Origin of the sequence: Vreelandella titanicae BH1 (assembly GCF_000336575.1) — a bacterium.
Classification (GTDB): Bacteria; Pseudomonadota; Gammaproteobacteria; order Pseudomonadales; family Halomonadaceae; genus Vreelandella; species Vreelandella titanicae.
Genome location: NZ_AOPO01000002.1, coordinates 400831 through 453820 on the forward strand (window position 1 = coordinate 400831; position 52990 = coordinate 453820).

68 protein-coding genes and 1 tRNA gene (1 of these 69 cut by a window edge) are annotated in these 52990 nt (G+C 53.2%); 42 read left to right on the forward strand and 27 right to left on the reverse strand.

Annotation, left to right across the window (positions count from 1 at the left end; translation table 11 throughout):
• Positions 1-72, reverse strand: partial view of a type II secretion system F family protein gene (locus tag HALTITAN_RS06305; protein WP_009286592.1) — the beginning only. Its footprint begins 1161 nt before the window's first position; only the first 72 of its 1233 coding nucleotides appear in the window; the start codon lies at positions 70-72; its stop codon lies off the left edge, out of view.
• A 3-nt stretch (positions 73-75) separates the two neighbouring features.
• Positions 76-1824 carry a type IV-A pilus assembly ATPase PilB gene (gene pilB, locus HALTITAN_RS06310; RefSeq protein ID WP_039858366.1) on the reverse strand — a complete coding sequence of 583 codons (1749 nt, stop codon included), beginning with the start codon at positions 1822-1824 and terminating at the stop codon, positions 76-78.
• 241 nt (positions 1825-2065) lie between these two features.
• On the opposite strand from pilB, the gene HALTITAN_RS06315 reads away from it, so the two are divergent.
• The 4 genes from HALTITAN_RS06315 to HALTITAN_RS06330 all read left to right on the forward strand — a co-directional run bounded on the left by HALTITAN_RS06315 (position 2066) and on the right by HALTITAN_RS06330 (position 4249).
• The gene (locus tag HALTITAN_RS06315) at positions 2066-2581 is read left to right on the forward strand and encodes a pilin (RefSeq protein WP_009286594.1); all 516 of its coding nucleotides are present in this window, start codon (positions 2066-2068) and stop codon (positions 2579-2581) included.
• A gap of 108 nt (positions 2582-2689) precedes the next feature.
• Complete coding sequence (locus tag HALTITAN_RS06320) at positions 2690-3124, forward strand: anti-virulence regulator CigR family protein (protein ID WP_009286595.1); 435 nt, start codon at positions 2690-2692, stop codon at positions 3122-3124.
• A 94-nt stretch (positions 3125-3218) separates the two neighbouring features.
• Complete coding sequence (locus HALTITAN_RS06325; RefSeq protein WP_009286596.1) at positions 3219-4040, forward strand: inositol monophosphatase family protein; 822 nt, start codon at positions 3219-3221, stop codon at positions 4038-4040.
• 132 nt (positions 4041-4172) lie between these two features.
• A tRNA-Pro gene (locus HALTITAN_RS06330) sits at positions 4173-4249 on the forward strand.
• A 216-nt stretch (positions 4250-4465) separates the two neighbouring features.
• On the opposite strand, the gene HALTITAN_RS06335 is transcribed toward HALTITAN_RS06330, so the two are convergent.
• The 15 genes from HALTITAN_RS06335 to HALTITAN_RS06405 form a co-directional block, all read right to left on the reverse strand.
• A complete protein-coding gene (locus HALTITAN_RS06335; RefSeq protein ID WP_039858368.1) occupies positions 4466-5293 on the reverse strand; it encodes a S1 family peptidase in 828 nt (275 codons plus the stop codon).
• A gap of 280 nt (positions 5294-5573) precedes the next feature.
• Positions 5574-6716 (reverse strand): tyrosine-type recombinase/integrase, encoded by a 1143-nt coding sequence (locus tag HALTITAN_RS06340; RefSeq protein ID WP_009286597.1) that lies wholly within the window; start codon positions 6714-6716, stop codon positions 5574-5576.
• A 1-nt stretch (position 6717) separates the two neighbouring features.
• Complete coding sequence (locus tag HALTITAN_RS06345) at positions 6718-6921, reverse strand: excisionase (protein WP_039858369.1); 204 nt, start codon at positions 6919-6921, stop codon at positions 6718-6720.
• Between the two features lie 2 nt (positions 6922-6923).
• Complete coding sequence (locus HALTITAN_RS06350; protein ID WP_039858371.1) at positions 6924-7439, reverse strand: hypothetical protein; 516 nt, start codon at positions 7437-7439, stop codon at positions 6924-6926.
• On the reverse strand, positions 7436-7696 hold the full coding sequence (locus HALTITAN_RS06355) for a hypothetical protein (RefSeq protein WP_039858373.1): 261 nt from the start codon (positions 7694-7696) through the stop codon (positions 7436-7438). Before HALTITAN_RS06355 ends, HALTITAN_RS06350 begins: the two co-directional genes overlap by 4 nt.
• Positions 7693-8313: an HNH endonuclease signature motif containing protein gene (locus HALTITAN_RS06360; RefSeq protein WP_039858375.1), complete on the reverse strand. Its 621-nt coding sequence runs from the start codon at positions 8311-8313 to the stop codon at positions 7693-7695. The genes HALTITAN_RS06355 and HALTITAN_RS06360 overlap by 4 nt, the downstream gene beginning before the upstream one ends.
• Positions 8306-8995, reverse strand: a complete 690-nt coding sequence (locus tag HALTITAN_RS25820; protein ID WP_009286599.1) for a periplasmic substrate-binding domain-containing protein — start codon at positions 8993-8995, stop codon at positions 8306-8308. The genes HALTITAN_RS06360 and HALTITAN_RS25820 overlap by 8 nt, the downstream gene beginning before the upstream one ends.
• A gap of 1 nt (position 8996) precedes the next feature.
• Positions 8997-9266, reverse strand: a complete 270-nt coding sequence (locus tag HALTITAN_RS06370; RefSeq protein ID WP_039858378.1) for a hypothetical protein — start codon at positions 9264-9266, stop codon at positions 8997-8999.
• A 104-nt stretch (positions 9267-9370) separates the two neighbouring features.
• Positions 9371-9682, reverse strand: a complete 312-nt coding sequence (locus HALTITAN_RS06375) for a hypothetical protein (protein WP_051051901.1) — start codon at positions 9680-9682, stop codon at positions 9371-9373.
• Positions 9683-9694: 12 nt separating this feature from the next.
• Positions 9695-10018: a hypothetical protein gene (locus HALTITAN_RS06380; RefSeq protein ID WP_039858380.1), complete on the reverse strand. Its 324-nt coding sequence runs from the start codon at positions 10016-10018 to the stop codon at positions 9695-9697.
• The gene (locus tag HALTITAN_RS06385; protein WP_039858382.1) at positions 10015-10332 is read right to left on the reverse strand and encodes a hypothetical protein; all 318 of its coding nucleotides are present in this window, start codon (positions 10330-10332) and stop codon (positions 10015-10017) included. The genes HALTITAN_RS06380 and HALTITAN_RS06385 overlap by 4 nt, the downstream gene beginning before the upstream one ends.
• Complete coding sequence (locus HALTITAN_RS06390; RefSeq protein ID WP_051051903.1) at positions 10329-10715, reverse strand: helix-turn-helix domain-containing protein; 387 nt, start codon at positions 10713-10715, stop codon at positions 10329-10331. The genes HALTITAN_RS06385 and HALTITAN_RS06390 overlap by 4 nt, the downstream gene beginning before the upstream one ends.
• A 152-nt stretch (positions 10716-10867) precedes the next feature.
• Positions 10868-11272 (reverse strand): hypothetical protein, encoded by a 405-nt coding sequence (locus tag HALTITAN_RS24480; RefSeq protein WP_009286600.1) that lies wholly within the window; start codon positions 11270-11272, stop codon positions 10868-10870.
• A complete protein-coding gene (locus HALTITAN_RS06400; protein ID WP_039858384.1) occupies positions 11269-13125 on the reverse strand; it encodes a DEAD/DEAH box helicase in 1857 nt (618 codons plus the stop codon). The genes HALTITAN_RS24480 and HALTITAN_RS06400 overlap by 4 nt, the downstream gene beginning before the upstream one ends.
• Positions 13126-13176: 51 nt before the next feature.
• A complete protein-coding gene (locus HALTITAN_RS06405; RefSeq protein ID WP_009286602.1) occupies positions 13177-13866 on the reverse strand; it encodes an XRE family transcriptional regulator in 690 nt (229 codons plus the stop codon).
• Between the two features lie 88 nt (positions 13867-13954).
• On the opposite strand from HALTITAN_RS06405, the gene HALTITAN_RS06410 reads away from it, so the two are divergent.
• On the forward strand, positions 13955-14191 hold the full coding sequence (locus HALTITAN_RS06410) for a YdaS family helix-turn-helix protein (RefSeq protein ID WP_039858385.1): 237 nt from the start codon (positions 13955-13957) through the stop codon (positions 14189-14191).
• 81 nt (positions 14192-14272) lie between these two features.
• A complete protein-coding gene (locus HALTITAN_RS06415) occupies positions 14273-14515 on the forward strand; it encodes a hypothetical protein (RefSeq protein WP_039858386.1) in 243 nt (80 codons plus the stop codon).
• Here HALTITAN_RS06415 and HALTITAN_RS25290 read toward each other — a convergent pair.
• On the reverse strand, positions 14485-14916 hold the full coding sequence (locus HALTITAN_RS25290) for a hypothetical protein (protein ID WP_152419234.1): 432 nt from the start codon (positions 14914-14916) through the stop codon (positions 14485-14487). The two genes, HALTITAN_RS06415 and HALTITAN_RS25290, sit on opposite strands and share 31 nt — an antisense overlap.
• Positions 14917-15039: 123 nt before the next feature.
• Positions 15040-15285 (reverse strand): hypothetical protein, encoded by a 246-nt coding sequence (locus HALTITAN_RS06425; protein ID WP_039858388.1) that lies wholly within the window; start codon positions 15283-15285, stop codon positions 15040-15042.
• 81 nt (positions 15286-15366) lie between these two features.
• Here HALTITAN_RS06425 and HALTITAN_RS06430 point away from each other — a divergent pair, with 81 nt between their 5' ends.
• Positions 15367-16305, forward strand: coding sequence for a terminase TerL endonuclease subunit (locus HALTITAN_RS06430; protein ID WP_009286603.1), 939 nt, complete (start codon positions 15367-15369; stop codon positions 16303-16305).
• On the opposite strand, the gene HALTITAN_RS25295 is transcribed toward HALTITAN_RS06430, so the two are convergent.
• Positions 16289-16567 (reverse strand): hypothetical protein, encoded by a 279-nt coding sequence (locus HALTITAN_RS25295; RefSeq protein WP_152419235.1) that lies wholly within the window; start codon positions 16565-16567, stop codon positions 16289-16291. The genes HALTITAN_RS06430 and HALTITAN_RS25295 overlap by 17 nt on opposite strands.
• Positions 16568-16679: 112 nt before the next feature.
• The gene (locus tag HALTITAN_RS06440) at positions 16680-17177 is read right to left on the reverse strand and encodes a hypothetical protein (RefSeq protein ID WP_009286604.1); all 498 of its coding nucleotides are present in this window, start codon (positions 17175-17177) and stop codon (positions 16680-16682) included.
• A 218-nt stretch (positions 17178-17395) separates the two neighbouring features.
• Between HALTITAN_RS06440 and HALTITAN_RS24485 the strand changes: the two genes are divergently transcribed.
• The 6 genes from HALTITAN_RS24485 (at position 17396) to HALTITAN_RS06470 (ending at position 20826) form a co-directional block, all read left to right on the forward strand.
• Positions 17396-18442, forward strand: coding sequence for a helix-turn-helix domain-containing protein (locus HALTITAN_RS24485; protein ID WP_009286605.1), 1047 nt, complete (start codon positions 17396-17398; stop codon positions 18440-18442).
• Positions 18436-19164, forward strand: coding sequence for a hypothetical protein (locus tag HALTITAN_RS06455; RefSeq protein ID WP_051051905.1), 729 nt, complete (start codon positions 18436-18438; stop codon positions 19162-19164). The genes HALTITAN_RS24485 and HALTITAN_RS06455 overlap by 7 nt, the downstream gene beginning before the upstream one ends.
• Positions 19165-19312: 148 nt before the next feature.
• Positions 19313-19441, forward strand: a complete 129-nt coding sequence (locus HALTITAN_RS26185) for a hypothetical protein (protein ID WP_268871413.1) — start codon at positions 19313-19315, stop codon at positions 19439-19441.
• Positions 19434-19745 (forward strand): hypothetical protein, encoded by a 312-nt coding sequence (locus HALTITAN_RS06460; protein WP_039858392.1) that lies wholly within the window; start codon positions 19434-19436, stop codon positions 19743-19745. Before HALTITAN_RS26185 ends, HALTITAN_RS06460 begins: the two co-directional genes overlap by 8 nt.
• The gene (locus tag HALTITAN_RS06465) at positions 19742-20251 is read left to right on the forward strand and encodes a VRR-NUC domain-containing protein (protein WP_083868719.1); all 510 of its coding nucleotides are present in this window, start codon (positions 19742-19744) and stop codon (positions 20249-20251) included. Before HALTITAN_RS06460 ends, HALTITAN_RS06465 begins: the two co-directional genes overlap by 4 nt.
• Positions 20252-20256: 5 nt before the next feature.
• On the forward strand, positions 20257-20826 hold the full coding sequence (locus HALTITAN_RS06470; protein WP_152419236.1) for a hypothetical protein: 570 nt from the start codon (positions 20257-20259) through the stop codon (positions 20824-20826).
• 36 nt (positions 20827-20862) lie between these two features.
• Here HALTITAN_RS06470 and HALTITAN_RS06475 read toward each other — a convergent pair whose 3' ends face one another.
• Positions 20863-22158 (reverse strand): hypothetical protein, encoded by a 1296-nt coding sequence (locus tag HALTITAN_RS06475; protein WP_039858394.1) that lies wholly within the window; start codon positions 22156-22158, stop codon positions 20863-20865.
• A 763-nt stretch (positions 22159-22921) separates the two neighbouring features.
• Between HALTITAN_RS06475 and HALTITAN_RS06480 the strand changes: the two genes are divergently transcribed.
• From HALTITAN_RS06480 to HALTITAN_RS06490, 3 genes are read left to right on the forward strand one after another with little or no spacing between them, the layout of a single operon-like run.
• Entirely contained in the window at positions 22922-23452 is a 531-nt protein-coding gene (locus tag HALTITAN_RS06480) for a glycoside hydrolase family 24 protein (RefSeq protein WP_009286608.1), read from the forward strand.
• A 28-nt stretch (positions 23453-23480) separates the two neighbouring features.
• Positions 23481-23834, forward strand: coding sequence for a phage holin family protein (locus tag HALTITAN_RS06485; protein WP_022523428.1), 354 nt, complete (start codon positions 23481-23483; stop codon positions 23832-23834).
• Positions 23831-24247 carry a hypothetical protein gene (locus HALTITAN_RS06490; RefSeq protein WP_152419238.1) on the forward strand — a complete coding sequence of 139 codons (417 nt, stop codon included), beginning with the start codon at positions 23831-23833 and terminating at the stop codon, positions 24245-24247. Before HALTITAN_RS06485 ends, HALTITAN_RS06490 begins: the two co-directional genes overlap by 4 nt.
• Before the next feature lie 138 nt (positions 24248-24385).
• Here HALTITAN_RS06490 and HALTITAN_RS06495 read toward each other — a convergent pair whose 3' ends face one another.
• The gene (locus HALTITAN_RS06495; protein ID WP_009286610.1) at positions 24386-24850 is read right to left on the reverse strand and encodes a hypothetical protein; all 465 of its coding nucleotides are present in this window, start codon (positions 24848-24850) and stop codon (positions 24386-24388) included.
• A gap of 80 nt (positions 24851-24930) precedes the next feature.
• On the opposite strand from HALTITAN_RS06495, the gene HALTITAN_RS06500 reads away from it, so the two are divergent.
• From HALTITAN_RS06500 to HALTITAN_RS06615, 26 genes are all read left to right on the forward strand, one after another.
• The gene (locus HALTITAN_RS06500) at positions 24931-25260 is read left to right on the forward strand and encodes an HNH endonuclease (protein ID WP_085947148.1); all 330 of its coding nucleotides are present in this window, start codon (positions 24931-24933) and stop codon (positions 25258-25260) included.
• 111 nt (positions 25261-25371) lie between these two features.
• The gene (locus HALTITAN_RS06505) at positions 25372-25842 is read left to right on the forward strand and encodes a phage terminase small subunit P27 family (protein WP_009286611.1); all 471 of its coding nucleotides are present in this window, start codon (positions 25372-25374) and stop codon (positions 25840-25842) included.
• 6 nt (positions 25843-25848) lie between these two features.
• Positions 25849-27564: a terminase large subunit gene (locus tag HALTITAN_RS06510; RefSeq protein ID WP_009286612.1), complete on the forward strand. Its 1716-nt coding sequence runs from the start codon at positions 25849-25851 to the stop codon at positions 27562-27564.
• Entirely contained in the window at positions 27558-27755 is a 198-nt protein-coding gene (locus HALTITAN_RS06515; protein WP_039858398.1) for a hypothetical protein, read from the forward strand. Before HALTITAN_RS06510 ends, HALTITAN_RS06515 begins: the two co-directional genes overlap by 7 nt.
• Positions 27755-29032 carry a phage portal protein gene (locus tag HALTITAN_RS06520; protein WP_009286613.1) on the forward strand — a complete coding sequence of 426 codons (1278 nt, stop codon included), beginning with the start codon at positions 27755-27757 and terminating at the stop codon, positions 29030-29032. Before HALTITAN_RS06515 ends, HALTITAN_RS06520 begins: the two co-directional genes overlap by 1 nt.
• Positions 29020-29958, forward strand: a complete 939-nt coding sequence (locus tag HALTITAN_RS06525) for a S49 family peptidase (protein ID WP_009286614.1) — start codon at positions 29020-29022, stop codon at positions 29956-29958. Before HALTITAN_RS06520 ends, HALTITAN_RS06525 begins: the two co-directional genes overlap by 13 nt.
• A 69-nt stretch (positions 29959-30027) precedes the next feature.
• Positions 30028-31326, forward strand: a complete 1299-nt coding sequence (locus HALTITAN_RS06530) for a phage major capsid protein (RefSeq protein WP_039858400.1) — start codon at positions 30028-30030, stop codon at positions 31324-31326.
• A 92-nt stretch (positions 31327-31418) separates the two neighbouring features.
• The gene (locus HALTITAN_RS06535) at positions 31419-31652 is read left to right on the forward strand and encodes a hypothetical protein (RefSeq protein WP_039858402.1); all 234 of its coding nucleotides are present in this window, start codon (positions 31419-31421) and stop codon (positions 31650-31652) included.
• A 76-nt stretch (positions 31653-31728) separates the two neighbouring features.
• Positions 31729-32286, forward strand: coding sequence for a head-tail connector protein (locus HALTITAN_RS06540; RefSeq protein WP_009286615.1), 558 nt, complete (start codon positions 31729-31731; stop codon positions 32284-32286).
• A 3-nt stretch (positions 32287-32289) separates the two neighbouring features.
• Positions 32290-32625 (forward strand): phage head closure protein, encoded by a 336-nt coding sequence (locus HALTITAN_RS06545; protein ID WP_051051907.1) that lies wholly within the window; start codon positions 32290-32292, stop codon positions 32623-32625.
• On the forward strand, positions 32612-33064 hold the full coding sequence (locus tag HALTITAN_RS06550; RefSeq protein ID WP_039858404.1) for an HK97-gp10 family putative phage morphogenesis protein: 453 nt from the start codon (positions 32612-32614) through the stop codon (positions 33062-33064). Before HALTITAN_RS06545 ends, HALTITAN_RS06550 begins: the two co-directional genes overlap by 14 nt.
• On the forward strand, positions 33061-33789 hold the full coding sequence (locus HALTITAN_RS06555) for a phage tail terminator protein (RefSeq protein WP_039858405.1): 729 nt from the start codon (positions 33061-33063) through the stop codon (positions 33787-33789). The genes HALTITAN_RS06550 and HALTITAN_RS06555 overlap by 4 nt, the downstream gene beginning before the upstream one ends.
• Positions 33790-33851: 62 nt before the next feature.
• The gene (locus tag HALTITAN_RS06560; RefSeq protein WP_039858407.1) at positions 33852-34043 is read left to right on the forward strand and encodes a hypothetical protein; all 192 of its coding nucleotides are present in this window, start codon (positions 33852-33854) and stop codon (positions 34041-34043) included.
• Entirely contained in the window at positions 34036-34998 is a 963-nt protein-coding gene (locus HALTITAN_RS06565; RefSeq protein WP_009286616.1) for a hypothetical protein, read from the forward strand. The genes HALTITAN_RS06560 and HALTITAN_RS06565 overlap by 8 nt, the downstream gene beginning before the upstream one ends.
• Before the next feature lie 79 nt (positions 34999-35077).
• A complete protein-coding gene (locus HALTITAN_RS06570; RefSeq protein WP_039858412.1) occupies positions 35078-35419 on the forward strand; it encodes a hypothetical protein in 342 nt (113 codons plus the stop codon).
• An 89-nt stretch (positions 35420-35508) separates the two neighbouring features.
• Positions 35509-35928 (forward strand): DUF1799 domain-containing protein, encoded by a 420-nt coding sequence (locus tag HALTITAN_RS25975; RefSeq protein WP_268871418.1) that lies wholly within the window; start codon positions 35509-35511, stop codon positions 35926-35928.
• A gap of 165 nt (positions 35929-36093) precedes the next feature.
• Complete coding sequence (locus HALTITAN_RS25305; RefSeq protein WP_152419239.1) at positions 36094-36273, forward strand: hypothetical protein; 180 nt, start codon at positions 36094-36096, stop codon at positions 36271-36273.
• A 549-nt stretch (positions 36274-36822) separates the two neighbouring features.
• Entirely contained in the window at positions 36823-36990 is a 168-nt protein-coding gene (locus HALTITAN_RS25720; RefSeq protein ID WP_085947149.1) for a hypothetical protein, read from the forward strand.
• A gap of 5 nt (positions 36991-36995) precedes the next feature.
• On the forward strand, positions 36996-37430 hold the full coding sequence (locus HALTITAN_RS06580; RefSeq protein WP_009286618.1) for a type II toxin-antitoxin system death-on-curing family toxin: 435 nt from the start codon (positions 36996-36998) through the stop codon (positions 37428-37430).
• 212 nt (positions 37431-37642) lie between these two features.
• A complete protein-coding gene (locus tag HALTITAN_RS06585; protein WP_039858415.1) occupies positions 37643-38635 on the forward strand; it encodes a hypothetical protein in 993 nt (330 codons plus the stop codon).
• A 165-nt stretch (positions 38636-38800) separates the two neighbouring features.
• Entirely contained in the window at positions 38801-39409 is a 609-nt protein-coding gene (locus tag HALTITAN_RS06590; RefSeq protein WP_009286620.1) for a hypothetical protein, read from the forward strand.
• Between the two features lie 107 nt (positions 39410-39516).
• Positions 39517-44961: an EF-hand domain-containing protein gene (locus tag HALTITAN_RS06595; protein ID WP_039858417.1), complete on the forward strand. Its 5445-nt coding sequence runs from the start codon at positions 39517-39519 to the stop codon at positions 44959-44961.
• A complete protein-coding gene (locus HALTITAN_RS06600) occupies positions 44958-46313 on the forward strand; it encodes a hypothetical protein (RefSeq protein WP_009286621.1) in 1356 nt (451 codons plus the stop codon). The genes HALTITAN_RS06595 and HALTITAN_RS06600 overlap by 4 nt, the downstream gene beginning before the upstream one ends.
• Entirely contained in the window at positions 46310-47128 is an 819-nt protein-coding gene (locus HALTITAN_RS06605) for a hypothetical protein (protein WP_039858419.1), read from the forward strand. The genes HALTITAN_RS06600 and HALTITAN_RS06605 overlap by 4 nt, the downstream gene beginning before the upstream one ends.
• Before the next feature lie 2 nt (positions 47129-47130).
• Positions 47131-49032 carry a hypothetical protein gene (locus HALTITAN_RS06610; protein WP_039858421.1) on the forward strand — a complete coding sequence of 634 codons (1902 nt, stop codon included), beginning with the start codon at positions 47131-47133 and terminating at the stop codon, positions 49030-49032.
• The gene (locus HALTITAN_RS06615; RefSeq protein WP_039858422.1) at positions 49032-49496 is read left to right on the forward strand and encodes a hypothetical protein; all 465 of its coding nucleotides are present in this window, start codon (positions 49032-49034) and stop codon (positions 49494-49496) included. Before HALTITAN_RS06610 ends, HALTITAN_RS06615 begins: the two co-directional genes overlap by 1 nt.
• A 693-nt stretch (positions 49497-50189) precedes the next feature.
• Here HALTITAN_RS06615 and HALTITAN_RS06625 read toward each other — a convergent pair.
• From HALTITAN_RS06625 to HALTITAN_RS06640, 4 genes are all read right to left on the reverse strand, one after another.
• Positions 50190-51464, reverse strand: coding sequence for a Y-family DNA polymerase (locus HALTITAN_RS06625; protein WP_039858424.1), 1275 nt, complete (start codon positions 51462-51464; stop codon positions 50190-50192).
• Positions 51461-51910, reverse strand: a complete 450-nt coding sequence (locus HALTITAN_RS06630) for a LexA family protein (protein WP_039858425.1) — start codon at positions 51908-51910, stop codon at positions 51461-51463. Before HALTITAN_RS06630 ends, HALTITAN_RS06625 begins: the two co-directional genes overlap by 4 nt.
• Entirely contained in the window at positions 51907-52137 is a 231-nt protein-coding gene (locus tag HALTITAN_RS06635) for a DUF1654 domain-containing protein (protein WP_039858426.1), read from the reverse strand. Before HALTITAN_RS06635 ends, HALTITAN_RS06630 begins: the two co-directional genes overlap by 4 nt.
• A gap of 466 nt (positions 52138-52603) precedes the next feature.
• Positions 52604-52951 carry a hypothetical protein gene (locus HALTITAN_RS06640; RefSeq protein ID WP_039858427.1) on the reverse strand — a complete coding sequence of 116 codons (348 nt, stop codon included), beginning with the start codon at positions 52949-52951 and terminating at the stop codon, positions 52604-52606.
• Positions 52952-52990: the final 39 nt, after the last annotated feature.

Here is a 52990-nt window from a genome sequence, read left to right on the forward strand (position 1 = left end):
GCCTTTACCGATCCATTTCCAGCGCGCTAGCTTGATGGCGGGCGTTTGGCGTCGACGTGCCGTTTTAGCCATGCCTTACTCCTTGCTCACTCGGTTAACCTCTTCCAGGCTGGTAATACCCTGCATGACTTTCAGTAACCCACTGCGGTGAAGGCTTGGATAGCCCTCCTTGCGCACCTGTTGATCAATATCTAAGGCGTTGGCATCACGCATAATTAGTTGACGCATCGCTTCGGTGATCGGCACTACCTCATAAATGCCAATTCGACCTTTATAACCGTGAGTACAGTGCTTGCAACCTAACGGTTTGTAGATCGTTGCCTGATGGATTTCTTCGCTACTAAAGCCTTCTTTGCGCAGCGCCTCGTGGGGAATGTCAATGGGCTCTTTGCAGTGTGTGCATAGTTTACGAGCCAGCCGTTGGGCAACAATCAAGCTAACGGCGCTGGCGATATTAAACGAAGAGACTCCCATATTAGCCAGTCGAGTCAGTGTCTCAGCTGCCGAGTTGGTATGCACCGTGGAAAGTACCAGGTGGCCTGTCTGAGCCGCTTTGACGGCAATTTCGGCTGTTTCAAGGTCACGAATCTCGCCCACCATGACCACATCAGGGTCTTGGCGCAGAAACGCCCTTAACGCACTGGCAAAATCGAGGCCGATCTTAGGCAATACGTTCACCTGATTGATACCCGCGACTTTGATTTCAACCGGGTCTTCGGCGGTGCAAATATTGCGTTCCACTTTATTAAGAATATTAATGCCGGTATACAGCGAAACGGTTTTACCACTACCGGTAGGGCCGGTTACTAGAATCATGCCTTGGGGTTGTTTTAAGGCGTACTCATAATGGCGCCGTTGTTCGTCGGTAAATCCAAGTTGCTCAATACCCAGCTGCATTGCGGTAGGGTCTAATATTCGCAGCACCAACTTTTCACCATAGACAGTAGGTAGCGAATTAACCCGGAAATCAAGGGAGCGGGTGCGCGAAAGCTTGAGTTTTATCGAGCCATCCTGAGGCAGGCGGCGCTCGGAAATATCAAGGCGGGCCATGATTTTTAGCCGGGCCGCGATACGATTGCGCATGGCGAATGGTGGCCGTGCCACTTCTATGAGCATTCCATCAACCCGAAAGCGTACTCGGTAAAGCGCTTCGTAAGGTTCGAAATGGATATCGGAGGCGCCTCGGCGGATAGCATCTAGCAGAATTTTGTTCACAAATTTAACGATGGGTGCATCTTCGCTATTTTGGGAAGACTCTTCCAGCGGTACATCGTTACCGCCGTTGTTCTGCATAATGCTCAGCGAGCTGACCACATCGTCCAACTCATCCAGCATGCCGCGCTCGTTGTGAGCAAGGTAGCTATTGAGAACGACAGTGATTTGATCAACGGGCGCGAGGATACCTTCAATGCTCAGGCCTGTTGCAAACTGCAATTCATCCAGTCGCGTCAATGTAGCGGGGTAGGGCACCGCCACCGTGAGGCGATGACCGTGGCGCGCTAATGGCAAAACGTTAAGGCTCTGCAGTACTTTGACAGGATAGTCTGCAGCGGGGGGCAGTGAGGTAAGCCGCACCGCCTCCAGGTTAATGACTGGAAGCCCATACTCCCAGCCAGCCGCCAGTGTGGCTTTGTTAGGGTCGACCAGGCCGCTTTCGATCACATGCTGAAGTAACGATATTTCCAAGTCCGACGCGGTTGTTTCCGCTGTTGCGGCCTGGGCGTTGGTCAGCAAGCCGTGCTTGACCAAGCGCTGGGCAATGCCGCGCAGGTCGCCATGTGCGGAGGCGTGGCTTAAAGTCGACTCTAAGGAGGGCTGGCTCATCAAAAAACCTGTTTTACATCGATATAAGCGTGTTACTTGTACCATAAACTAGCGTTTACAGGGATGAAATGACTAATCCTTTCATGTAATTAAAGAGGTAGTCGGCTAAGCTGATCATATTAATAAGGTTCATTGTAAAAGTAGACCATTTAAGTTAGTTTAATTTCAACGATTTCTAATTCTTTTTAAGGATTCACGATCCTTAAAAAGGCTTTTCCTTCACCCCACAGGAGATGCCTTCATGCAGAATGCTGCACAGCAAATTTCTCGTAACACCATCCAAGGCGGTTTCACGCTGATTGAGCTGATGATCGTCGTTGCGATTATTGGTGTATTGGCATCTATTGCTGTGCCGCAGTATCAAAATTACGTGGGTCGCGCGCAAGCTGCAGAGGCTTTTACTGCTACAGCAGGTTTGAGAACTGACATCGGTTTATACTTTTCTGAGAATGGAAACTTTGTAGGCTATAAAACAATAAACAGCACCCCTTCTTACATCTCCAAAACCGCAAATCAAATAGGTGGTCAGTACATCAGTGGTGTGACACTCAATGGACAAGCGAGCGGTGGGTTCACCGTCGCATTTGATAATGGCGTTCATAGCGGCTCTTCAATGGTGATTCAACCACTTATCAGCAATGAAACAATGAATGATGCTGTAGCAACTGCTAGCACTAGCGGTGGGCAAATTACTGGTTGGCGTTGTAGCAGCACTACTATCGACGATACCTTTCTTCCCTCAGCTTGTCGTCCCTAGCTCTTTACTTATTAATTCCAAAGGGCCCACGTGCCCTTTATTACTTCCATACTTCCTACTCATTTGTTCTTTACACTATAAACTCTGACCTTAAGCGAGGAGCTTACAGTGAAGCCCATCAAACTGATTGCCATAAGCGCACTTGGCGCATTGCTAGTTAATAGCGCAGCCTTTGCTCAGCCTGACCATGCCCCGGCCCACGGTGCCCGCGATAAGGGCCAGCACCAGCAACATGAATCTAACCGACCTGGTCACTTCCGCGATGAGCGAGTTGATTTACCACGCATTAACGAACGTGAGCTGCGCCAGCTGCTGCGCCGGCATGACGCACCGCGAGCCGAATCGTTGCCGCCAGGTATTCAGCGCAACCTTGAGCGTGGCAAACCTTTGCCCCCAGGTATCGCCAAGCGTTTTGACGGCCAGTTAGCATCTCAATTGCCGCGCTACCCAGGCTATGAGTGGGAGCGTGTTGGTGCCGATGTGGTGCTAATTGAAGCTGCCACGCGCATCGTGGTGGATGTATTGGTAGACGTATTGCGTTAACCATTGCAAGCGCAAGTCGGTATGACTCGAAAATTATATCCCGGCGGCTTATGGTAGAAGCTCACAGTATCATCGCGTCCTAAAGGGAGATTCAATGAGCGACCACACACTAGCCGCACGTCTTGAAATTACTATCGCTATTGCCGAAGAAGCTGGGCAGATGATTATCAAGGCGCGGGAGCAGCAAGGCTTTGCCCAGCGCTTAAAAAAGGATAATGAGTTGGTCACCGACGTGGATGTGGCCGTGGATGAACTCATTAGCCAACGCCTGGAGGAGCACTTTCCGGGGGAAGCGCGGCTGAGTGAAGAGCTTGCTCCAGAAAGCGCTTTGCATGAAACAGCACCTAAGCTGTGGGTGGTGGATCCTATTGATGGCACTGTTAATTTTGCTCAAGGGCTTCGCCACGTAGCGGTTTCCATTGGTTGGATGGAAGAGGGCGTTGCCAAGGTGGGCGTTGTTCATGCACCGTTTTTAGGTGAGACCTTTAGTGCTGCAGAAGGCTCTGGGGCTTTTTGCAACGGTCAAACCATACAGCCAAGCAGTGCAGAATCACTGGCGAACACCCTGGTAGGGACAGGATTTCCCTACCGTAAAGAGGAGCGTAAGCAACTTTTGAAGCGCTTGGAAGCTGTGCTGTTTGAGTGCCAAGACGTACGTCGTAATGGCGCAGCAGCGCTCGATTTATGCGATGTAGCCTGCGGTCGTCTGGATGCGTATTACGAGAGTGTCTCGCCCTGGGATTTCGTTGCGGGCTGGGTTATTGCACGGGAAGCCGGTGCGCGAGTAGGGCATCTATACCCGGTACCTTCAGCGGTGTCGGAAGATATCTACCCGGATCATTTAATCGTAACGGCCCCCGGTGTATATGACGCGATGGCTTATCTGCTGCTTGAAGCTGATCAACGTAAGCCATAAAGGGTGATGAGATTTATAGCGGTGTGTGACAAATACTTGAAAAGAAAGCGCTATAAGGGCTTTTCATTTATGCAAGAAACCGCTAGTATACGCACCGTCTTGAGGCAAAGATGTAGCGGCCAATAAAGACAGCGGAGCGTGGCGCAGCTTGGTAGCGCGTTGCAATGGGGTTGCAAAGGTCGCAGGTTCGAATCCTGTCGCTCCGACCAAAAAAGTTTATTAAAAACCGCCGCTTATGGGTAAAACCTAGCGGCGGTTTTTTGTTGCTTGGTAAAATTTTGGGAATATTTTGGGAAAACTGGTGCACCTGTGGGAACTGCCGAGTGTAAGCGCGCGCCAGATTTGGCACTTTCTGTCACTTTATTTGGCATCGCGCTAACTGGTTTGCTTCTCTAGTTTTTACGCCTTATTTGGCACAGTCACAGCTACTGAAACTGAAACCGCTCAGCAGCTAAATCCCCCAAGTACTTAAGCTCCGTAGCCTTAATTGCGAACCCTAAGTTATTGGGTATGCCAGTGATTGGAACAGCTTGTGTGGAAGTAGGAATAGGGCGAGCGATTATGTTGCCTTCTGCTGCATACTGAGGGCCTCCCCATAAAATTCCCAACAATCGAAATTCTGCACCACCGAACACAAGAGTTCCTGATTTATCCTGGCGTGCACCTGTCTTTGCAACGTAGATCGGACTTCCACTCGATCCCGGAAAGCAGGCTATATCAACCATAAACTCAGGTCTTCCCTCATAGTCGTCTCCAGGATTCGTGGCTACTACACCAGATCGAATTATGGCTCCGTTATTTTTACGATCCCACAGGCCATTCGGGTATCCCACCATTAAAATTTCTTCAGCTGGTAGGGTACGATCAAAAAAGCTTTTGTCGGCTAGCTCTTGTTCCTGAAGGACTCTAATCCGTGCTTCTCCCCCTTTTTCCTGGAGCCAATTGAACAGTTCGGACGCTACAATTGCACATAAATCCACCTTTTCATCGGGGTGGGAGATTATATGGGTGTTTCTTAAATCAAAAGCCACCATCTCGTGATGCATTTCTGACGAGCCATTTCGTGTGAAGCTAACACTGAATTCAATTTTTTCTGCGCCTTCAATAACATGCTTGTTTGTAATAAGTCCCACAGCAGCACCTTGATCGTTACTGATCAGCTTATACCAAAAACCAGTGCCTACACTGGTGCCTGTAGCAGAAGTTGCTTGAATTCTAACAACTGACCACATCAATTGATTATGTAGATGCATTCGCCTTACCCTCATCCGTTTTAGCTTGATTGAACCTTAACGCAGGTTAGCAAAGGCGCGAGAGTACTGCTGCTTAACTATCCTATCTTGCATGATGTGATTGATGCTCTAGCTATACGGGTTGGATGTGCTCATGCTTAGCTCTTAAAGTAAGAGATTCTTGGCCGAATTGCAGGGGGGCTGTTTGTTGGTGGCCACTCCTTTCTATACGTATTGCCCGCCCAGGCAGCTTAGAAATGTGATCCTTATCTGGGGTCTTGAGTGCCTTGAATACTGCCACCTAAGAGCTCACGTCGCCGGTACCATCCAGCAACGCCTCCATGGAAAACGGATTCCCCTTAGCCTGCTGCCATCGCGTATCGTGACCATCAAGATAGTGCTGCGTCATGCTCTCGTCAGCGTGGCCCATTAGCAGCTGAATGTCGTTGATCGAGGTGCCCTGCAGCTCCAGCAAGCGCGAGCCCAACGAACGAATTTCGTGGAAGGTGGGTTGTGCGCTTTTGGGCATGTTTTGAATACTGGGTACCTGCTCGCGTAGCTTCGCAAATTCCTTGGAAAGATAATCTCCGGATACCTGTGACCAGTGTGCTTTGGTTTTCCGGCTGTACCTGCGTTCTGGAATGCGATGAACGATAAAGGGGGAGACAGGAGCAATGAGCCGTGACCGGCGGATCAGGTCATCCAGTGCAGGCGTCAGTTCGATCGCCACGTAAGCTGTCTTGCTGCGGTCTTTCGTTTTTTGGCGAATGTAGTGCAGGCGGCCGTCCCTTATATCGTCGTACCTGGCGGCCGTCACTTCGGCCCGCCCAAGCAGACACAGCAGCGAGAGCTCCATCGCAATTTGCATCCAGTCGGGCGCTATCGCATGTATGGTTTTGAATTGCTCGACCGTTAAGCGCCTGCGCAGTTTGGTATAGTGGTTAGTGGTACGGGTCGGCGTTACCGGATCCCTTTCGAGCCAGCCCTTGGTTTGAGCAAACTGGAATATCTGCGATAGCACGGCACGGTACTGCACGTAGGCACTGCCTGGGTGATTCTCCGTTAGATACTCGGCGCACCAGCGAGTGTTGATGTGCTCGAGCAGCATATTGCCCGCATCCTTAATGAGCCGGTTCCCGCGGCCGCGCTTTGCCTTTTTAGTCCAATCCTTCAGCTTCGGATCGGTCTCCACCCATTCCTTCAGCCAAGCATTGATCGCTACGCTCAGGGTTATGCCGGTTTCCCCCATTACACCAGCCACCAGATCGCCGCCTGACATCAGCCGAGCATTCAGGATGCGCGCTGCGTCCTGTGCCTTGGCCCGGTCTCTACCCATGCCATGCTTGGTACCTGTGTCTGGGCGTCGATAGGTATAGTACCCCTTGTGCTCATACAGGTTAGGCTCCAGGCCTTTATTCTTCCTTTTCCGTGGCCGTGGCGGCATATCACGCCTCCAGTACGCTATCTGCTAACTCATTGCCGGTCTGGCGTCGTTCGGCATCAAGGTCGATAAACCAGGTGCCGCCGATTTTTTTAGCGGGCACGTGTCCTTCCCGGCACCAGCGGCGCATGGTGGTAGGCGAGGGCGGATTACCCTCAAAGCGCGCACGACTCCACTGTTCGAGCTCCATTAATTTACCGGTTTTCATCCTCAATCTCCCGTATAACGTTGGCCGCCGGGGCCCCAACCTTGACCATCTCGCCAGTGGCGTTCCTGGTGCGCGATGCTGTCGTCTATAGCCTGCTTGCGCTGCTGATCGAGAAGGGCTTGCACCTCGGGGTTTTGGGCAATGCGACGCAGGTTCAGCAGTTCCTCCTGCTGGCGCTGGATAATGCCGGTGGCCACCGATGCCAGTTCCCAGCAGTCAGTTGGTGTTTCGCCGTCGTCACGCACTTTCCCCAAGCCATAACAGCCGCCACAGGGTTTATCGTGATTGCCTTTGATGTGATCGTAGCCAGCACCCAGGCAAATAGGGCAGTCGTCAGAGGCAAGCGCTCGCCACTGGTTTTCCCATTCCTGCAGACTGGTAATGCTATCGACGCCCTTATCAAGGTCGCGATAGAGCACCAGCCACTTTCCTTCCAAGTCCGTTCCAGCGCCCTGGTGCTGGGCAATCTCCTGAAATTTCCCGCCGTCCGTGCGGTGAGTGTGAGTAACTTCGATCATTTATGACCCAGAGCTGGAAGCCCTTCCTCATCAATCAGCTCGCCAGCGGGCATAAAGGTGCTGCCTGGTGCGCGCTTGAGCAGCTTGAGCCTTTCGTTTTCGGCGCGGGCGCTATCCACTAATTGCGCGGATACATCGCTAACGGCTTTTGCGCGCTGAATTTCTTCTTTCAACGCATCCCCCTTGATGCTCTCATCACCCAAACGCTCAAGCTGGGCAAACAGGTGGTTGCGTAGGTCGTCGATTTTGTTCTTCATGCCTGCTTGCTCCTGCGGTTGATTTTTCGGTTTAGGGCCCCGCGCAGCTGAACGATTTGCGGCAACGGCTCGGGTAGGTTGAGGTAACTATTGCGGCGCATTAACTCGGCGCGGCTAATTAGCTCCAGATTGGCTGACGCGAAGTTGCTCTTGTCACCGTCGCGGAATATCACAGCGTGGCCTTTGGGTACCGGTCGCCCGTTGTGCTTTTCCCACTCAATGTGGCTGACTGCTATCCAGTCCCGGGGCGGGTATCCTGTGTCGGTCATCTTGCGTTCCAGATAGCCATCTTTAGTGACGCGCTCGCTGCCGATCGGCAACCACGTTGCTGGTTTTTGGCCTTTCTTGAAGCGAGTGCGCTCGCTACCAGGTGGGCTGAAGTGCGTGCCCTTGTTCCAGGGCGTTAAGTTAGGCTTAAAGCAGCCTGGCTTTTCGCGCTCCATGTACTTGGCTGATTTCCGCCAGCCGTGGTTAATGGCCTGATTTTTGATACTGGAGACGCTTCTGCGGAACATGCGTGCCAGGGTGGCGTTGTTGGTATCCGGATAGTTCCTTTCCAGTGCGATTAGATCCTCCGGAGACCAGGGCTTGCCGTTGTTGGCGAGGTAGTTAGTCACGGCTGGCTTCCTCCACATCAGCGGCGGTGATTGTGTAGCGCTGTGTGTTCAACACCTGGTAAAAGTCGGGGTTACAATAGGTGGTCGCCCATGCCTCGATGAGCGTTTGCAGCACTTGAATTTGTGGCTCGCTGGCGCTGGGATAATCTTCGGCCACTTCGCCCGCGTCGTCTTCGGCCTGTACCTGCATGCCTTCTATCACCAGCTCATCGATGTTGGTGGTGAAGTCGGTGGCTTGCGCATGGCGCTTGGTACCGAAATAAACCGTATCTCCTACTTGCAGCTGGCGCTCTTCGATTAGCTCCTGCAGATCGTCATGGTTGAATATTTCGTCATTGGTCGACCATACGATGTCGGGCGTTGCGGGCAGATCGCTGACGGCCGCTTCGGCGCGCTCAATAGCGTCATACTGTGCAGCCAGCAAGGCCATCGCTTTTTCAATGTTCCTTTTGGGGCTGCTGCTGGGCTTAAACCAGGCATCGTCCCAGGGCCAAAAGGCGGGTGGCTGGCCATCCAGTGCCGATTTGCCACCCTGCAGCACATCTTCTGCGATACAGGCATAGCAGGCCGCGGCCGCTGCTAATTGGCCCTCTGTGTAGCAGTCGTCATGTTCAGCTGTGAAACCCTCTACATTGATTTGGCGAAGACGTTCTTCCAGGGCTTTGATGATCGCTTTTGACATGTCAGTTACCTCCTAGCTGCTTAAATGGGCGTGACAAGGCGTTCATGCTGGTTAAGACGATTGCCTTTCTACGCTCTGCGGCTTCGTGCGCTTTCGCGTTCAGCTCGGCGAGGTGCGCTTGCATATCCACTTGATCGACGAGTGCCTGCCCGCGTTTGCCCTCGCTATAACGGCGGGAAATGGTCGAGACGTGCACGCTGTGGCGTTTTGCTAGCTCGCTGAGCGTTACGCGTTCGCCGGTGGCGGGATCTTTCGTGTATATCGCGCTCATGACTGCACCTCGCTGTCCTCATTTTTTTCGCCGGCGTCGCCCTCTGCTGGCGCTGGCGTTTTGAATATCCGGTCAAACTGTTCGTCAAAATTCATAGCGGGCCTCTACATGCCGCCAATAGCGCGCTGGGCGTCTTCGGCGGGGTAGTTGGGGTTGTGATAGCAAAACTCTGAGCGAATCCTGTGGGGGAAGTGATAGCCATCGCAGTAGCATGTCTGGTACCGCCAGCCGCGCCGATCCGCCCACTTGCCGATGCGCAGCGTGTCGAACTCCCCACAGCTTTTGCAGCGGATGCGGCGTAAATACTCAGCGGGGTGCTTGGCTTTTACCTGGCGCGCCCCGCACGACCGGCAACGGCAATGGCGGCGGCGATTGCCGACGATGATGCGTTGGCCAAGCCGGTTGAGCATGTACATACGCCAGCCCCCTCAAAACTGAACCAACTGCTGAAACGGCACAGTGTCGGGCATGGCCAGCTGTGTCGGTGAGGTGGCGTCGGTTTCTAACGCGGGAGCAGCGGGGCGCATGCCTGGGCAGTGCTCCTCCGCGATGCCTTTGTAATCCGGTTGGCCGGTGCGCTTTTCCAGCGGTACACCACGGGCCTCCTCGGCGGCCCATATCGCCGCATCCGTGCAGTAGCTAACCAGCCATTCGGATTGTTCTTCCTCTTCGCGTTGGGAGAGCTGGCCCAGGACAGCTATCGAGATAAGCATGATGGCCACCCATAGGGCTTTAGCGGCGTGGTTGCTCATACGGCACCGCCTTGGCTGTCATGGAGCAGCTGCTGCAGGTGGTCGTGAATGGCGCTGATCTCGCGTTGTGCCGTTTCAGGGCGGCTGTAGTAGCACTCGAACTTGCGGTGGCTTTCGTGCTGAGCATTGCGATGCGCCAGCCACGTTTGGCAGAAGATGCCGTGTTGGCAGGTTTCCAGCAGCACCGCATATTTGCGCTGCAGGTTGATGGCAAGCGCCAGCTCCTGGCAGGGCATCAACGTGAATAGGAACGCAGTGTTGATGCTATTGGCCTGCAGGGTGTCTATAACGGGTTTGGGGTTATGGAGATTCATGCGAATACCCTCCCCACATCACGGCGTGACACAGTACGGCTGGCGCTGACCTGTTGGCGCGTGCGCATGGGAGGGCGGTGGCGCATGGCCTCTGCGTCTGGGTTGATACCGCTGATCAGCAGTGCGATCAGTAGGGGAGCGATCCAGCCACGGCGCATGGCCTCGGCAACGGCGCCTGCGGCTTTGAAGACGCCCAGTTTGTGGTAACCCTTCTTAAGACTGCCACGCACAGTTTCAGGTGAGCGACCGGTGGCCTTGGCAATCTCTTTGTAGGTGTTGCCCGCTGCCAGCAGCATCATGTCGACCGCTTCGGTGCGGGTTAGGCCCAGGCTGCCGCGTTCTGGGTTGATTCGTGCTTGCCAGTTTCCTTGTGTGATTTGCATCTCATTGGCCCTTGCCTATATATCGATGCCTCAAATATAGGCAAACACATATTAATGGTCAATAGGTATTCCTATATTTTGTTTTTGAGCACAAAAAAACCCGCCTCTAGGGCGGGTGGGAGCCTTGCTGTCCGGCTTAGATCGTATGAAAACTAAGCTACTAGCCTTAAATGAGTACTAAGCATAGCTTGAATTTCTTTTGGCAAAGTAAGAATAAAATCTTGGCGTCTGCTTGGGTCAAGTAAGTTTATAATTTTCTGTGCTGCTTCCTTTAGAGCTGCTTTACGTGTCCACTGTGTTTTGTAGGAACTTCCTTGAATTTTTTGTGAAACCGAATTCAGATAACCATCTGTACAATATAAATATTTTGTGGATATTTTAGTACCATCTTCATCTATGAAAGTAGCCTCAAGCACAAGACAATCTCTGTTTTTTCGCATGGATATGCTTGTGTATTCGCTGTTGTGAATAGCTTCAGAAATTTCAGATGGCTGAATGCCCTTGAACATGTATAGCGATAACAGTTTGTCAGTGGCAATTTTTACTTCGTTGGTCATTTGAGCATTCTCCGTATTTCTTCTGCAACCACTGCAACATCGTCGAGCGACGCCAGCAGCAGGTTATTGTCGCGATTGGCTACAGGGCCAAATTTATTAGCTAGTTTAGCATTGAAATAAATGGCCAGCACTGCATCGTTGGTTGAATTGGGCTTTGCATAAGGGATTAATCTCGCGAACTTAGCGTATAGTTCAGTTCCCTTTTCATCCAGGCCTGCATCAGAAAGTATATTAGTGGCTTCTTCAGCCGCTTTCTGTTTCAGAAGCTGACGTAAAGCTTTACGTGCTTGATCGGGTCTTTTTCGGATAAGTGCTTCATCAATATCTGCGCTTGCTCTCTGTTTTTCCTTTTCCCTGAATCTAGCTGCTATCTCATTTATATCATCTTCGTTAAAAGAGCCACTTTTTCGTAGCTCTTCTACCTTCGTATCTATATTTTTTTGTATTTGGTCGCGCTTTTCCGCAAAAAGCTTATTGAAATCTAAATCTTCTAGGTATGATTCTTGCCCACTAACATAACTGTCTGATGAGGTGATATCTGCTAAATAGGTTTCCCTTTTCTCAAAGGATTCGCTTAAGTCAGTATAGTCAACTATTCTAGTCTTTTTTGATCTTGTAACTTCTTTTTGAAAAGATATCCATAAATCATCTAGGCCTGTTTCTTCATGGTAGATAACTAAAGCGTTGTTATCTATTTCATGAGCAGTAATTTCATCTTCGGGTATGGCGCGGAGAACCCTACCAACTACTTGGGCGAAAGCATTTTGACTCTTGTAGGGCCGGAAAATCGCTAAAATACTTAGGTATTTATGATCATATCCTTCCATTAGCATATTTACTGACACAACTACATGACATTGATGTGAATCAATTAATCTGAAGTTCTCAGCTATATCCTCTGGTTCCATCTTGCTGTGAATCAGAACTGCATTCACACCACACTCTTCATACATCGCTAATAGCTCTTCAGCATGCGATATACTACACCCAACAGCTAATATTTTATGCGGTACACTAGGGGATGTTGCCTTTAATTCTTTCAATTTCAATAAGCTATGATCGACGATCTCTTTAGAGCAGCGGGCAGATAAAGCTATGCTTTTTTCAACCCACTCTTTTTCTTTGTATTTTAAAACCTCTTCCTTAGTAAGCTTCTTGCCAGGCAATTCCGGTGTAGTGAAGAATAGATCTTCTGAATTTAAAGTATCTTTTCTTAACCATTTAATATATTTAGATCTCATCGCTTCAGAAAGAGGCGTCTCATGGATTCTATCTCCTGGTATTTCTTGACCATCTCCCCTATAAGGTGTGCCGGTTACATGAAGCTTTTTTGCTGTTTTGAAGTAGTCTAGCACTTCTCTCCAAGTGCTTGCGGGTGCATGGTGTGCCTCATCGACTATCACCATGTCAAAGAAGTCTGGAGGAACACGATTTAGCAGTCCAGTAGACCTGGATGATCCTAGTTTTTGAATATTTGAATAAACAAAATTACTTTGCTCTAGGTGCTCTAATGAGATGCTTGGAGTGAATTCACTGACGATAGGGATATGGTTGGAATCGAATAACACGTCATGGTTTATCCAAAAATTGTCATATAGTGCTTCTTGCGTTTTTTGTATGCTTTGCTTTGTAACTAAGCCAGGAGCTATTATAAGCACTCTGCCTTTGCTAGTGCCGAAAGGTGCAATCGATACTAGTCCACTTTTCCCCGTACCAGTTGGTAAAACGACAAGTGCCTCCCCACTGGGTGACTTAGCAAAGTAATCCCTGATTTTAAGATAAGCTTCAATCTGTGGTGTGCGTAATTTGTTGTTAGTCTCTATGTTTACTGGAGTGTCAAAAAAGTATCCCATGCATACCACCTTGCCAGTTGTGTTTATGATTGAGCGCCATATCCGCTTGCCTTAATTCATCGCCCCGCCACGCCACACGACCTTACCAATAATGGGTACTTGGCATACAGATGCAGAATCGATTAACTCATCGCGGTAAAGCGCTTTGTTAGGGTTGTCGCTACTTAAGACCCACTCGCCTGAGACGTGTTGGATGAGTCGTTTGATGCTGATGCTGTTATCTGGTCGGCGTATTGCGAAGACCTTACCGTTCATTGGTGTGGTGCATCCGTGGTCGATCAACACTACATCTCCACTCACGATGTAGGGCTCCATGCTGTCGCCGTCAGCGTAAATGACGCTAAGGCTTTCCGGCTTAGCTCCGATTTTTGCCAGCCACTCTCTCTTAAAGGCTAGGTCGCCTTTGACTTCAACATGATCATTGAGGTAGCCATGACCGTTTTCACCACGAGCGCTTAGCTGGGGGATAAGGGCGTAGTCATTAGAGGAAGGAGGCAATGCGACAGCTTGCGACGCTGGACGACCACTAACGGCACCCACCATTTCACCTTTGCCTGTAGCAAGCCACAAAGCACTGACTCCGAGCTCATGTGCGATCTGAGTGGAAAAGGAGGTCGATTTCGACTTGCCGCGCTCCAAATCGGAAATGCTGGTTTGCTGAACGCCAATTCTCTTGGCGAGCTCTGCTTGATTGAGGCCAGCAAGTTTCCTGGCTTTTTTAAGGCGGTCTTTGAATTCCATAATCGATTTATATAGGCGAACCCATACGCTTGCAAACAGGTTTGCCCATAACTACTATATAGGTATTCCTATTATGGAGCGCTAAAAGATGAGCCAAACCTCTACCTTCCAGAGTCTGGTGGGTTTCTTCGGCACGCAGATTAAGACAGCTGAGTTACTAAAGGTTGATCAGGCAACTGTTTCCGGGTGGGTTCGTGGCAAGCACGGCATGTCTCCTGCAGTTGCTTTGCGAGCAGAAAAGCTGACTAAGGGAAAGTTCACCGCCGCTCAGCTTTGCCCAGCTGTCTTTGTTCAGTTGCCCGCCGAAAAGGCGGCTTCTCAATGATTCCAGTATATGAGCCAGCGCAAAACAGCACAGCCCACGGTACTGGTCTGTTTGGGTGTACAGGTCTTATGAGGTGCAGACATGTTTAGAAATACCGATGGAATGCAGCAGTGGCAGCTGGAAATGGAGCTCTCCCATTTGATTGGTTGGCTCATCGCTTCGCGTCAGTCTGCTGAAGAAGCTGAAGAGCGCGCCCGGCAACATCGTACGGCAGAGGAGGAGGCGCTGGCGCAGATCAGCAAAGTGCGCCAGCGGTTAGGGCTGCCGGATGCACCTATCAATGCCGGGTTAGATCAATTCGCTGATGAGTCAGAAGAGGGTTGATGATGGTCTATGTATTCGGAAAGTTCATTGTTTCTCATTACTCCTTTGCAAGCATCCATAGCTTCCGGGGTGAGCTTGAACTTTGCCAGTTCTTTATGGAGAGACAGCATCAAATCCTGATCACTAAGATCCCTAACTTCCTCAGGTTTCCACTTGTGAAGGTGGGTAACCATCATCTCAGCAGCAGCTCGACTCGCCAATGGTTCCCAAGGGGTTCCGTATTGCTGACGAATGCTATCCATATAGCAGGCGAAAAGGTACCGCTTAAATGCCAGTGGCAGTACCCATTGAGCTATTTCATATGCATCAGTTTCGTTTGTGGAGGCTTCAACTTCTTCTCTGGCTCCTTTTATCAGTTCACTCCAAGCCAAACGATAGTTCATGACTTCGATCACGGGCATGTTGTTTTCCTTCTCTGTGGGAGCGGTATTACAGCTACCACCTTAGCGGGCTTAGGCGTGGCTTTCTATCTGTGGGGTGCGGTATGAACCATGAATCCGGCAAGCCATTCAACCATGCGTCAATCAATGTCGTTCAACGCCAGTTCCTTGAGCGTCACTGCTTTCCAACACATCAATTGCCGCCTGAATTCTCTCTATCAGCTCACGACCTTGAGCTGGTGTCATCGCGAACATTTGTGACTCTTGAGCTTCCTCGCTTTTCTGCAGCGGGTGACTCAGGAAGTGGAGCTTCAGAGCAATGAGGTCGTATGAGGGTACTGGCCCGATCTGCCAGCCGGCTACAGGAAAAAGTGAGATGTCATCGGCCATGAGTGTTCCTGATATTGAGATGTGTGAGAGCACTCAATTTAACCTCAGGGCGCTTAATTTGCGAGTTGATGGGGGTGCGGTATGAGCAAACTGCTAACGGACAACACGTTAAGGCAGCCAGTGCGTTCCACGGCTTTTTTTGCTGATGAACGGTCGGGGTTTCCCAGCGCTGCCCACATGCTTGATAGCCGTGTGTGGTTCGAAGAAGGCAAAGGAGGCGCTTTAGAGCTGCGCTTTGCCTGCCGCGCTCAGGTGGTTGAGTACCTGTGTTTTTGCCTGGGTGAAGGCTACTTGTTGTTTAAGCAGATCGATGTGGTTAAGGGGCGATCAGTGTTTTCAGCCATTCAATGGAGCGTGGAGCCGCCCATAGACCTAGGCGAATCAGTTGGCTGGGTAGATGCTGGTGGCCCTCTTTCGACAGCGCCTGAAGCTGCTAAAGAGATCGAAAGCCCTGGTGATGAGGTATGGATGCCACCCGAGGCATGGGCAAGCGCTTTGGCCACTCTTGGTTCACCGCCGGCTACAAAGAAATGGGCAGCCATATGTAACACTGACCCTGATGGGCTTGTGTCCATCGTTAAGCTATATAAAACGCCAAATGATTGCTTTGAGGTTCGGTTTAGTCAGGAAGCAAGGGGTAAGAACCTTGTGGAACGACTTAAGAACTCAGGCCCGGTCGCATTCGACCCGTGGCGCAATACACGTGAGGCGTTATTGCTAGACGAGGCGGGCGTTGAGGTGGTCGAGTTTCGTTGTACTGTCGCCAATATGTCAGAGCCTATGCAGGCCACTCGGGAATTGGTGTGTGCGGGCCTATTTTGCCATGCCGGTGACCCGATGCTAACCAATCATGTGCTGCAAGTCCTTGATCGTTGCCGGGTAACTTCTTCGCTTAAGCGCAGCCATTATCCCCGCCGCCTTCAAGGGCAGCGCATTGATGGAGCGCTGGCGCTGATCATGGCGGTAGGGCTGGCGCTTGATGAAAGCCGCCAGCCAGGGGAGGTCAACGAGGATGATTGACCAAGCCAACTACTTCATCAATTGCCTTGTCGAGGTAGCGATTGTCTCCGGACTCTATTGCCTCGCGGACATGATGCAGCGCTTCCAGGCGTGGATCCTCGTAGATAGGAGTCGGTGTCAAACCGGAAATTTTTCTAATGTGATCGTGTGTGGGATCCCCGGTGCTTTCCGGCGCTTGCTCAAGGGCTTCCAGTCTCCCCAAGATTTCTGCCTGCATGACAAGCACGGTTTTCAGCATTTTTTGCGTGTCGTTTTCAGCCACGTCGCTTTCCTTCTTTTGGTGGGTGGTGTTGCAACTTCCACCTTAGCGGGCTTCGGCGTGGCTTTCTATTTGTACGGAGGACTTCTCAATGGTGAGTAATAGTCCTTTTTGCTTACGCAAGCATACTTACAAACTTTTCCCAGTTACTGAGAGGCAAAACAAAATCCGGCCTGCCTCGCTCGTGGCAAGAATCGTTATAGGCGGGTCTTCTCAAGCCTTCGATGTGGGGAGTGCTGGTAAGAGAGATTTTAGCCAGTTTCCTCGAAAATTCTGGCAAGTCGGAGGTTTCGGCTTTTGCCAACAGTTTTTGGTACTTGTGTTTGACTGTGCGGCATTTCAGCGAAGCCTCCTCTGGTTTGATAACAAAATCGAGGATGGTGCTTGCTGCGACCAGAATGCCACTAAATCCTGTGAGTGCAGGAGACGCTGTGGCGGCACCAACAAAAGCAGCACTACCGCCCAGCAAACTAACAAACTTGAACACGTGAGACATTCTCAGGAAAAGCCTTTCCTGCAGATGGAGATAGCGAATGGCATACGCCGCATCTCCCTTGGCTTCGTAAAGAGTGCGTTCATCAATTCTCACTTTTGCGGTGTGCTGCTCAGTCATCTTTTAAATCCTTTATTTAGGTTTTTGCGGCGGTGGTGGAGGTGGCGTTCTAGCTGGCGGCACATGGTTATGCCTGTGTTCTCTATCACCGGCTGTGTAAACAGGTTTCTGCGTTTCCATGGGTGCTCTCCGTTACAGGTTGTTAAGCAGGGTTTGGCGACTATCAGCTTACAACTTGTTGGGTATGAGCGCCCACCCTTTCCTAAGGGAGGTGCGTTATGACCGAAGAGCGCGCATTCCGAGGTGTCTGGATCCCCGCCGAGATCTGGCTGAATCGGGAGCTCTCACTGCAAGAGAAAGTGATGCTGATCGAGATCGACAGCCTGCAGCATCCGCAAAAGGGCTGTTTCAAGTCCAACAAGAAGCTGGCCGAGTTCTTTGGTCTTTCGCCTAACCGTGTTTCCGAAGTGATCAGCTCGCTGAAAAAGAAGGGCTGGATTCGCGTGGATCAGATTCGCGAAGGCAAGCAGATTGTCGAGCGCAGGATCTTTATGAAGAACCCCCTCGGAAAGCCGAATGGGGGTACTCGAAAAACCGAAGGGGGGTATTCGGAAAATCGTGAGAACCCTATTCGAGATTCCGAAGGGGGGTATTCGGAAAATCGTGAGAACCCTATTCGAGATCCCGAAGGGGGATATTCGGAAAACGGGGAGAACCCTATTCGAGATCCCGAAGAGGGGTATTCGGAAAACCGTGAAGAGAGGGGTTCAGGTTTAGGGGTTCAGTTAGAGGGTTCCAGTAAGAGGGTTGCGCCTGGGGCCAGCCCAGCCGCTGCCACTGGTGACTACCTGGGCGCTGACGAACCGCAAGCTGAACCGGATGGGCCGCAGGAATCCGCCGATGCGTTGCTGGCGCGAATCCCCAGCGATATGCCTGGCACCCGGGATCCGAAAGCCAAGACGTTCAAGGCGTGGGCCAATTACGCCTGTGCGTATCGCCACCGGTATGGCGCTTGGCCAGTCTGGAATGAAAAGACCGGTGCCACCCTGAGCCAGTTGGTCAATCGGGTAGGTGCCGATCGCGCCCCTGGGGTGGCTGCCCATTACGTGAAGCTGAACAACCAGTATTACACCGCCCGGATGCACCCCGTGGGCCTACTGCTGCAGGACTGCGAGGCGATCGCCACGCAACTAGCCACCGGCCAGCAGGTGACCCAGGCCAGGGCGCGCCAGCTGGATAGCACGCAATCCAACCTGAGTAACGCCGAGGAGGCCAAGCGCATCATGGCCGCCCGCCGCCAACAGCAGGAGTCTTCGTCATGCTAACCGAACATGAGTCTGACCAGGTGCTCGAGCTGGTGTACGCCACGGCCGAGGTGCTAGGCCAAGAAATTCGCCCAACTGCTGCGGTGTTGATTACCGATGACCTTAGCGGCTACCCGTTTGCCGAGATCCGCCGCGCCTTGGCCCGTTGCCGTGCCGAGCTGCACGGCAAGCTGACCCTGGCCGCGATCGTTGAGCGGTTGCCCAGCGCGAATAAGCACCTGTTGCCCAATGAGGCGTGGGCGCTGGCGCTGCGTAGTACCGATGAGAGTGAAACCGTGGTGTGGACACCGGAAATTGCCCGGGCGTTTGGCGTGGCCAAGCCGGTACTGAACGGCGGTGACCAGGTGGGGGCGCGCATGGCCTTCCTGGCAGCCTACGAGCGGGAAGCCGAAACCGCCAAAGCAGAAGGGCGCCAGCCGGTGTGGCAGGTGTCGTTGGGGCATGATCCGCAGCGCCGTGAGCTGGTACTTCAGGAGGCGGTCGATGCCGGCAAGCTGCCCGCTCCGAAAGTGGCCCACTTGCTACCACCCGCTGAAAAACCGCTGACCGAGCAAGGGCGGCGCCAGCGTAAGCGCATGGTTGGCCAACTGCGCGAGATCATCAATAAGCCAGGTGATGCCAAGGCTCGCAAGCGTCGTGAGGAGATCGAGCAGGAAGAGGCGCGCCGGCGTGAGCTCCTGGAACAGGCGGGCGCGCCACTGTCTGCAATGGGAGGGCGTTAACGATGTTGAGCCGTGCTTATGACCGGCCTAAGTGCCCGGCCTGCCAACACCGCAAGAGCGCTGACGAGTTTCGCGACCCGGGTACCGGTGAGCCGCTTCCAGCGTGCAAGCAGTGCATGCGCACATCACAGCGGGGAGGACGTCGGCAATGGATGGCGTGAGCTGGTTTCTGTTGGGGGTGCTGGCGGGCGTGTTTATCGCGGTGGCCTGCGCTGCTGGCGCCTTTTGTAAGAGTGTCGAAGGGTTGAACGATCAAGGGGAGCATGACGATGGGTGAAGCATTGAAAGGTGGGCAGCAGGCGCGCCGTGCCGCGTTATTGTGCCAAAACGCGCGCTTCGGTTTGTACCTCGATTGCCGCCGCCGCCAGGCAAAGGCGCTTGAGTATCGGCAACTGCCCGATGGTACCCACAGCCCAGAGGACTGCGCCGATTTCATCCGTCATTCGTGTGGCATTCAAAGCCGCGCCGAGCTGGATCATAACGATACGGCGCGGGCCATGCTGGAGCGGATAGTAGCCGATTACCAACGTTGGGAGCGCCAGCAACGAATGCTCGACCAGATCGCCGGGGGTATGGCGTGACGTTACGAATCCAGAACCCCCGCCGTCCTCGAGCACTAACCAAAAGCGGCGCGCCCCGGGCAAAGCCAGTTGATTGGGAAGGGCAGGAGCAAGCCGTTCTGATCCGTTGGCTGTATGGCGAGAAGATGCGCGGCCACCCGGTAGGCGAGTTGTTCGATGCCACCTTCCATGTGCCCAACGGTGGCCACCGCAACAAGAAAACCGCGAGCGACTTAAAACGCCAGGGCGTAAAGGCAGGCGTGAGCGATCTCCCCGTTCGTCAGGCCCGCGGCGGTTGGTTTGGCCTGTACCTGGAGTTCAAGGCCACCCCGCCAAAGGATGCGCCGTTAGCCGATAGCCAATTCAAGTGGCTGGAAGATAGCGAATATGAGGGCTATTGCGCCGTGCTGGCGCTGGGACTCGAGGAGGCCAAAGCAGTGCTTAGGGAATACGCCAGTTGGCCCCGCACGCAAATAGTCGGCGAACGGCTGGCGCTGGAGAGTGGGACCGAGTGGAGGAAGGGGTGATGGCCATGGCAGTTAAGAAAGAGGGAAGCACGATGCGCGATATGTTTGAGCGAATGCCAATGGCTAGGCTGCGTGAGATCGCAAGAGAATCACATAAAGACCACGATCCGGAGGCAGCACGGGTATTTGTTAACCGTGTGCTTGATATGGAAGTAGAGCGGCGCATCTGGTACGTCCATGAAAACCCGGGGTACCAGCCATTCAGCTCGGCGGCCAAACTGGGTGAACAACCTGGTGGTGGAACAGCTGCCGCTGAACCCCTGGCGATTGCCTATGATCGCGGTATACGTGTCCATGCTGCCCATGAAGAAGCCAGAAAGTTTATAGAGTATGCACGACTGCCCACTCGCAACTTGCTAGCCGCGCTTATCCAGGCGGCAAAGACAGACCGTCGGGTAAATGGGCCTTGGGGAAAGAGCTATGATCAGATTGCTGCACACGTGGGGGATTACGCTCAAATGCTGGGGTGGCCACCAGGTATTGAGGCCAAAATTGAATTCAAAAAAGGTCAAGCGATTAAGCGAGCAGCTTTAGAGGGGCGTGCGCAGATGATTATGTTGACTCGGTTGTGGTAAAAATTGAGCTCCATTAGATCAAAGGAGCTCAACCAATCATTTTTTAGTGATTGTTTTTATTGTATCTGACAGATTGTTTACTACTGATGAGAGAGCATCTAACGATTTGCTATGTGACTCTGATTCGTTGCTAAAATCTTCAGTTCTATGCTGACAGAATAGTTTTTCACTTAGTTGCCTTTTGAGGTCGTTTTTTTCGCTTTCTGGAAGAGATGATATAAATGGGTCGATTGCCTTGACTTCAAGAGCAAACCAGCGCATTTTTTGCTCGTTGATTAAATGAATTCGTGACTGTTTTGATGAGAACTGTGCAGCAATAAAGGCAATTGCTGTAATTGATATAGTGATAATTAATACTGGCCATTGAACCTGATTGTTGATAAAGGTTTCGAATCCGAGAGTATTTTTGAATAATACCCATAAGATTATGAGTGCGTAACACCCCATGGTGATTCCTCTCCATAAGTTGGCGGCACTCTTTTCGTCATCAGCATTTTTTTTGTACCCGCCCGCTATCCCATCTTCAGCAACCAATTCATATATATCTTTTATTGAATTGTGCTTTTTAGTTATGTCTACATTGCTATCATCTATTTTTTGTAATAGAGATGCTGTTTTTTTGTTTATGATTTCTTCTTGGCTGTTATAAGCAGACTTCGCATCATTGATAATTGAATTTATAGCTTTTTCAGATTCATTTTTAAAGCTTTGTTGACGTGCTTTCTGTTCGGTGGAGAAATCCTCCATACGCTTATTTTTTTCTATTAACATCATTTTTTCATTGTTCTTTATTGTTTCTTTTGTTTGATTTATTCGTTCATTTAATGCGACTTCTAACGCATGTATTTCATTTATTTTTTCTCTAGCTTCCTTTAGCTCATATTCAAGTGTAAGTTTTAGATCAATTATTTCTTTTTCAGTTTTATTGTGTCTCTTTGTGAAGTTGTTTTCCATGTCTTTAAGTAGCTTTATATCATCATCTTTGCTACTAGCACCTGATAGGCGATAAGCGCTATTTGCTAATTCTTCAGTGTATGGAAATGCAGCTTCATAGTTGAAGTTTCCATGAAATTTTATTGATTCGTGAATTAGTTCTAGAAATTCTTCATTTGATATTATGTTGTCAATTGCATCAAGTTCTCTCTTTGGGTAAAAGAAAGGATCAATTGAATAAAGAGCCTCTCTTGTTTTGGATAGTATGTAATAAAGCTTTGAAAGGTCATTGGGTGAGTTGGTGTTGATAGTGTCTACACTGTTGTGTAGATATGACAATATGCCGTCCATTTTTTTATAAACAGGGTGATCGATGTCTTTATGTTCCCAATTTTTCATAGTTTTTAACCTTAATGCTGTGTAGAAGGTTTTAACAAATTTCTTGTATTGTAATGTATTGGTGTTATGCATGAAATAGATTGGTTGATATTTACATAGCATAGCTAGTGGCGAATTGTAGAGCATTGATTCTGATGAATATATATGGATTTCTTGCGCAGATTGCTTTTATATTGAGTTCTAACCAAATTTGGCTTGCAAGGCTTGGGTGCACTAGAAGCTGACTGCGAAGTGTTGCATCATGGGAACGATTAAGCTATCGTGTTTCTATCCTAGTCATAGATGAGACTAGCATTTTCAATAAAGCCCCGCCGGTAGCCCGGCGGGGCTTTTGTGTATCTAAGTGTTATTTTTTCGCAGCATTATGATGTTCGTGGCCTAGGCAACATGTGACTTAGGGTCAAAGCCGATTATCAGAGCTATCACTAGGTCTGCGTTCAGTGTTATTTCGCGACGTGGGCTGAGGTTGCGGTGTCTGCTCCGAAGGTTTGCGATCTCGAAACTTGTTCCATGCTGATTTAGCTTTCTGCTGATTTTCTGGCTTACGCAGCCAATTTGCAGCCGCCATCATAATCCACTTTTTCATTCGATCCTCCAGGTTCCATTTGAGAGGTGTATTTGCGTCTTACCATTCGGCTATAGCTTAGTCATCCAAGACTGGCTAGCCCTTGTAACATTATTCGGCGCTGCTGACTCCTCTCTGTTCCCATTTGTTTGATCCTTTCTGCCTGATTACTTCACGTTACCAATTTCTGAGGCTTCTATGTCTGCTCATTCTCCTACTCATTGGCTTGAGGAGGCGGAACTGCTGCCCGTTGAGCCAGCACCGCCAAGAGATACAAGCGCTGGCAACGTGGCCGCCTTCCTCGACACATTGGCCTTTGCCGAAGGTACGCCACGCTTTGGTAATCAGGACGGATTCAATGTGATTGTCGGCGGCAAGACGTTCAACAGCTACGACGATCACCCGCGCCAGCTTGTTTGGCTTCCTGCTTATGAAATTCACTCCAGTGCAGCAGGGCGCTACCAGTTCCTGATGCGCACATGGGATGACCTGGCCCAGCGGTTCCATATACCTGACTTCACGCCTGCTAGCCAAGATCTAGGCGCCGTTCACCTTATCCGCCAGTGCAAAGCGCTTGCATTGATCCATGACGGCCGTATCCGTGACGCCATCCACGCTTGCCGCAAAATCTGGGCGAGCCTACCAGGTGCTGGCTATGGCCAAAGGGAGCTGGCTACTGATGAGTTGCTGAGTGTTTATGAAGCGGCTGGCGGCATTTCCATCGACTAACTGACGAGGCCCGCCCGAGAGGTGCGCCATGAATCCAAGACGAAAAGAGAAACGCCCTATGAATGGCAGAGACCCCAACTTCTGGCAAGGGCTGCTGGATTTCTTGCCCATCACTTTGGTGGCCATCCTGACCTTCACGATGGGATTTATTCGTGGTGTTCACGAGGGAGGTAGTCTGAAGAAGTCACTGCTTGGCGCGGTGATGTGCACGCTTTTGGCAACGCCGCTGTTTCCCGTATTCCTATGGATAGCTGAGTCTCAAGGCTGGCCAACTATTATTGCCTTTCCTCCGTGCGTGTTCCTGGCGTTCCTGGGTACCGATTGGATTCGCAGTAAAGCAGACGACCTCTATGAGGTCTTCATCGGACGGTGGCGCAAATGATCGGGCAGCTCAAGCGCAAGCTGATCGGCGTGGGTATTGGCGGAATAAGTATTGCTGCTGTTTATTTCTACTGGCAGCACGTTACAGGCGAACGTGACGCATACCAGGCAGAGGCTGAGCACCAACGTAATCGTGCCGAGATATTGATCGAGCACCAGCAGTTGCAGCGCCAGCGCATTGAGACACTGAGCAACGCACTGGCCAAGCGTGAACGCACGTTAAACACCATTGATGACGATATAGGCGCCAGCACCGGGGCCCTCGAACCATTGGGAGAACAAGATGCGAAAGCAGGTGACTGGCTTGATAGCGATCTGCCTGATGGGGTTGTTGACTGGGTGCGCGAGCTTCAGCGATCAGGCAATGCCACTGGAGTGCGACAGTCCGGAGGTTCCGGAGCATCTAACCAATGAGCTACCAGCGCCTACGCGGATCTTACAGAGTAATAAAGGGCTGCTTTTATTGCTCGCTGAATATGAGGCGCTACGCCGCCGGTTTAATGCTGACCGAGCGGCGGTGACTGAGATTGTTATTAGCGATGTTGATGAAGATTAATTGAAGTAGATGTCCACTTCTCGATTACTTCCAATGATGTGTGCATCTGATGGGCATTCCCCGTTACGACAAAGAGTTGACCAAAACTCTTTATCAAAACGGTCATGCAAGAACAGGTAGCGGCAGATACTAATGACGTCATTTCTCTGGAAGTCCCCGGTTGAGTAAGCGGAGCCGTGGATACCAAGCAGGTCTTCAAGCTCGTAGAAAGTGACCTCTTTTTTGTCTTCCCAATGGTCGCACAATATCGAGAAGATGCGATCTACTTGCTCTTTAGCAATACGAAACTGCTCTGCATGTGGCTTATGCCAATCAGCCCCTTCGTCAAGGATTGGATAAACGCCATCATCCCAAGCCAAGAGGTAGGCAGGGAGGAATGGGCTTTGCTCGGCATCATCCTTAGCCGTCAGTAGGATTGTTAAACGCATTTGCTGGAACAGCGCATTCGCTATATCTGACATACAGAATCCCTTAAAAAATTAATTTGCCCAGAAAGGTTAGCGCAATTCCATCCTCGCCACCACGCCCATGCCGCGCCCCTATGTGCGCAGGCAAAACCACGCACAAGCACGGCTATTGCGACAAGCACGCCGACCAAGCAGTTGCCTGGAAGAAGCCAGCCCATAAAAGATCAGGCCGAGGCGGGAGGCCTTGGAGAAGGAAGCGTGAGCGCATACTGCAACGCGACAAAGGATTGTGTCAGCCATGTCTGCGAAAGGGTATTTATACCCCAGCGGAGGAAGTCGACCACATCGACAACAAGGCCTCTGGCGGCACTGACGAGGACGATAATCTAGAGTCGACCTGCAAGTCATGCCACAAAGTAAAAACGCAGAAGGAAGCACTTCGCGGGCGTGGCGCGGACGCCTGAGGGGGAGGGGGGATCAAATCCCTACAGCCTTTCGCCAGCGGACACCGCAGCCTCCATTAAATTTTTATACCCGCGAAATTGAAAAATCAGGTCGGCGCGAGGAATTAGCAAATGACAAGAGGTCGCAAACCTAAACCGAGCCACCTGAAAGCGGTGCAAGGCAACGCCGGAAAGCGGGGTGTGAACCACGATGAACCCGAAGGTGAAGAGCTCACCGAAGTGCCGCTTCCACCGGATTGGCTTGATCCGATCGGTATTCAGATGTGGGAAAAAATTGGCCCTTGGCTAGTGAGCTCCAAGATCCTGACCGGATCTGATCTCTCTAACCTGGAGGCTTACTGCGCAGCTTATGCCCGCTGGCGAAAAGCAGAAGAGCACATCGCTATACACGGCATCACGGTGCAGGGCATGAACTCCGAAGTGAAGAACCCCGCCTGCACCGTGGCGAATGAATCCCTTAAGCAGCTCGTGACGTTTGGCAGCGCCTTAGGTCTGGATCCTTCCAGCCGTTCGCGCCTCGCCATACCTGGCGCGAAAGAAGCCGGCAACCCTTTCAAAGACCTGATAGGCAAAAAGCGATGAAGCTCCATGGCCAGTTACCCGAACGTCAACGCCGCGAACAAGTACGCTCGGGACGTAGTGGCCAAAAAGATTCCCGCGTGCAAGGAGGTGCGGCAGGCCTGCCAGCGCCATCTGGACGATCTCAAGGCGCAGAAGTCCCGGTCATATCCGTACCGGTTCGATAAGGACGAAGCCGAGCGCTGTTGTGACTTCATTCAACTACTGCCTCACACCAAGGGCAGGTGGGCGCGTGAGAAACGGCTCATTACCTTGGAGCCGTGGCAGCTGTTTATCGTTGCTTGCATTTTTGGGTGGCTCAAAAAGAAAACCGAACTACGCCGCTTTTCAGAGGCCTACATTGAAGTAGAGCGTAAGAACGGTAAATCAGTGTTGGCGGCTGCAATTGCCAACCTGTTGTTTTGCGCTGATGGCGAGTACGGCGCAGAAGTCTACTGTGGCGCGACCACAGAGAAGCAGGCATGGGAAGTGTTTCGGCCTGCACGCTTGATGCTGAAGAAGTCACCCGCGCTGGTCAGTGCGGCCGGCATCGAGATCATGGCCAAGAACATCTCGATACCAGAGGATGGTTCGCGGTTAGAGCCATTGATTGGCGACCCAGGTGACGGCTCCTCGCCAAGTGGTTCGATAGTCGATGAGTTCCACGAGCACGATAAGCCCAACTTGTACGACACCATGGCCACCGGCATGGGGTCACGTGATCAAGGGTTGATGTTCATCATCACCACCGCGGGCTTCAACCTGGCCGGGCCTTGTTATGACAAGCGCCGTCAGGCGCAGCAAATGCTTGATAAATCGCTGCCGAATGATGAGCTGTTCGCCGTTATTTATACCATTGATGCCGGCGACGATTGGAAAGACCCCGCGATACTGCGCAAGGCTAACCCGAACTTCGGTATCTCGGTTGGTGAAGAGTTTCTACTCAAGGCCCAGCGCGACGCCGTTCGCTACCCAAGCCGACAAAACAGCTTCCTCACTAAGCACCTGAATGTCTGGGTGAGTGCGCGCACTGCGTGGCTCAACATGGCCAGTTGGCACGCGCTCGGTGATGAGTCGTTAAACATAGAAGACTTCATCGGCAAGGCCTGCTGGTTAGGCGTGGATCTCGCCAGTAAGACCGACATCGCGAGCATCGCGCTGCTATTCCGTGACGAAGTGCCCGATAAGAAAGGGCGCATGAAAACCCGCTGGACGGTGTTCGTTCGTAACTACCTACCGGAAGGCGCCGTGGAGCGGGCCAGTAACAACAAGGCGGCTTATGAAACCTGGGTGAATAGCGGTGACCTGATTATCACCGATGGCGAAGAGCTCGACTTCGATGTGATCCGCGATGACATCAAAGACCTGGCGGGCTTATTCGAGATCACCGAAATTGCCTACGACCCTTGGCGCGCCACCCAGCTTGCCCACCAGTTAATGGCAGACGGTGCCAGCATCGTCGAGTACCGCAACACCGTTCAAAACATGAGCCCCGCCATGCGGGAAATGGAAGCCGCCATCACAGGCGGGCGCTTCCGGCATCCCAAGGATCCGGTGCTCACCTGGATGGCCAGCAACGTGGTTGCCAAGGCTGACGCGAAAGACAACATCTACCCACGCAAAGAAAAGCCCGACAACAAGATCGACGGCATCATCGCCATCTTGATGGCGCTCGGTCGCGCCGTGCTCACCGAAAACGACGAGCCGGAAGAATCCATTTACGACACCTCGGACGTTACATGCTGATCAATCTCCTAACCTTCACAGTCGGCCTGCTGGGTGTCGGGCTCGTCGCGTTTGGCGCGTGGCTGATGCTGCCCGCCGCGGGCTACATCGTCGCGGGCAGCTTCTGCCTGCTCTGGTCGTGGCTGGCTTCCAAAGCAGCCGCCCAGGCCAACCAGCCGCCATCGGTCACCAAACACGAAGAGGATAGCTAATGTTCTGGCCTAGCCTCTTCAATTCTCCCGCCACAGGCAGCCCCCAGAAAAGCCAGAATTGGACGGGCAATTGGGTGAGCTCTAACACCAGCCGCCAAAGCGCTGCCGGCACCATGGTGAACACTGAAACCGCCCTGGGTGTCAGCGCGCTACGCGGCTGCGTCACGCTGCTAGCTGAGTCGCTGGCGCAGTTGCCCTGTGAGCTCTACCGCCGGGACGACAAAGGCGGGCGCGAGCGTGCTAACGATCACCCCCTTTATGACGTGATCCATAGCCAGCCCAACAGGAAGGACACCACGTTCGAGTATTACGAGCAGGGCATGGGGCACCTGGCGCTGGAAGGAAACGAGTTCTCACTGATTGAGCGAGATGGCGCTGGCTACCCGACGGAGCTAATCCCCGTCCACCCCAAGAAAGTGGGCGTGCTTAAAGGCCAGGATGGCCTGCCGTATTACCAACTGCTGGATTACAAAAACCAGATACTGCCGATGCGCTCAGTGCATCACGTTAAGGCGTTCTCGCTGGATGGCTATGTAGGGCTTTCACCCATCGCCACCAACGCCGACACCATCGGCCTCGCCATGGCCACCGAGCAACACGCTTCGGCGGTGTTTCAGCGCGGCGCCACGATGGCAGGCGTTATTGAGCGGCCACGCGAAGCCACGGCGATAAAGGATCAAGCGTCAGTTGATCGGCTGTTGAGCAAGTTCACTGAACGCCATGGTGGAGGCCTACGCAATGCCTTCTCTGTCGCGCTGCTTCAAGAGGGCATGCAGTACAAGCAATTGGCGATGGATAACGAAAAGGCCCAGCTGCTGGAGTCGCGCAACTTCGGCGTGGTGGAAGTGTGCCGGTTATATCGCGTCGCGCCCAACATGATCCAGCACCTGGACAAGGCCACGTTCAACAATATCGAGCACCTTGGCCTGCAGTTCGTCATCTACACGTTGATGCCGTGGATCAAGCGCAAAGAGGCCGCAATGATGCGCGACCTGCTTATCCCCAGCGAGCGCAAAAACCTTTACATCGAATTCAACGTATCCGGCTTGCTGCGCGGTGATCAGAAGTCACGCTTCGAAGCCTACGCCATTGCCCGCCAATGGGGGTGGTTGAGTGTTAACGATATTCGCCGCTTGGAAAACATGCCCCCTATCAAGGGAGGCGATCGCTACCTGAGCCCCATGAACATGGTGGATTCACAGCAGATGCAGAACTCGCTGAATGCCACACCCCAACAAATGCAAGAGATCGAGGGAATACTCGCATGCACGCAATGATTAACTACCCGCACATCGCGTCCATGGTGTTTAACACACCCCTGTACGCAACACCCACGCTCGTGCAGGCAGTGCGTAACGTGCTAGAGCCTCGCTTGCTGGGGCGCGCTAATGACCTACCGCAAAGCCTAGGCATGGACTCTGGCAGCGGAGACGACCGCGAAATGCAGCGCCTTCAGGTCTCTGGCCGCATTGCGGTTATTCCCGTGCACGGTGTGTTGGTGGCGCGTCGTGGTCACATCACCGCTGCCTGTGAAGAGCTGCTTTCCTACGAGCGCCTGCGCAGCCAAATTACCGCCGCGTTAAAGCATGAAATGGTCGAAGAGATCGCGCTCGACTTCCACACCGGCGGCGGCCACGCCATGGGCTGTAAGGAGCTCGCCGATTTTATCCGTGCCAGCACGGCCATTAAGCCCATCACGGCGTTGGTCAATTTCGCTGCGTACTCGGCGGGTTACTACCTGGCGTCGGCCTGTTCGCGAATTGTCGCCAGCCCCACCGCGGGTGTGGGCTCCATCGGCGTGATTATCGAAACCTATGAGGTCAGCCGCATGGAGCAGGAGATGGGCATCACGTTCAACACCTACTACCGCGGCGACCACAAGAACAACGGGTCCCCGCATGAGCCGATCACCGACCAAGCCGTGCAAGAGATCAACACAATGCTGGATGGCGCTTATGGCGAATTCACTGAATCCGTTGCCAGCTTCCGCGGGCTGGATGTGTCAGCGATCGTTGATACCCAAGCGCGACTATTCAGGCCACAAGAAGCGCTTGCCCTAAAACTCATCGATGAGATTGCCCCCGCACAAGACGCCATCGACACCATCGCGCAGCGCTACACCAGCAATACCGGAACCACCCCACGAAACAACCGAAGCATTCGCGCCCAGGCGCGAGCGTTCGACACCAGTTGTCAGCTCTAGCCACGCGGCGGAGCGACATCACGGCGGCCATGAGCCGCCTTTTTTGTGCCTAAAAGAAGAGGAAGTACCATGCCTAATATCGAAGAACTCCGCCGCAAGCGTGCCGAGATTAACGCGCAAGTGCAGGCGCTGGCCGCTGTTGAGATGGAAGCGGGCGAGCTGAACGAAGAGCAACTGGCTGAATTTGAAAAACTTGCCACCGAGTTTGATGAAATCAGCGCCAAGCTTTCCCGGGCTGAAAACATTGAACGCATGAACGCCGCCTCAAGCGAGCCGGTACCCACGTTTGGTGGTGGTCGTTCTGCGGCAGTGCATATCAAGCCAGAGCTTAAGCAGTACACCGGCGCCAAAGTGGCGCGCATGGCGATGGCCGTTGCAGCAGGTAAGGGCGATATGCAGTTGGCCTCCAAATTCGCCAGTGGCGAAATTGGCGATGCTGACGTAGCGATGGCCATCGACACCAGTGCAAATTCCGGCGGTTCGCTGGTGCCAGAGAACATGCACAACGAAGTGATTGAGTTACTGCGCCCTAAAACCATCGTGCGTTCCTTGGGCGCTCGCTCAATGCCGCTGCCTAACGGCAACCTGAGCATGCCGCGCATGTCGTCTGGTGCAACCTCTAGCTACGTTGGCGAAGGCTCCGATGTGCTGGCGACCGAGGCCAACACTGACGATGTAAAACTGAACGCCAAAACCATGATCACGCTGGTGCCGATGAGCAACCAGTTGATTGGGCGTGCTGGTTTCCAGGTAGAGCAGCTGTTCCTAAACGACATGCTGGCCAGCATGGCGGTGCGTGAAGACAAAGGCTTCATGCGCGATGACGGCACCAACGACACGCCCACAGGCTGGGGCGCAGTATGTCGGGCAGAAGGGCGCGTGGTGCCATGGTCTGGCACCGCTGATCTGGCAACTATTGATACTTACCTTGATAGCTTGATGCTCGAGCTGATGAATAGCGACAGCCTGCTTGTCAGCCCGGGTTGGGGACTGTCTCCGCGTACCTATATGAAGTTGTTTGGTATGCGTGACGGAAACGGTAACAAGGTTTACCCCGAACTGGCTCAAGGCCAACTGAAGGGCTACCCGATCCGCTACACCACCACGATCCCCATTAACTTGGATACCTCCGAAGCGGGAACTAACAACGAGTCAGAGATCTACTTCGGCGACTTCAACGATGTCGTTATCGGTGATAGCGATGTCATGACCATCGATTTCAGCCGCGAAGCCACCTACAAGGATGGAAGCGGTCAGTTGGTGTCTGCGTATAGCCGTAACCAATCGCTACTACGCGTGGTGAAAGAGCACGATATTGCCTTCCGCCACCCAGAGGGCTTGGTGATGGGTACCGAAGTCACCTGGTAAGGCTTTCCTGTTTGTAGAACAGCTAAGCAATAGCCGAAGGCCCGCCGCGTGCGGGCCTTCGCCGTTATCCCTTTAAATGACAGGAGCCTCCCATGGCCGCCACCAAAAAAACCGCTGAAAAGCTATACACCATGGTGTTTCTAAAACCCTATGGACGTTACTCCCGTAACGATCGCGCTGGCTTTCCAGAAGCGAAATCCAAACAGCTAAAGGATCGCAAGATCGCTATTCCTGCCGAGGAGTTCAAAGCCGCCGCCGCGGATAAAGCCAAATCCGATGCAGCGAATAAGCCGGCCAAAGGCACCGAAGGCGCCGACAAGGTTTAGCCCTCGCTGTTTTTATCGTTATACCAACGCCGCCACTGAGCGGCGTTCTTGTTTCCGAACGCTTGAGAGACCCTGAATGATCACGTTATCACGCGCCAAACTGCACCTTCGGTTAGCTATTTCCGAAGAGGAAGCAATGGCCTACACCGATGAAGACATGATCATCCAAGGGCTCATCAACGGCGCCTACAAATACGCCGAACACTACACCCAGGCAACGCTAGCCACGCGCACGAAAACACTCGTACTTGATGGCTTCCCAGCGGGGAGCGATGCCATTGAACTGCCGTGGTCACCGGTAACCGCCATTGAATCGCTTGAGTACATCGACCCCGAAGGCATTGAGCAATCACTCGATGCTGAAACCCTACGACTAGACACACGTCCCATTTACCCGCTGCTGGCGCCGCAATGGGGAAGCCACTGGCCCAGCACCACCGACGAGCCCGAAAGCGTCACCATTACCGCCACCGCAGGCGCGGCAGAAACCCCGCCGGATGTAGAAATCGCCATCCTGCTGCTGATAGGCCACTGGTACGAAAACCGCGAAAGCGTTTCTTCAGGCGGGTATCAAGAGGTACCCATGGGCGTGGATATGCTGCTGGCGCCTCATCGAATCCATGCCGTGGGGTAGGACATGCATATTGGTAAAAAGCGAGATCAGGTTGTCCTCGAATGGTGGCAAAAGGGCGAGCGCACCGACTCAGGTGCAACACCGGAAGGGTGGCAACCCGGTGGCAAAGTGTGGGCCGAGGTCGAACAGCTGCGCGGGCGCACGCTATTCGCCGCGCAAGAAGCCAACGCCGAAACTACCGCCCGCATCCGTATGCGGTACCGGGCAGACATTGCCGCCGCCACGGGCAAAACCCTACGGCTACGCCATGGCGAGATGACCTACCAACTAGAGGGCCGTCCGATCGATCTAGGCGGGCGTCGCACAGAACTGGAGTTGATGTGCCATGAGTGGGTTTGATTGGCAGGTTCAGGGAGTCCACCTGCAGGAAATGCAGCGTGAGCTAAAGGCGTTGGAAGACAACATCAAAGAGCGTGCCATACGGGCCGGCTTGGTGTCAGTGGTAGCCCCGGTCAAGCGCACCGCCAAAAGCGAAGCGCCCTCGGATAGCGGCGATATGGCCCGCGCCGTCGGCCACCGCAACATTAATAAACGCCAGCGTAGTCGCTTAGGTTTCAAGCCCGGCGAGGTGGGCCTACTGGTAGGCACTAACCGCAAGATCAACGGTCGCTGGCAGGGCCGCAAAGGCATGTGGCAGGAGCAAGGCACCGAGAACATGGAAGCCAACCCGTTCCTATGGCCCGCCATGCAGAAACACCAAAGCGGGGTGCCCGGGCGGTTTTTCGAAGGGCTTTCCAAATACCTAGATCGGCAGCGCACCAAAGGGGCCATTGCATGATTGATAGCATCATTACCGCACTTAGCGGAGCAGGCATTACCGCTGCACCCAGCAGCGAAGCCGACCCCAGCCGCGCCGATACCGTGCCTGGGTTGGTCGCGCTGGTAGACCCTGTCGTCAGCAGTGCCCTATGGCCGCTCAACTTGCCGGCGGATGCCCCCAGTACCAACGGTGTTTACAACCTAGCAGGCCAAAGCGGCATCGAGGTAGACGGCTACCGCTTGGGGCGCGTGGACACCTACGTACTCAGCCTGCGGTCACCCGAGTTCGACCCGCTACGCACTATGAGCACCCAGCTCATCGAGCGAGTCGCCGCGCAGAGTGGCAGTGAAGGCTGGGAGATCACCGACGCCGCCACCGATTACGAATACGACCAAAAGCAATACCGCGCTCACTTCGAACTGCAAGCCACCAGCTTGGCGATGGCCACACCGGCACTGCCTGCCGCCTTTGTGCACCCCGTGCAAGCCACCACGACACCCAACGAACTGGAAACGATGAATGTTCGCCAGACAGTGACAGAGCACATCGCCGTAGTGCTGGTTGCCGAGCAGGCCGAAGTGGATGCGCAGCGAAAAGCGATTGATGGCGCTTTGCTTGGTCTGAACAGCTCGCCTCACGGCGTTGCCCCCTTGGAATACGCAGGGGGGCAGCGCGTCGCTGTCTCCGGCAGCCACGTCTATTGGCGTGAGCTCTACCGCTACGACCGCATGATTCGTAGCTAACCCAACCACCACCCCACAAGCCCCGCCGCGTGCGGGTTTTTTTATGCCTGGAGGAAACCCCCATGCCCAATGCAGGAGGCTGCTACGTCATCCGTGACGGTAAGCGCGTGCTGGTGCACAGCACAAAGCCTACGCCCACAAAGTACGCGAAAGCGCCTAATTCAAACCCCGCTACCGCGCCGGTGAAAGCCGAAACGGCAGCCCCCAAGCCCGCCAAGGCGGCGGCCAAGCAAGAGGGAAAAGGCAATGAGTGATCCAATGGCGTGGCGGATCCTAACGGTGGCCGCCATTATCGAAGATGAGTACGGCGTAACGCCGGAAGACCTCTCCAGTGCCGTGTTTTTTGATGTGATGACCAGAGAGGCTGCCAGTCCCTACCAAGGTGATACAGCAGAAGTTGAGCGTGTGAAGCCAGGTTTTGGCAGCAATAAGCAGGTGAATGTGGCGCCCTATACGACACGCCAAATCCGTGTTCCTTACGCGGGATCTGGTACACCAGGGGTGCCTCCATCCTACCGGCCATTGCTTTTGTGCTCCGGTCACAGTGAAGTCATCGACATGACCGAAGGCGCAGAAACGGTCACTTACGAACCAGTATCCAGTAACTTCGCCTCAATCTCATTGCTGTGGTGGACGGATAACGACGAGCTGCAGGTGCTACCAGGTGTGCGCGGAACCGTAACGCGTACCGCCGACGCCAAAGGCATGCCGTACTTTGAATTCAACCTAACGGGACTGTATCTGCGGCCGTACCGAGAAGCACCGCCAGCGGGTTCATCAAGAGAGCCTCAGGCAGAAGAAGTGCCTATCAACAAGCAGAACAGTGCATTCACCTTCTTTGGTTATGAAGCTCGCATGCAGTCCTGGTCGTTTGATATGGGCGGCCAGGTTGAGCATCGCAACCTCGTTAACTACGAGGGCGTCCACATCCAGAATCGTAACGCCACGGGTCAGGTCAACATCGAGGCGCCACGTATTCAAGACTTTAATATTTATGAAAAAGTCGAATCGCATAACGGCACCACAGAATCCCCGGTGACATTCACCCATGGCAAAACGCCGGGGAATATTGTTAAGCAACAATGTGCTCGGGTTCAGCTCTCGAACCTGCAGGAAACAGAAGTGCAGGGTTTCAAGCATTTCACTATGGATACTCGCTTGTTGTCCGCTGAGGCAGGCGATGGTGATTACGCCTACGTATTCAGTTAATCACGCAACCCACCAACGCTAACCACACCGCGCCGCCTAAGGGTGGCGCGTTTATTTGTGCCAATTAAAGGAACACACCATGTCTCTCATTCTGAAGAAAATCCCCACCGTTACCGTCGATGTGCCTATTCAAGTGCCGGGCGATAAGAAAGCGTCAACGATCCAGGCAGAGTGGAAGCTGCGTAAATGGGACGACTACCGCGCCAACGTTGAGGCGGCTCAGTCAGGCAAGAAAAAAGATGAGGAGTTTTTAGAAGATCTAGTGAATATCAGCGGTATCAAAGGCGAAGACAAAAAGGATTTGCCGTTTGATAAAGAGCTGGTCGAGCAGCTAATGCAAGAAACCTATATTCGCCGGCCGTTGATCCTCAGCTGGTACGCCGCACAGGAAGGCCGAAACCAGGCCGCTGCAAAAAACTAAGCGGCGCTGGCCAGTGGTGGGCCAGTGGCCCAGCCCCCAGAGATCAGCGTAAGAAGGACACTGACCGCTGGGGGCTGAAAGACGCCGAGATACCCGAAGCGCCTCAGCACTATGAAGTCTGGGAAGAGCACTGGCCAGCGCTGGAACTGTTTTTAGCGATGCGTACCCAGTGGCGCACGGCCATAGGCATGGCGGGCGGGCAACGCCTGGGCATTGATTACACATCGCTCTATGGCCACCCCAAGTTCGCCCGCCTGGATTATGACGAGCAAGACAAGTTGCTAAGCCAAATCCAACACATCGAAGCGGGCGCACTCGCAGCGTTTAATGATCAAAGCCATTTAGCCGAGCAGGAAGCGGAGCAGCAGGCTCAGGTAACGGAGGTCATCGAGAAACGTGCTGAGCTGCGTTACCTGCAGGAAGAGCAGCAACGCATCAACGTGCGAGAGCTTATGAACGTGATGGATTTGCCACCTGATTACAGGAGCGACGGGGTGTTTGTGGCTTGAGAGGGGATACGTTTCCGCGGCATAGCCATGCGGCTAGAATAGATAAGAGGGCTACGTTTCCTGCCATATAGCAAAACGCTAGTGTTGTAGAAAACGAACCTCCGCCGAGGGGCAACTCGGCGGAGGCTCTGATCAATTCCCCATGAATGAGCATGGAGACGATGTATGGATAATTATAGGCGTAGTGGCGGCAAAACGCGACTACGCGTAGGAGGAGATATGTCACCTGAAGGTGCAGACAAAGCAGGCATGATGCTAGCGAAAGCGGCGATGTATACAGGTGTGATGATTGGTGCCGCGGCTCTGATTAGCGCAGTAGGACTGGTGCTGCGCGTGATTGTTTAGCTACCGCTGGAAAAAAATCACAAAAAAAACGATCCGCACCCCTCTTTAGTAATTAGCTAGAAATGTCGCTAATTCAGAGGGTGCTATGTCGAGTTCAAAGAGCAATGTGGATGTGAGAGGACGCATGTCTGAGAAAGGTGCTGACCGAGTAGGAATGTTAATAGCAATTGGTTGGCTGTTGGTGGGGGTTGCGTCGGTGATTGGGGCCGCCACATGGATGATTTACGTATTATAAGTTTGCCAAGCTCCAGATGAGCGCCGCGAATAAGGACGTGGCTTGGCCGCGTGGCGTTGGGGCAAATAGCCACTATAAAGCAATGAGCGTTACTGGGGGGATTCTGATGCGGCTTAGGTTGCCGTTATAGCCTCACGCAGCTAAGCTACAAGATGTATACGCGTTAAACGTTTCGCCAAGCGTTGTATTAGTTGTTCAACAATTCAGTTGAATAATTCTGACGCGGCGAGTACGCTTAACGCATCATCTGAATGTCCTTGGCGAGCTCGTCAGGGTTTTTTATTGTCAGATGAATAAGAAATTTGGAGGTCACCATGTCCGCACTGTTGAAACAAGAACGCCTGATCATTCCTGCACGTAAGGAAGGTGAGCGCGTGAAGGCACGCCCGTGTCTTGGTGATCATCAAGCGCAGTTCGAAAAGGCAGGCAAAATGTCGATGGAGCGTTACGAAAACGCTTACCGCGAGCTGGCTAAGGTTTAAGATTTATGAGCGACTGCGGTTCAGATAATGACGGTATCCGCTACATTGTCGTCCCAGAGCTAGTACAAATTAACAAAGAAATGCTAAGGCTCACTCCAGGTGAGCCTTTTGGTATCCGTGATCAAGGCGGTTTAGAAAGCGCTCAGCAAAAGCCTTGCATGCATAGGTATTACACCCAGACTGAAGACTTGGCGACACTAGCTAGTGTTTTGGGCATGGGGCTTGTGCAGAACCATCCGTTCCTAAATGCTAATAAGCGTACCGCTGCAGATGCGGTATATCGCTTTCTATTGCTGAATGGCTATGAGTTGACTATGCCTGATAGAGACATAATCCTGCTTTGGGAGGGTGCCGCCACGCATGCCTATAATGAGGAAGACATAGCAAGTTTACTTGCTTACTGGTTGCGAGAATTTGACTCATCTAGCTTGAACGACTAGCCCCGCCATCGCGGGGTTTTTTACTGCTAACACATTGATATGACAATTCTATTTTTCACAAGCAGCCATACCAATCAGCGGCTCCCCCCCTGTAATCAACCCTCTTACAGCCAAACCAGCCTTAATAATATTGTGTAATCAACTCAGAAATTCAGCTAACCTTGCACGATTCGCACGAGGATGCGGCAAAGAATAATACTTGCGGGGGACGCATGAGTGTAGCTGTAATAGATTCTGATCAGGCCGCGTTTGAATGGTTAGAGCGATACCTAGAAGGGGAGCAGGTTGAGGGAATTGAATTGGTCGGGTGGCCAAAGCTATCCATACGCCTGACCGGTGAGAAATTTGATCAAAGCCTGACGCCTAGCATCATGAAAGGCTTTGTGGATTTTCAAGCCGAAATAAATCGTTCATATGCGCTGTCTAAATACGGTTCAGCGAATGCCAACAAGCTCAGCAAAGAGGAGAGGAAAGAGCTAGAAATCAGAGTCAAGGTTGAGAAAGGTTCAACCGTTCTGGAGATCAATTTTCAGGAACTCTTGACTAGCATCGCCTCCAAAGCGGTGACCAGCATGGATCCAGCTACATTAAGTATGACGATCGTAGGTTTGGGTGCCATTTGGGGAAGTGCCACCGCCTATAAAGCTTTTTTGAATCATCGAAAAGAAATTCGAATGGCCGAGGTTCAGAGTGAAACTGATAGAGAGCATCTATCTACTCTTCAGTTTATGACTGAGCAAGAGACGAAGCGGTCTGAAGTAATGGCCAGCATTGTTAAGCGCAGCACTGAACTGGATAACGCTTCACGATTCGCTGACGATGCCAGAGCGGACTTGCTTAAGACCATGTCGAAGGCCGATACCGCAGAGATAGATGGTATCAACCTGGATAGCGATACCACTACGCAGTTGATGTCCAATGCGAGGAGGAAGTCCGAAGAAGTTCGGCTGGATGGCGAGTACCGCATCCTTCGCAACGACACGACAGACCCGACGGCTTTTAAGGTCAAAGTGCGCAACGTTTCTAACCAAAACGAATTCGAAGCACTGGTGCAGGATGAATCACTGAGCGATAACTACAAAAATTTATTACGTGAAGCCGAGTGGGATCGAACAACGGTTAAGCTTGCGATTAACGCTAAGCAGCTAGATGAAACCATCCGCAACGCAATAGTGATAAGAGTTGAGCCAGTAGTTAAGTCGTGAAAATTGCCAAAACCCCGCCCTCGCGGGGTTTTTTGGGGGCGCTCGTTAGGCCCCTGGAATCTCAAATAAACCCTCCGGCACACGTTAGTGGAGGGAGGGGATTAGCTGCCTCTGTTCTCTTTATCCGCTAAGCTGGCTTGGGAACAACAAACAGAAGAGGGCCTTATGTCAGCACAAACTATGCCGGATAGAGAGCGTTGGTCAGGATGGGTAACTTTTGCATGGCTATTGGCAATACTTGCCTGCATAGGCGGCGTCGCCTTAATTTCAATCGCCGGATATGTTGAGCTCCCTAGGCAAAACAGCTTCGGTCGAATTGAAACGGCTAAAGAGCCGAATGTGTTTATATGGGCCATAGCGATTGGTCAAGCTGTGAGTGCTGCTATGCTGGCAGCGCTTTTCAGTATGATCAATAGCATCTACCAGAATTCATGTGATCAGATGGCGGGCGTTGATTTTCGCGAGTCCGAGCCAGATCTGGGACAATATTCTGCCGCAGTTGAAGGGGAAAAAGTTGAGCCCTCCAATATTGAAAGCGGTTATAAAGGGCTAAAGGTTATAAGTGTACATAGGGCTTCACCGCTTTCGGGTTTGATAAAAGAAGGGTTTGTTCTAATCAGCATCAATAAAAAGCCAGCCCTGACAGAGTTAGATGCCGCCAAAGCCGTAGTGAAGGGAAAAAACATCATAGAGTTCTTGAATTCTGAAAGTGTTCGGCAAGCGTACGCTATCAGAATGGAACCAGGGCCTTTGCACATTAAATTTGAAACGTAATAACTCAAGGCCAAAAGAAACCCGCTACGGCGGGTTTTTTAATGCCTGCAATTTTAACCAGCCCGCCGCGTGCGGGCTTTTTTGTGCCCGTCATTTGAGGTTGCCCCATGGCCCAGAACTATAAAACTGGCTTGATCATCACTGGCGATGCCAGTGGTGGTATCCGGGCCATTAAGGCCACGGATGACGAGCTAGGTAAGCTAAACAAAGGTTTTGACCGTGGCTCTCGTCGTAGTAAGCAGTTCAACCAGAACGTTAACGCGACCAGCCAAGGGTTAACCGTTCTCAAGCGCGCAGCGGCGCCGTTAGCGGGCGCTATTGCGGGCATGTTTGCCGCAAACACTATCCAGAACCAGGTTGATTGGGGCGACCAATTACAGAAAACCAACCTGCGCATTGGTGCCAGCACTGAAGCACTCAGTCAGTACAACTATGTTGCCAAGCTTTCGGGCGTTGAGTTCGGCCAGTTAACTACTGCATGGCAGCGACAAACCCGTCGGATCGCGGAGGCAGCGGCAGGCACGGGCGTAGCGTCGGAAGCGTTAGACCGCCTCGGCTTGAGCGCGCAAGCGCTGAATCAGTTAGCGCCGGAAGAGCAGTTCGAGCGCATTGCTACCGCCATGCAAAACGTGGAAAGCAGCAGTGAGCGTGTAGCGCTGGCGCAAAAGCTGTGGGATAGCGAAGGCGTTAAGCTGGTGCAGATCGTCAACCAGGGCACCGATGCCATCGCCGCCATGCGAGCGGAAGCGAACGCGCTTGGGCTAACGATCTCTCAAGACACCGCTAACGCCATGGCCACCTATAACGACGAGGTGGATCGGCTAAAGTTTGCGGCTCAAGGTCTCAGCCAGACGCTAGCCGCTGATCTGGTGCCCTCGATGACGGCTGGGCTCCAGGCTACTAGTGCGTTTATCCAAGAGATTGGCGGCGCTGAAATCATACTCAATACCACAAAAGATGCGGCTACGCTGCTGGCGGCCATCATGGCAGGCCGTTATGCAGCGGCCTTCGCCAGCGCTGCTAAGGGTATTGCGACTAATACAGCCGCCACCATCGCCCAGGCTCAAGCAGATGTAGCGGCCACGTCCGCTGCACGGGCAAAGACTGCCGAAGCGTTGCGCGTAGCAGCGTCAGAGAAAGCGGCCGCCGCCCGCGCCTACGAAAACTCGCGTGCTATTGCCGCAGCCTCAAGTAATACAGCGCTGCGTACTAAAGCCATTACGCAAATGGCAGCAGCTAACCAGCGTGCGATTGCTGCCGAAGCGGCACACACGGCCGCGGTGAATGCCAATACAACTGCCATGGCACGTGGCACTGTTGCCGCTCAGGCAATGGCGGGCGCGACCCGGGCTAGCGCTGGCGCCTTGGCGTTAGTGGGCGGCCCAGGCGGAGCTGCCGTTGTCGCGGTCGGCGCGCTGTATTACTTCCGTGAAGAGCTGGGTTTTGTCGACGCTGCAGCCCAGAATGCAACAAATGCACTGGATGCAAATAGCGATGCCATCCGTGATGGAACAACAGCGGCGCTCGATGCAACTTATGACAACCTCGTTAATTCCCTTGAAGCCGTCTCACTTCAAGCGCAAGAGGCGATGGCGCAGCTAACCGAGCTGGAAGCCCGCCAAGCATTTTATGAAAACTCCCACAAAGGAATGGCTGATAGCGTTGCTGGCGCAGTTGGCGATCAAGCGCAAGCATTGGCTGGGCTCTGGGAGCGGCAAGTGCAGCTGCAAACAGCCATTCGTGAAAACCGTGCTGCGCGTGAAGAGGCTACAAGTGCTGATCGAGAGGGCGCGAGGGCACTGGAAGACATTGTTGTAACAGCAGATGCAACAAGCAAATCGACAGCTAAAGCCGCTGAAGAAACCACCACACTCGCCAACAGCTACGAAAACCTATTAGACCGCATCCAGCCCAACCGCCGCGCTGCGCGGCAGTATGCCCAAGATGTGGGCGTGCTGAATCTGGCGCTGGCCACGGGCCGTATGAACACCGTGCAGTACATGCAGGCGATGGGGCTGCTGCAAGAAAGTTTCCAGGCAGCCCAGCGAGAAACCGACAAAACCGCTCAGGCATCCGAAGACGCCAGCCAACGTATCGCCAACAGCTTTACCTCCTGGGGCACCATTGCCGACAACACATTACGCAGTGTTGACGACTCAGGTCGGGATGCCTGGCTGGGCCTAGTCGATGGCTCAACCAGTGCGCTAGATACAGTCGAAAATGCTTTCGAGCAGACCTTCGCCAACATCGCCCACATGCTCACCACGCAAAAGCTGACGTTTGAAGTCGCGGGCATGATGGGGCTGGATACCTCCGGTATGTCGGGGGGTGGTGCCGGAGGCTTCGACCTTAGCTCCATGAGTTCGCTCAAAAACGGCTGGAGCGCCCTAAAAGGTGGCGTTAGCAATATAGCTTGGACGGGCGCGGGTAGCTCATACGGCGGCACCGGCTGGGCAAATGCTGCCACCCAAGGCACTGGTGCCACTGGCTTTATGGGCGGCTCTACCGCGAACTTTAGCGGCATGACCGGCCTAGCATCGGCTGGTGCTGGGTTTGCGGGCAGCTATGCCGGGCGCTCAGTGTTCGGCGAGGGTCGCGATAACGACATTCTAGAAACCGCCGGGACTCTCGTCGGCGCCTATTTCGGCGGGCCTCTGGGTGCCGCTGCCGGGTCGTTTATTGGCTCAGCCCTGGCCAGCCTTGATAAGGAGACAAAATTCAGCGGGCGCTTTGGCACCACCGGTACCAACGACCCATCGCAATACGCCCGCAGCGGTAAAGATGGCGTTTTCGAGCATCAAGACGATGGCGAGAACTTCTATGGTCAATCTGCCCTGGGTTACACCGGGTTCCTAGATCGCGGCACCAAGCGGCTGCAGCGTGCGGGAATGGGTGAAGATAAGGGCTGGGCCGAAGAGCTGACCGACGCCGCCGTGGTGCGCGATACCCTCGCTGCTTCGCTTGCGAGAACAACCGATGAACTTGAAGCCATGCAAGCCGCTGTGCAGGGGCTTGAGTCGTCGAGCAGTACAGCTGGTGAATTGATCGAGTTTGCGCTTAACGAGCGGCCCCGAGCTGCGCTAGAAGCGCTTAGCGGTCAGTTTGGTGAGTTCGTGCGCGGGTTGGAGGGGGACTTTGAGAGCGTTGTCCAGCAAGCCCAAGTCGCTCAGCAGGCGCACGCGCTGCTATCTGATGGCATGGAACGCCTCAACCTGCAGTTTGATGCCACTGCGGCAGGGGCTTATGAGTCAGCGAGCGGGCTAGCTCAGTACGTGGGCGGCGTGGAAAACATGGCCGCGATTAACGACGCGTACTACAACGCCGCGTTCAGCGAATCCGAGCGCCTGAGTAACAGTCATCAAGATCTACTGCAGTCGTTTTCCGCAATCACCGACGAAGCCCCGCGCACGGTCGCGGAGCTGCGGGCAATCGTTGAAGCGCAGCAGCTTAACGGCGAAGCATCACAGCAGCTTGCTTATGACCTGATGGCCCTTGCTCCCGCGCTGAAAGAAACCAATGCGGCGGTACGTCAGGCCATCGAGCAGCAGTATCAAGATGTGCTGGGGCGAGCGCCGGATGCGTCGGGGCTGGACTACTGGTTTGATGTTGTAGCGAGCGGTTCACTGACACTTGAAGACGCGCTTAGCAGTATCGCAAGCAGCGCTGAGGCGGCTGAGTACGCGTCAAACGGTGCGGCTAGCGGTATCGACAATATGTCTGAAGCGCTGCGTGCGCGTGAGCAGTTAGAAAAACAACTGCTGCAGGTGCAGGGCAATACCGACGCGCTACGTCAGCTTGAACTTGACCGGCTGAGCGAACTTGAAAACGCCGAGATTGATAATCTCACGGCGCTGCAGGGGCGCCTTTGGGCGATTGAAGATGAACAAGCCGCCCAGCAAAACGCCGAGCGCGCACAGCAAGAACGTATCCGGGGCATTGAGCAGGAATCGCAGGCGTGGGCGCGTGCGCGCAACGAGATGGCGGGTTTCGGCAACAGCATAGACAGCTGGCTGGCCCAGCATGACGCGACAGAGCAGGGCATGGGAACGCCCCGCGAGCGCTTGGAAGCGTCGGATGCTGACTTTTGGGCGCAGTACGAAAAAGCGCTCCAGGGCGACCGCAACGCACAGCAGGGGATTACCCAATACGCTGACCGCTACATCGCTAATCTGCAAGAGATGTACGCGAGCAGTGACCCCGCGGTTAATGGCATCGCTGAAATCCGCGACGCAATGGAGCGCCTGCCTGAACTGCTCACACCAGAGCAGTTTCTCGCTGACGAGTTTCGCGGAATCGTCGGGGAGCAAACCGCGCAACTGGGCGTGATGCTGGATCTTAATCGCGACGGCGTTGTGTCTGCAATAGAGCGCTCAATCACTTCTGGATGGAACAATATAGATGCGCTTAAAACCACGCTGTATCAAGAAATGCAGCAGCTGGGCGCGCAATCGTTAACGGAGCAGCAGGTGCGCGCGGCACTGGCGCCCCACGCGACGGATGCTGAAATTAGCAGGCTGATTCAACGTGTCGATCATAACGGCGACGGCATTATCAGCCAGGAGGAGATCACCGGTTCCCGCATTGCGGGGCTGAGCATGGGCATTGTCAGCGCGTTGGAAAGCGAGTTCAGCGGCATTGATGTTGACGCTAGCGGGCTCATTGACTACGACGAGTTTCGGGACGCGTTCGCCGGGATGGCGACTGACTCAAGCCTCGAAAAACTGTTCCAACTGATTGATAAAAATGGCGATGGGCAGATTAGCTATCTCGAATCCATCGCCGCCAGCTCACTCACGCTTGCGGAGATCGGGCTGGGCAGGCAGTCGGGGGATACTGATGATGTGCTGGGCGGAAACCCGTCCGACATCGACGACATTATCAACAAAAATCCGGTATCTGACCCCGTTGCTAACAAGATCGACGCCGCGTATCACGACGTTATGGGCCAAGGTGCGAAGGGATTCCAGCTGACAAGTTGGTCAATGTGGTTAGCGGAAAAAGAGTCCCGGGCCGGAAACCTGCATCAAGCCGTTGCATGGGCGAACCTACCCGCGGGTGGTGAAGAGTGGTTGAAAGAGCGCGGGCTTTACGGCGATGGCACGGTACCGAAATTCGCTAACGGCGGCGTGTTCACTAACTCCATCGTTTCAGCTCCCACGTTATTCAATATGGGCTTGATGGGCGAAGAAGATCCCGAAGCTATCGTGCCGCTTTCACGTGGTGCCGGTGGTCGCTTAGGGATTGATGCCACTGGCTTGATGCGCCTGCCCGATGGCCCGATGCAACTCCCGATACCTGAAATGCCCCCGCTGCCGCAGTTCCCCGCGTTGGGTAGTGCGGACGTGCTGCAGGTGCTCAACGATGTTAAGCGCGAGCTGATGGAAACCCGTAAGGAAAGCAAGAGCTTGCAGGCAGAGAACGCCCGCTTATTAGAAGCTCTTGGCGGGGCAATAGAGAAGCACGGCAATCGAAGCCATCGTCAGCGTGAAAACCAGATAGATGAGCTGCAGGCCATCAACCGCAACAGCAAAACCCGGAGTAAAACCCCGTGAGCATCAGTGATGGTCAGTACGCCGCATGGCTAGCGAATCTCAATGCGAGCCGTTTGCTCCTTGCTGAAATGCACCACGCCGGCGGTATCAAATACGTAGCGACTGGGCCATTCATGTCGTTGCCTAGCGACAGTGACGCAAACCGGCCTTATGACGACTGCCTTGAAACGGCGGTGGACATTACCACGCGTATTGACGGTCAAGTCACGTTTGGCGAAGTCACTTTGATGGATGACGGTAGCATTACTGACTGGCTGTTTTTAGCCTGGCAGGGGCATCCTATCCGTCTGTATCTGGGTTCCCCAAAGTGGGCAAGGGATGATTTTCGTTTGCTTGCCCAAGGCCGTAATGGAGGTATCCGTGAGGCGAGGCGAGGTGCCATAACGTTTCGCATGGATGATGAATCCAGCGTGCTAGATGAACCAATCGACACCGGCCAACTGCCTGATGGCGCTGGCCCGGTGCCACTTGCTTTAGGAAGCGTTTATAACGCCCCACTGTACCGTGTCGACACCCAGACGCTGACCTACCGCGGTTCATTTCTGCCAGTGGCGAGCATCACAGCGAAAGCTAATGGGGCCAGGCTTACGCACAGCACGGACATGGCAGGCGGGACTGTCACGCTCACCGATAAGTTCGGCGACATTACCGGCGATATTGAAGAGCAGCACAACACGCCACAGCAGGTGGTTGAGTGGGTGGCAGCACATTACGGCATCGCGATCGGTGATGTTGATCTGCCTACGTACCGGGTTGGCCTTTACTACAACAGTGAAGTGAGCGGTCGGCAGATTCTTGAAGAGCTGTGTAATGGACTGGGCGCTTACTGGTATTTGAACGAAGTAAACGCCCTGGTAGCCCGCCAACACAAGCTCCCTTTAACCGCGGATGTAATGATCGTTGGCGATGACATCAACTACGACCGCTGCCGACTCACGGACACAGAACCTCCCTGGCGAAGACTTACCCTCCGCTGGGGGCGCAATTATTCCCCCTTATCAAATGTCGCGGCGGTGCTCGATGAAGAGGAGCCCGCCGAGGCTACACGGCTGCGCACAGAGTGGCGTGAAAGCCGGGCTGAACAGGATGTTAGCAACTACCCGCTGGCTGAACGGGTTACGCGTGACAGCGTGATTCAAGACGAGACTGACGCCGCTACCGAGCGGGATCGGCTCTTACAGCTGCGTTCTGAAAGGCGGGAGATATGGTCTATCGAGACGTCGCTCTCCTATGTGTCAGCCGGCCAGGTGGTGAGCGTTCAGCACCGCCGGTTAGAGGGCAGGCTGGGACGGTTGCTTGTGGTGGGTCGCTCGCCGACGCGTGAAAACTCAAACTTGGAGGTGTGGGTATGACGATGCGCGCCATTATGGATAACGAGCATGACAGGGCCACGCTGACAGCGAGCAGTGCTCAGTCACCGGTTGAGAACACCCAGATGGCAGGCAGGAGTTATAGCTGGCGGGGGTTGACGGCGACTAACGAGCGGATAACGGCGATGTTAGAGAACCCCACCTTTATTTCATCGGTGGTCGTGTATGGCCACAACCTCAGCAGCGTGGGAACTGTGCAAGTGGAGTACCTGTTCGAGGGCGAAGTAGTGTTCGACACCGGGCCGGTTGTCGCCGCCGATATTATTCCGCTGGGTGTTTGGCGCGCAGGCATTGACCCCTGGGGCGGCTCTGACCTCACGAGCTTACCCTCAATCCACTACAACGTCTGGACGGAGCCCACGCTAGTGGATGGTTACCAGATTACGTTTGACGACCCCAATAGCGAAGCGGGGTACATACAGGTGGGCAGGATTTTCTCAGGGTTACCTTACTCCCCTCCAAAGGATATGAACGTTAGCTGGGGGGTAAAGCTTAGGTGGGTGTTTAGAGGTGAAAAGAAGCGGACAGAATCTGGCTCGCTTCGGCATATCGGTGGTGGTGTCTCTCGTCGGCTAACGTTCGACTTTAAGCACCTGGACGATGAAGAGACGGGGATCTTGACTCAAGAGCTACTCAGGGCGGGAGCTGGACAGGAAGTGTATATCAACATTTACCCAGAAGAGGGCGGTGTTAAAGAGGCTGCTCACGCGTTCGTGGCCATGCTTGACGACGACTTTGAAACCACCAACGAGTTTCACAACAACTTTAGTGCGCCGCTGGCGTATCTGGAGGTATGACCATGGTGACAGCGCCCAACGTCCCCGATCTGCAAGCGGAAAACTTTAAGATCGGTGACCGTCGTCAAGCGGTGATTAAAGACAACGCTCGCAATCAGAAGATGCAGCAATTTGCTGTTGAACTTGCCCAGATGGTGCAAGAGGCAAACGTAGAGTTTCAATTCGTCGCTGAGTCGCGCACCGACATTACACAGAAAGCGGGGCTAGTGGCCGCCGACCGGCAAGCGGTAACCGAGGCGAAAAACGCGGTTAATGCGGATCGTCAGCATGTCGACGAACAAAAACAGCTGATTGATACCGCTGCTGGCGCAGTCAGCGGGCACGCCCAGCAGGTGGCTAGCGATAAACAGGTTGTGGCACAAAATACGCAAACCGCCACCGAGGCGGCAGGCGCGGCCAATGGCTCAGCCGGTGACGCCTTGGCGGCTAAGAATGCGGCTGAAGAGTTGTATGGTGACTTGGACGCTGTGAAGTTAGCAAAAACGCAGTCACAGCAGGCGGCGTCTACTGCTGCCCAGCAAGCTGGATTGGCGGATACGGCGAGGCAGGGCGCAGAGAAGGCGCAAGAAGGGGCTGAGGCGGCGGCGCAAGAGGCCAATGCGGATATTGACGCAAAGCTCGCTGATTACGTGCCCCGCAGCGGCGCCGATCTGGGCAGTAACGACCTGAAAGCCCGACTGACTCATAACAATGGGTACATGTACATTGGTGCTTACAACAGCTCATACGGCACCGGTCAATTGCGTGTCTACTGGAATGACACGGATAAGCAGCTAAACATGGGAGGGGCTGAGTTCGTCAACGTCAGTTTAAACGCTTCCCTGCTAGATAAAGGCACTGTGCCGATAGCCCGTATTGCATCGACAGGCAGCCGGTTTGACTCCTCGACAGAGAAATTACTTCAAGCCAACGCGATGAATAATCACCGCACAAGCGGGGATCATGATGGACGGTACGCGAGGCTAGCCGTTACCAATGTATTTGCCGGTGATCAGAAAATTGAAAAGGATAGGCCTTGGGTAACACTTAAAAGCTCAACCAGTGGTCTCAGCGGTGTTGAGCAAGCGGGCGGCATAACAATAGGTGAAAGCGATAATGCCAGTATTAGCGTTACATATACTGGCGATGGACGCGGGCATATTGGCATGGGCTCCGTTGATGTTAATACCGGTGTTCCTGCTAACGAAGCCATAGAGCTTCATTACCAGAGCCGAAACGTAACCTTTTTTGGTGATCTAGCCCTTCCCCAGAGTGTCACGCTAAAGGGCGCCGTTGATGGTTTGAGGATTAATAATGCCGCCAATGGTGGAGTTGAGATTGGCAACCGCAACGGTAGCTATACACACTACACCAGCGACAACGGTAAACATTATTTTTACGGGGAAGTGCACACGCAAGGCGGTTTTTCTGGCAACGGTAGCGGCTTAACTAACGTCAATGCTTCACGGCTTAACGGCCAGTCTCGCAGCGTTAACGACGATGCTAATACGATTGCTGGGCGGGATTCTGCTGGCGATATAAGGGCAAGGCTGTTTCGATCAACGTACACAGCCACCAGCAGCAATATCGCCGTTATTTACACGTCGACTAAAACCGATGGCACCGACTTTATGCGCCCGTCCACACCTGCGCAGGTGAAGTCGGTGCTAGGCATTGATGGTGCTTACGCCCCTGCAAGCGGCTTTGATGCTGTAGGCAGTTACGCTCTGGCTCAGTACATGATCAATGCACAAAAGCTTCGCGGCGCCACAGTTCCCGGAAGCGAGCTTTGCCCTGTTTTTACGGCTCAAAATAACGGCGCTTTTGTTATTTCTAGCTTGCGATTATCGGGAACTTGGATGTGCATGGGCAGGGCAGAGGGCGAGCAAATATCAAACACCACTCTTTGGCAGAGGATTTCTTAATGGAATACCAAAACCCAAGCTACACCCGCAACAACGAAGAGATTAACTGCGAAGTAAAGCACGCAAAGTACGGCTGGATTCCCTTCACTGCCCGCCCAGACGATGGAGAGGAATTTGGCCGGGAGTTGTACGCTCAGATTCTAGCGGATGCCGAAGAAGGGGCCACTACTATCGCCGCTTACACCGGTGAATCCAGTGAAGAATTGGAGCTTCGTGTTTTTCGGGAGACTGCTACTGTCAGCGCATTTCAGGCGCACCAAGCGCTTGATGATTTTGGCTATATAGAGCAGGTCGAAACTATCATTGCTGACCCCGCTACACTCACGAAAACTCGCAGGGCTTGGCAGATGGCTACCGAGTTTCGGCGGTTGAGTCCAACGGTATTAGAGATAGCGGCAGCGCTTGAACTGACTGACGAGCAGGTAGACGAGCTGTTCGTGCACGCGCTGTCTATTGAGGCCTAAGCCCCGCCCGCGAAACACGCCACCGCCAGCTGGCGTGTTTTTGTGCCTGTTGTAAGAGATCTCTTACAAAAAAGTCAGCGATCTCTTACATATGTGGTGCGGAAACGCTGCTACTGTGAAGGTGTGACGCCAGGGACGCCGCTATTAGCATGACGGATGCGTCACGCCAAGGAAGGTTAAGGGTAGATATGGATTCTGGACGGCCATGGACGGCACTCTCTACCCATTTGTCCCAGAATCTATCGGCTGTAAACTGATAAGCCACTCTATGTCATCATCATTCAGTACGTAGTAGGATTCTTCGGTCATTGGGTTTTCGAAACGCTCCACTGACACATGATTTAGTACTTGCCCCGTGGAAAGATAAAAGCTAACTGTGCCTTGAAGCTCGGCTTCATTTCCAGATAAGGGTCTGTGATGCACTGGCCTGATTTCGGCAACTACATAATCATCGCCCCCATCGGCATTCTGGACTGCTATCGATCTTGACATCAGCTTCCCCTCAGCCGTGTTGGGCTTATTGATCTGACTTGCTATTCCAGAGCATAGCGCGTGGTAGCGCTTCCCGCATCGTGCTTTTTCATGGCAGCGTGCTGGATTACTTCTGCAAAATATTTAATTGATTGACCCAGCTCTCAAGCTATTAGCTAGCTAATCTAAAAGAAGGGAGTTAGACCTGCCAGGGATGGCTCTCTACGTTTTAACAACTGCCAGTTCTTCCCACGTCGTTGTATATCTTGGCGTTCGATGCTCGCAACGCAATTCCCATGCGTTCATCTTCCTCGGCATCCCCAGCCGCACTGTGTTTTTGCCATGCTCTCTATTGAGCTTATCCAGCGTGGCCATCAGCTTTTCATTTTTGGCCCGCTTCTCATCACTCACGGGCTCAGCCAGCAGCCCCAACTGCTCATTGTCGTGATCGCAGAGATCCATCAGCATCACGCCGCATTTCTGGTACCGGATCCCCTCCTTGAATATTCTTTCCAATCCAGCCATCGCAGCCTTGACCAATTCACGGCTATCGTCAGTCGGGTGGGGGAGTGGAACAACTAGGCTTTTACTGTAGCTAGGTAGATCACTACGAAAGCGATTGGTACGCACAAACACCATAATCGCCTGAGCTAAGCCTTGCTGTTTGCGCAATTTCTCACCTGCCCGGGAGGCGTGCACGCGGATCGCTTCGTGCAAATCTACTTTGTTGCTGGTGAGGCGCCCAAAGCTGCGGCTAACCATGATCTGTTGCTTCGGCTGAGTCATATCATCAAGTGGGATACAGTCATCGCCGCGTAGCTCCCAAACGATTCTCTCCATGACTACCGAGAAGTGCTTTCGCAAGTGCTTAGGAGATGATTCGCGCAACTGCCAGGCTGTTTCAATGCCAAGGGTGCGGAGACGTGCAGCGCTGCGACCTGCCACTCCCCAAATTTCTGTGACAGGTAGCTGCTCGAGGAAAGCGCGTGTGTCATCGCTGTTCGGCTCCAGGATGGCCACGCCATCGAACCCTTTCTCTTTTTTGGCCCGGTGATTAGCGATCTTGGCGAGCGTTTTGCTGGTACTAAGGCCCACACTGACCGGAATGCCGGTATCCCGGCGCACTTGACGTCGCATTGCCTGGCACCGCTCCTCAAGCGTTTCTGGCGCGAATCCCTCGAACGATAAAAACGATTCATCAATGCTATACACATCAACGTGTGGTGTGTGCTGACTGAGAACGTCGGTGACGCGGCGGCTCATATCTCCGTAAAGCGCATAATTGGAGCTCAGCAGAATGCACTGGCGACGAATGTGAGGGTCGATCTGGTGCGCGGGCATGCCCATCCCCACGCCGAGCGCTTTGATTTCAGCCGACCGGGCGACAACACAGCCATCGTTATTCGACATCACGCCTACTGGTTGGCCTTCCAGCTTGGGGTTAAAGACACGCTCGCATGACACATAGAAATTATTGCAGTCGACCAGGGCGATCATACTGAGAACCCAGGTGCCAGGGAGTGGATGTTATGGGTGACGACTCCCCACACCTGGCATTCTTTTCCGTCTAAGGGAATCGGCCGGAACTCGGGATTCGAGGCGATCAGGTAAGGACGGTTGCCGATCTTGCCCAGCTTTTTGCAAGTGAGCTCCCCATCAACACTCATAATCACGATATGGCCCAATTTAGGTTCGAGAGAGCGATCGACAATCAAGAGATCGCCATCGTAGATCCCTACACCGGTCATTGAAGTGCCTTTGGCGCGAAGATAGTAGGTCGCGCTGGGGTGCTGAACAAGGTGATCGACAAGATCCAGTTCAGCCTCAAGATAGTCATCCGCCGGGCTGGGAAAGCCGGTGCGCACCTCGCCAGCGGCTAGAGGCAATTTAAGCGGAGGGGAGGTGGTATCTACGCGTCCTAGTACCGAGAGATGCATACTCATGCCATGCTCTCCTCGGGATTCCATGTGATGCGTATATGCTCAGCGTCGTCGTCCATGGGGGTAAGCGTCACGTTCTCGACGGTGCCCAGGTCAGCAAGCATTTGTGCCCAATCTTCGGAGCTCTCATCTTCTCGGCGTCGGAGCTCGACACAGTGCTTTGACTGCGCTCCCGGGCTGCCGATCTCTTTCTGAACCCGTTTGACTAGCTGCTCGTATGATTTTGACATGAGCGTTTCCTTAAATAACTGGTGATATATACAGTATTTAGGGCGAACGATAAGCGATGACCATCGTTGACTGCAAGCGTTGATAATATGGGGCGGGCTGCGAAGCTCAGGTTATCGACTATGATTCAAGCATGTGTGGACGATGCCTAAGCAACCCCACATTTGCAGAGCTGACAGGGCGCCGTTGTATTTTTCAGGGATCTACGCTGAACGTGATGATGGAAGCATGGGTTGTGCAATTGGCACCGAACCCAGGCGGGTAGTGCTGCTGAGCTATCGATGCAGGGCTAATTGAACATTGGCCTGTGAGCACGAAGGGCAAAAGCCAGCAGAGGGACAGGCCGAGGAGCTTATTAATTCGACGTAGCTATCAACTGGTCGCAGAATCCGCGTGACTTTAAAAGTAAAATGTAGCTGCGCGGGTTCTAAATCCGCCGTTTCATAAAAATCACCTTACTTCTCACTATCACCGGCGTGGTGAGCTAATGCATGTGCCGTGATAGGTTAAGGAGCCCACTGTTACATTTGCAGGAATTCTAAGTGAAAATACATAGCTTTGACCTTGGAACTCTGCATTCATCAAACTTGATCCTATGAACAGCTGAACCGGTTCATTGTCCCCAATCTGAAGAGTGTTGTTTTGCCCACCCATGCCGTCTCTGCTGATTATTAGCATTAAAGGAAGGTGCTCAAATTGACACGCGACAGGTGTCAAATTGTCTTCAGAGTTTGCAGTTTGAGCAGTAAAGATAGAAATAAATCCGACTACTAAAATGAAGGCTGCCTTGCTTGAGCGTACGCTTGTCATTGTCATCTTGATTCCTTGCTTCAGCTAATTTTGAGCCTATCTTAA

Excerpts from the sequence above, each read along its gene's own strand:
- HALTITAN_RS06595 (WP_039858417.1), top strand. The coding sequence starts at position 39,517 with ATGGCCCAGAACTATAAAACTGGCTTGATCATCACTGGCGATGCCAGT.
- HALTITAN_RS06555 (WP_039858405.1), top strand. The coding sequence starts at position 33,061 with ATGATTGATAGCATCATTACCGCACTTAGCGGAGCAGGCATTACCGCT.
- HALTITAN_RS06520 (WP_009286613.1), top strand. The coding sequence starts at position 27,755 with ATGTTCTGGCCTAGCCTCTTCAATTCTCCCGCCACAGGCAGCCCCCAG.
- HALTITAN_RS06640 (WP_039858427.1), bottom strand. The coding sequence starts at position 52,951 with ATGACAATGACAAGCGTACGCTCAAGCAAGGCAGCCTTCATTTTAGTA.
- HALTITAN_RS06535 (WP_039858402.1), top strand. The coding sequence starts at position 31,419 with ATGGCCGCCACCAAAAAAACCGCTGAAAAGCTATACACCATGGTGTTT.
- HALTITAN_RS06510 (WP_009286612.1), top strand. The coding sequence starts at position 25,849 with ATGGCCAGTTACCCGAACGTCAACGCCGCGAACAAGTACGCTCGGGAC.
- HALTITAN_RS06545 (WP_051051907.1), top strand. The coding sequence starts at position 32,290 with ATGCATATTGGTAAAAAGCGAGATCAGGTTGTCCTCGAATGGTGGCAA.
- HALTITAN_RS06335 (WP_039858368.1), bottom strand. The coding sequence starts at position 5,293 with ATGCATCTACATAATCAATTGATGTGGTCAGTTGTTAGAATTCAAGCA.
- HALTITAN_RS06425 (WP_039858388.1), bottom strand. The coding sequence starts at position 15,285 with ATGGCCGATGACATCTCACTTTTTCCTGTAGCCGGCTGGCAGATCGGG.
- HALTITAN_RS06505 (WP_009286611.1), top strand. The coding sequence starts at position 25,372 with ATGACAAGAGGTCGCAAACCTAAACCGAGCCACCTGAAAGCGGTGCAA.
- HALTITAN_RS26185 (WP_268871413.1), top strand. The coding sequence starts at position 19,313 with ATGGATGGCGTGAGCTGGTTTCTGTTGGGGGTGCTGGCGGGCGTGTTT.
- HALTITAN_RS06400 (WP_039858384.1), bottom strand. The coding sequence starts at position 13,125 with ATGGGATACTTTTTTGACACTCCAGTAAACATAGAGACTAACAACAAA.
- HALTITAN_RS06525 (WP_009286614.1), top strand. The coding sequence starts at position 29,020 with ATGCACGCAATGATTAACTACCCGCACATCGCGTCCATGGTGTTTAAC.
- HALTITAN_RS06355 (WP_039858373.1), bottom strand. The coding sequence starts at position 7,696 with ATGAAGAACAAAATCGACGACCTACGCAACCACCTGTTTGCCCAGCTT.
- HALTITAN_RS25720 (WP_085947149.1), top strand. The coding sequence starts at position 36,823 with ATGTCCGCACTGTTGAAACAAGAACGCCTGATCATTCCTGCACGTAAG.
- HALTITAN_RS06530 (WP_039858400.1), top strand. The coding sequence starts at position 30,028 with ATGCCTAATATCGAAGAACTCCGCCGCAAGCGTGCCGAGATTAACGCG.
- HALTITAN_RS06625 (WP_039858424.1), bottom strand. The coding sequence starts at position 51,464 with ATGATCGCCCTGGTCGACTGCAATAATTTCTATGTGTCATGCGAGCGT.
- HALTITAN_RS06415 (WP_039858386.1), top strand. The coding sequence starts at position 14,273 with ATGTTTAGAAATACCGATGGAATGCAGCAGTGGCAGCTGGAAATGGAG.
- HALTITAN_RS06340 (WP_009286597.1), bottom strand. The coding sequence starts at position 6,716 with ATGCCGCCACGGCCACGGAAAAGGAAGAATAAAGGCCTGGAGCCTAAC.
- HALTITAN_RS06615 (WP_039858422.1), top strand. The coding sequence starts at position 49,032 with ATGGAATACCAAAACCCAAGCTACACCCGCAACAACGAAGAGATTAAC.
- HALTITAN_RS06565 (WP_009286616.1), top strand. The coding sequence starts at position 34,036 with ATGAGTGATCCAATGGCGTGGCGGATCCTAACGGTGGCCGCCATTATC.
- HALTITAN_RS06370 (WP_039858378.1), bottom strand. The coding sequence starts at position 9,266 with ATGAGCGCGATATACACGAAAGATCCCGCCACCGGCGAACGCGTAACG.
- HALTITAN_RS06430 (WP_009286603.1), top strand. The coding sequence starts at position 15,367 with ATGAGCAAACTGCTAACGGACAACACGTTAAGGCAGCCAGTGCGTTCC.
- HALTITAN_RS06315 (WP_009286594.1), top strand. The coding sequence starts at position 2,066 with ATGCAGAATGCTGCACAGCAAATTTCTCGTAACACCATCCAAGGCGGT.
- HALTITAN_RS06460 (WP_039858392.1), top strand. The coding sequence starts at position 19,434 with ATGGGTGAAGCATTGAAAGGTGGGCAGCAGGCGCGCCGTGCCGCGTTA.
- HALTITAN_RS06515 (WP_039858398.1), top strand. The coding sequence starts at position 27,558 with ATGCTGATCAATCTCCTAACCTTCACAGTCGGCCTGCTGGGTGTCGGG.
- HALTITAN_RS06475 (WP_039858394.1), bottom strand. The coding sequence starts at position 22,158 with ATGAAAAATTGGGAACATAAAGACATCGATCACCCTGTTTATAAAAAA.
- HALTITAN_RS06380 (WP_039858380.1), bottom strand. The coding sequence starts at position 10,018 with ATGAGCAACCACGCCGCTAAAGCCCTATGGGTGGCCATCATGCTTATC.
- HALTITAN_RS06560 (WP_039858407.1), top strand. The coding sequence starts at position 33,852 with ATGCCCAATGCAGGAGGCTGCTACGTCATCCGTGACGGTAAGCGCGTG.
- HALTITAN_RS06570 (WP_039858412.1), top strand. The coding sequence starts at position 35,078 with ATGTCTCTCATTCTGAAGAAAATCCCCACCGTTACCGTCGATGTGCCT.
- HALTITAN_RS06345 (WP_039858369.1), bottom strand. The coding sequence starts at position 6,921 with ATGAAAACCGGTAAATTAATGGAGCTCGAACAGTGGAGTCGTGCGCGC.
- HALTITAN_RS06500 (WP_085947148.1), top strand. The coding sequence starts at position 24,931 with ATGTGCGCAGGCAAAACCACGCACAAGCACGGCTATTGCGACAAGCAC.
- HALTITAN_RS06540 (WP_009286615.1), top strand. The coding sequence starts at position 31,729 with ATGATCACGTTATCACGCGCCAAACTGCACCTTCGGTTAGCTATTTCC.
- HALTITAN_RS06390 (WP_051051903.1), bottom strand. The coding sequence starts at position 10,715 with ATGCAAATCACACAAGGAAACTGGCAAGCACGAATCAACCCAGAACGC.
- HALTITAN_RS06580 (WP_009286618.1), top strand. The coding sequence starts at position 36,996 with ATGAGCGACTGCGGTTCAGATAATGACGGTATCCGCTACATTGTCGTC.
- HALTITAN_RS06480 (WP_009286608.1), top strand. The coding sequence starts at position 22,922 with ATGTCTGCTCATTCTCCTACTCATTGGCTTGAGGAGGCGGAACTGCTG.
- HALTITAN_RS06375 (WP_051051901.1), bottom strand. The coding sequence starts at position 9,682 with ATGTACATGCTCAACCGGCTTGGCCAACGCATCATCGTCGGCAATCGC.
- HALTITAN_RS06610 (WP_039858421.1), top strand. The coding sequence starts at position 47,131 with ATGGTGACAGCGCCCAACGTCCCCGATCTGCAAGCGGAAAACTTTAAG.
- HALTITAN_RS25820 (WP_009286599.1), bottom strand. The coding sequence starts at position 8,995 with ATGTCAAAAGCGATCATCAAAGCCCTGGAAGAACGTCTTCGCCAAATC.
- HALTITAN_RS06585 (WP_039858415.1), top strand. The coding sequence starts at position 37,643 with ATGAGTGTAGCTGTAATAGATTCTGATCAGGCCGCGTTTGAATGGTTA.
- HALTITAN_RS24485 (WP_009286605.1), top strand. The coding sequence starts at position 17,396 with ATGACCGAAGAGCGCGCATTCCGAGGTGTCTGGATCCCCGCCGAGATC.
- HALTITAN_RS06455 (WP_051051905.1), top strand. The coding sequence starts at position 18,436 with ATGCTAACCGAACATGAGTCTGACCAGGTGCTCGAGCTGGTGTACGCC.
- HALTITAN_RS06405 (WP_009286602.1), bottom strand. The coding sequence starts at position 13,866 with ATGGAATTCAAAGACCGCCTTAAAAAAGCCAGGAAACTTGCTGGCCTC.
- HALTITAN_RS06490 (WP_152419238.1), top strand. The coding sequence starts at position 23,831 with ATGATCGGGCAGCTCAAGCGCAAGCTGATCGGCGTGGGTATTGGCGGA.
- HALTITAN_RS06440 (WP_009286604.1), bottom strand. The coding sequence starts at position 17,177 with ATGACTGAGCAGCACACCGCAAAAGTGAGAATTGATGAACGCACTCTT.
- HALTITAN_RS06350 (WP_039858371.1), bottom strand. The coding sequence starts at position 7,439 with ATGATCGAAGTTACTCACACTCACCGCACGGACGGCGGGAAATTTCAG.
- HALTITAN_RS06470 (WP_152419236.1), top strand. The coding sequence starts at position 20,257 with ATGGCAGTTAAGAAAGAGGGAAGCACGATGCGCGATATGTTTGAGCGA.
- HALTITAN_RS25305 (WP_152419239.1), top strand. The coding sequence starts at position 36,094 with ATGGATAATTATAGGCGTAGTGGCGGCAAAACGCGACTACGCGTAGGA.
- HALTITAN_RS06410 (WP_039858385.1), top strand. The coding sequence starts at position 13,955 with ATGAGCCAAACCTCTACCTTCCAGAGTCTGGTGGGTTTCTTCGGCACG.
- HALTITAN_RS06605 (WP_039858419.1), top strand. The coding sequence starts at position 46,310 with ATGACGATGCGCGCCATTATGGATAACGAGCATGACAGGGCCACGCTG.
- HALTITAN_RS25290 (WP_152419234.1), bottom strand. The coding sequence starts at position 14,916 with ATGCCCGTGATCGAAGTCATGAACTATCGTTTGGCTTGGAGTGAACTG.
- HALTITAN_RS06630 (WP_039858425.1), bottom strand. The coding sequence starts at position 51,910 with ATGAGTATGCATCTCTCGGTACTAGGACGCGTAGATACCACCTCCCCT.
- HALTITAN_RS06385 (WP_039858382.1), bottom strand. The coding sequence starts at position 10,332 with ATGAATCTCCATAACCCCAAACCCGTTATAGACACCCTGCAGGCCAAT.
- pilB (WP_039858366.1), bottom strand. The coding sequence starts at position 1,824 with ATGAGCCAGCCCTCCTTAGAGTCGACTTTAAGCCACGCCTCCGCACAT.
- HALTITAN_RS06590 (WP_009286620.1), top strand. The coding sequence starts at position 38,801 with ATGTCAGCACAAACTATGCCGGATAGAGAGCGTTGGTCAGGATGGGTA.
- HALTITAN_RS06550 (WP_039858404.1), top strand. The coding sequence starts at position 32,612 with ATGAGTGGGTTTGATTGGCAGGTTCAGGGAGTCCACCTGCAGGAAATG.
- HALTITAN_RS06485 (WP_022523428.1), top strand. The coding sequence starts at position 23,481 with ATGAATCCAAGACGAAAAGAGAAACGCCCTATGAATGGCAGAGACCCC.
- HALTITAN_RS24480 (WP_009286600.1), bottom strand. The coding sequence starts at position 11,272 with ATGACCAACGAAGTAAAAATTGCCACTGACAAACTGTTATCGCTATAC.
- HALTITAN_RS06635 (WP_039858426.1), bottom strand. The coding sequence starts at position 52,137 with ATGTCAAAATCATACGAGCAGCTAGTCAAACGGGTTCAGAAAGAGATC.
- HALTITAN_RS06495 (WP_009286610.1), bottom strand. The coding sequence starts at position 24,850 with ATGTCAGATATAGCGAATGCGCTGTTCCAGCAAATGCGTTTAACAATC.
- HALTITAN_RS06325 (WP_009286596.1), top strand. The coding sequence starts at position 3,219 with ATGAGCGACCACACACTAGCCGCACGTCTTGAAATTACTATCGCTATT.